The organism is Chryseobacterium viscerum, assembly GCF_025949665.1.
Classification (GTDB): domain Bacteria; phylum Bacteroidota; class Bacteroidia; order Flavobacteriales; family Weeksellaceae; genus Chryseobacterium; species Chryseobacterium viscerum_A.
Genome location: NZ_JAPDFT010000001.1, coordinates 2,710,564 through 2,768,234, shown reverse-complemented (window position 1 = coordinate 2,768,234; position 57,671 = coordinate 2,710,564). Strand labels below are relative to the sequence as shown.

The window sequence follows — 57,671 nt, the reverse complement described above, 5'->3', positions numbered from 1 at the left end:
GTTTTTTATAAGTGGATTTTTATTCTAATGATTTGCGGAAAACGTAATAATAAGAAAAAAATATTATGAATCTAGGTGTTTATTTGAAAAATAGTAATGTTAAAGGCTGATTTGTTATTATTATTTTTGCTACATTTGAACAAATGAAAACAAAATGTTAATCTATAGACTAAAAAACTATTTTTTCCTTTTTTCTTTTTTATTGATTTCTGTTTCTGCACTTTCTCAAACAAGACCAGTCAGAAAATCAGAGAAGATAAAGCCTTCTGCTGCCAGTCTTAGAGCTGGAGCATTCATAGATGTGAATGTACCGCCTTACACACCTTCAAACTATACACCCGAGCAATTGGTGAAGAATATTTTGATCAATGGGGGTACCAACTGTACAACAGCCAATGTGACGAACGTTACAGTATCTCCTAATCATGATGTGACTAACAGCAATAGATTTTGGGGATATTTTCATAAAGGAACAACAAGCTTTCCTTTTACTGATGGGATTGTCCTTACTACAGGATACGCTTCGGAAGCTGGTAATAACTATGTATCAGCTGTTGGGCAATCAGTAGGAACAGGAAGTGATGCCGATCTTGTGGCAGCTACCGGAGCCAACGTTAGCTTAACGGATGCTGTAGCACTTGAATTTGATTTTGTACCCAATTCAAATCAGGTAAAATTTAATTATATATTCGTTTCTGATGAATATACATCCAACTATCCTTGTACAGGATATTCTGATGCTTTTGCATTATTATTAAAGAAAGTTGGAGATCCTACCTATACTAATCTTGCCATATTACCAGGTGGTGCAGGACCTGTAAGTGCAACCAATATTGTTCCTGCAGGAAATGGATTCAGCTGTGGACCTATCAATGCAACTTATTTTGGAGCTTTGGCGAATCCGCATCTGGTTATTAATTATTTTGGGAGAACAACTCCTTTAACAGCAGTGGCAGATGTAATTCCGGGACAAACCTATCACTTTAAAATGGTATTGGCAGATGCGAAGGATCCTTCCCATGACTCTGCTGTTTTCTTGGAAGGGGGATCTTTTGATGTCGGAATTAAAATTGTAGATGAGGCCGGAGCAGTTTTGCCAGGCAGCATCAACATGTGCGACAATACACCGAAACAATTGAAAGCACAGGTAGCAGCCATTCCGGGAATGACTTATCAGTGGTATAAAGATGGAGTTGCCATTCCGGGAGCAACCAGTGCTATTTATGTTGCTACCCAGCCAGGAGTATATACTGTAAAAGTAATGGTTCCGGGCAATCAGTGTCCTAGTGAAGCAACTATTACCATTGTTGGAGGAACAAGCCCTACAGTACAGAATGCTGAACTTAAGCTTTGTACAACACCAGCACTCAGTACCTTTAATTTAGAAACAGCAAAACCTCTGATTAGTACAACACAGGGAGCGGTATTCCGTTTTTATGCCAATCAGGCTGATGCGCAGGCTCAAAATAATAGCTATATCACCAATCTGACAACCTACAACGGTACAGATGGGCAGGTATTATATGTACTGGTTTCCAATGGTGCTTTCTGTAGTAAAATTGCAACCTTAACTTTAAGAAAAGAGGAAACTCCAACAGCATTGCTTACAGCTCCCCGATTAAAAATCTGTGCAGGTGAATCTGTATTATTAACAGCTTCCGGTGGAGTGACATACCAATGGAGTGATTCTGCAGCCACTACTGGCGGAATAAGAACTGTAAGTCCTACCCAAACCACTACATATACGGTATATGCTATCGGAGCACAGGGATGTAAATCTTTGCAGCCGGCACGTATTACGATTGAAGTAGTACCGGCTATCGTTTCAAACTTAAAAGGAGGACATATCTGCCAGGGAGATAAAATCATTCTGGATGCAGGTTCAGGCCCTGGATATACCTATCAGTGGAGTAATGGAGAAACAGGTCAGAGTATTACTGTTGCAACTCCGGGAGAATATTCAGTAATGATAAGCAATGGGGTATGTTCAAAAGAGTATAAGACACAGGTTATTAAAGCAGTGATTCCTGAAGTAATAAAAGTGGATTATAATGATAATGGAACAATGATTCTTACAGCAAGTAATCCAAGTAACGGTATTCTGGAATATTCAGTGGATAACGGAGTTACATGGCAGGCTTCAAATGTATTTAATAATGTCCCTAAAAATAAAGTCATTTCAATCAGGGTAAGAGTTAAGTTTACAAGCTGTGTAGGCTTCCTTGAATTCTTTACATTCGTTATGAAAAATGTGATTACTCCAAATGGAGATAACCTTAATGATAGTATTGATTTCAGTGGAGTTATTAATTATAAAAATTTCAGTGGACAGGTTTTTGACCGATACGGAAGAGAAGTCTTCAAAGCTGAAAAAGTGAGGCCATATTGGGACGGATATTTCCAGGGTAAAAAACTTCCTACTTCCACATACTGGTATCAGATAACCTTCGAAGATCCTGCGAGTAAGGAACTTACCGTGAAAACAGGATGGATATTACTTAAAAATATAGAATAATTAAAATTATAATCGAAAGACTGGCTATTTTGTCAGTCTTTTTTTATTATATTAAAATAAATAGAGTTGATATCCTAACATAAATAAATTTGCGTTAGTAATAATGTAAATTGTGTTAACTTGAATTTCAATCAAAAAAAATAGTATTTTTGTTTAAAATAATATAAAATGTTAAATAGGAGGAGAGGAAATTTATTTTTAGCGTTATTTCTGGCTTTCATAGGAAACTTTGTTTTGGCTCAAAATAAAGGGAGGGTAGAAATTGCTGCAAAACCTAAAGCTGCTTCTTTGAGAGCGGGTGTCTTTATTGATGTGAACGCACCAAGTTACCCGGAATCAGGCTATCCTATAACCCAGCTGATCAATGATGTTCTTATATCAGGAGGTACCACTTGTACCAGTTCAAGCGTAAGCAATGTAACCGTATCTCCAAACTTACCTGCTACCAATCAGAACAGAAGCTGGGGATATTTTAATAAATCAAATACCAATTTTCCGTTTAGTAAAGGGATTATACTTTCTACCGGATACGCCAATAAAGCAGGAAATACTTTTCAGGGAACCTTAAGTGATGACCTTGGAACAGGAGGAGATGTAGATCTTGCGAATGCTTTGGGAATCGGGAATAATAACCTGACCAATGCTACCTCAATAGAGTTTGACTTTGTAGCAGCTTCTACTGAAATTACTTTCAGATATTTATTTGCTTCAAAAGAATATCAGCAAAACTTTCCATGTACCATTACAGATGGTTTTGCCTTGCTTCTAAAAAAAGCATCTGATCCTAATTATACCAATCTTGCAGTGCTTCCGGGAGGAGCGGGTGCTGTAAGTGTTACCAATATCCACCCGCAGTATCAAAACTGCGGACCTAAAAATGAAGCCTATTACGGTGGTACAAATACTGCTCAGATTGAAACCAATTTTAATGGGCGTACGATTCCTCTGACAGCAAAAGCAACTGTAATACCAGGAGAAACGTATCATTTTAAAATTGTTCTTGCTGACTATCAGGATCCTAACTTTGATTCTGCAGTATTTCTGGAAGCAGGATCATTCGATATTGGAGTGAAAATTTTGGACCCGGCTGGAGTACAGCTGCCTGCATCTGTAAATATGTGTGACAATACACCACAAACTTTTACAGCTTCTGTACAGGGTCCCAATATTACATATCAGTGGTATTCAGGTACCAATCCGATTGCTGGGGCTACCAATGCAAGCTATACGGCAACTCAACCGGGAGTATATACTGTAAAAGTTTATATTCAGGGGAATACCTGCCCGGGAGAGGCTACCATTACCGTGGTAGGGGGAACATCTCCTACAGTACAGAATGCTACATTAACGGCCTGTTATGCTGCCGGAAATGCTACATTTAATTTAACATCAGCACAGGCTTCAATAAGTACCACTCCGGGAGCTGTGTTTTCATATTATACGACCCTGACAGACGCTAATGCAGGAAATACAAATACAATTCCAACTCCCACAGCTTACCAAAGTGCAGGAGGAACAGTATATGTAAGAGTAGCCAATGGCTTTTGTGCTAAAGTAGCGCAACTGCAATTGGTAAAAGCACCACAAATGACGCCTACTATTGCTCCTCCGGCAGTACTTACCTGTGCTAACTCTCAGACGACATTGGATGCATCGGCTTCCGTTTATCCGGCAGGTGCTACATTCAACTGGACAACCACAGGCGGAAATATTGTTTCGGGGGGTACAACTCTAAATCCTGTTATCAATGCTGCCGGAACCTATACTTTAACCATAACAAAAATATATCAGCCCGGAAATATCAGCTGTACAGCAGTGGGCAATGTGACCGTAACAGGAAACAGTGCTCCACCAGTTACGGGACTTACCGCAAGTAAAATAAAAATCTGTAAAGGAGAATCTGCAACACTTACTGCTTCAGGAGGTGCTACTTATAACTGGGGCAATGGCCTTACCGGAAATGGAAGTACACAGGTTGTTTCTCCTACTGTTACAACTACTTATACTGTAACAGCAGTAGGTGCTAACGGATGCGTGTCTCAAAACCCCGCCACCATAACAATTGAAGTATCAGAACCTTTTACAGCACAAAATGCAATATTGCATAAATGTTATCAGCCAGGATTAACTTATAATCTTACAGAAGCTCAGCCTCAGATCACAACTACAGGAGGAGTTACTTTCACTTACTATGTCAATCAGGCTGATGCCAATGCTGCTAACGGAAACTCTATTGCAACGCCTACAACATATACACCACCGGGAGGAAGCCAGACTATTTATGTATTGGCAAGTAACGGAGGCTGCAGCTATGTAGTATCTCTGCAATTATTAAGCACAGCTCAAACTACTCTTACAATTGCAGCGCCGCAAACGATTACCTGTACAACCCCTCAGATTACAATTAATGCTTCTGCATCTGTAGTACCTGCGGGATCCACTATCGCCTGGACAACAACGGGAGGAACCATCGTGTCCGGAGGGAATACTCTTACCCCAGTTGTAAGTGCTGGTGGAACATATACTTTAACGGTTACTAACATATCACAACCAGGAAACCTGAGCTGTACCTATACTTCAACAGTAACTGTGCAGGAAGATAAAGTAAAACCAGTAGCTGCTGTTGTTTCATCAGTACCTCGTATTTGTATAGGAGAATCTGTAACATTGACAGCTTCGGGAGGGGTAACCTATAACTGGGGTAATGGCCTTACCGGAAACGGAAATACTCAGGTTGTTTCACCTACTGTAACGACAACATATACGGTATTTGCCGTGGGAGCTAATGGTTGTATTTCTGCAACAGCAGCAAGTGTAACAGTTCAGGTTGGCCCACCTATCGCAGGACTTACTGCATCCAAATTAAAAATCTGTGAAGGAGAATCTGTAACATTGACGGCTACAGGAGGAATTACTTATAACTGGGTAGGACTTACAGGAAATGGAAATACACAGGTCGTTACTCCTACTGTAACAACAGAATATTCAGTATTTGCACTGGGAGGAAATGGATGTAGCTCTGTGAATCCGGCTAAAGTTACTATCGAAGTAGTTCCTGCAATTGTTTCTACATTGAAGGATGTATTTGTTTGCGCCGGAGATAAAGGAACTCTTGATGCAGGTCCTGGACCAAATTATACATACTTATGGAATACAGGCGCAACCACTCAGACAATAACGACTAATGTTGCCGGCACTTATTCTGTGATCATCAGTAATGGAGTTTGTTCCAAAACATTCTCTGCTCAGCTGATTAATCCTGATCTGCCACAGTTTACCAACGTTGTATATGATAATCATATTCTTACCCTTACCGCAAGCAATCCAACAGGAGGTACTTTAGAATACTCAATAGACGGAGGGCTGACATGGCAGCCGTCGAATATATTTACCGGTATCCTGAATAATACAATGTATACTCTGATGGTAAGAGTAAAAGGTGCTAAATGCGGTACTTCACTTGACTATTTTACATTCGTTATCAGTAATGCTATTACACCTAATATGGACGGTGTAAATGATACTATAGATTTCACAGGAATCAGCGGATACAAAGATTTTGCAGCTTCTATCTTTGACAGATATGGAGCCGAGGTATTCAAAGCTGCGAAAGGCGATGTTATCTGGACAGGGTCTTTAAAAGGAATTAATCTTCCTACTGCTACTTATTGGTATAGAGTACAGTGGGAAAACCCGGCCAGTAAGAAAATGGAACAACGCTCAGGCTGGATTCTCTTGAAAAACAGAAACTAAATATTTAGAATATAAAATTAACAACAAAATCTTTCAGCAATGAAAGATTTTGTTGTTTTATACCATAGACGTTATCGTGTTTTGTGAATTATTTTAAATAGAGGATAAATATGTTAAAACAATTTGTAATACAATAGTACCACATTATGTACGCGGGAGTTAATTAACGAAAATTTACTTTAAAAGGTGCATGTTTTGTTTTTTTGTGGTAAAAAATATAAATATGTATGTGAGATATTTAAAAAAAAATTAAATTTGTTGAAACAAAAATATTATGAGAAGATATCTACCGCTTTGTTTATTTTTTTTAGTCATCTCGACTTTTTTATTTTCACAAGATCTGCCACCAAGGAAACCCCTAAAGGAAACTCCTACAGCAGCCTCCAGAAGAGCAGGTGTTTTTATTGACGTGAATGCTCCACAGTACCCTGAAACTGCTTACACTATTGAAAAAATGGTTAAAGATGTATTGATCTCATCCGGGACCAATACCTGTCTTACTCCCAATGTAACCAATGTGAAGATTACTCCTAATCATGCTGCAAGTGATGCAAACAGAGCATGGGGTTATTTTCATAAGGCGACAACCAATTTCCCTTTTAAAGACGGGCTTATTCTTTCCACAGGTTACGCAAGAAGAGCTGGTAACAGTTTTGAAGGTGGACTGAGTGATGTCAACGGTGGAGGATCAGATGCTGATCTTGCACAGGTGATTGGAGTAGTGGAAAACAGATTGAATGATGCTGTTCTTTTGGAATTTGACTTCGTTCCTACGACAAGTCAGATTAAATTTAATTATCTGATTGCATCCGAAGAATACACAGGTTCATTTCCATGTACCTTTGCAGATGCATTTGCGATCTTATTGAAACCTACTTCGGGTGGACCTTATGTGAATATGGCTGTACTTCCCGGAGGTGCAGGACCTGTAAGTATTACGAATATCCACCCTGCAGTACCAGGCAGCTGTGGAGCGGTAAATGAACAATATTTTGCCGGATATAACACAGGTAACGTGGAAACCAATTTTGCAGGAAGAACAATTCCGTTGACAGCTACAGCAACTGTAGTAGCAGGGCAGCAGTACCACTTCAAAATGGTAATTGCCGATTATAGTGACCACAGTTATGACTCTGCAGTATTTCTGGAAGGAGGATCTTTCAATATTGGAGTAGACCTTTTAGACCCTGCAGGAACAAAATTACCTTCTGATATCAATGTTTGTGATAATGTGCCTCAGGTAATCACAGCTTCTGTGAATGACCCTAACCTTGTTTATCAGTGGTATTATAATGGTGCACCGGTACCTAATGCTACTACCAACACAATTACAGCGATACAGCCGGGTACTTATACTATTGAAGTAAGTGTTCCGGGGAATCCATGTCCGGGTAAAGCTACTATTCAGATCCATGGAGGAACTACTCCGCAGGCTCAGGATGCTACATTACTGCTTTGTACCACGCCGGATATTACCACTTTTGATTTAAGTACAATTACCTCTACCATCAGCCCGACACCGGGAGCTATTTTTAAGTTCTATGTGAATCAGGCAGATGCAATAGCACAGAACAACAATTATATTCAGACTCCGCTAAACTATAACGGTAATGATGGCCAGATTCTTTATGTGGTGGTTTCCAATGGTGGTTTCTGTAGTAAAATGGTTGAATTGAAATTATTGAAAGAAGTAACCCCAACTGCTAAAGTAAAAGCTTCCAGAATAAAAATCTGTCCGGGAGAATCAGTAACCCTTACTGCTGAAGGAGGAGATACTTACCTATGGAGTAACTTCATGGGAACAGGAAATATGCAGACTGTTACTTTATATCAGACAACAACATTTACAGTATATGCCATTGGAGCAAAAGGTTGTAAATCTCTTAATCCGGCAACAATAAGAATTGAAGTTACTCCTGAAATCACTTCACCATTAAAAGATGTTGAAATGTGTATCGGTGATAAAGTGACTCTTGACGCAGGTGCAGGACAGGGCTTTAAATACCTTTGGAGTACAGGGGCAACAACACAGAAAATTGATGTGGACCAATGGGGTATCTATTCTGTGGAAGTTGATAACGGAATTTGTAAGAAAATTTTTGAAGCTAAAGTAATGGGTGCTGCTACTCCTTTTGTGACTGCATTGAGCTATGAAAGCATCAAGAAAACAGTAACGATCACGGCTGAAAACCCTCCGATGAACAATATGCCAAGTACTTTGGAATATTCTATTGACAACGGAATCAGCTGGCAGGATTCAAACGTGTTTACCAACCTTTTAGACAATACAAATTATACAGTTTTGGTAAGAAGAGTAGGTACACACTGCGTAGGATCTCTAGAATTCTTTACATTACAGATCAACAACATTATTACTCCGAACGAAGACGGAATCAATGATGTTCTGGATCTTAAAGCTCTTGGAGACTTTAAAAACTTTACAGGTTCTATATATGACAGATATGGAGTAGAGATGTTCAGATTCTCAAAAGAAAATCCTATCTGGGACGGAACAGTTGGAGGTAAGAGACTTCCTACAGCAACATACTGGTATAAGTTCAACTTTGAGTATCCAAGATCAAAAGCTCAGATGAACTGGTCAGGATGGATCATGCTGAAAAACAGAAACTAGAATTGATAATGTAATATAAAAGAAAGCCTTTCAGATTTATTTTGAAAGGCTTTCTGCTTTTTAGGAATAAAGTTTGTCGCCGTTAATCCAAAAAAAAACTCCTTTATCAGGAGCTTTTATTATTGAAGTTTATTGATTTTCTTTCCAGAGATTGGCGAAGTGTATAAAATCTGCTACACTAAGCTCTTCCGCTCTTTTATCTAAAAATTCATGACCTTTTAAAGCTTCAGGAATATTTAAGGATTTCAATGCATTAGACAATTTTTTTCTTCTCTGGTTGAATCCTGTTTTTACAATCTGCTTAAAAAGAATTTCGTTGCCTGCAAGACCTTCTTTAGGATTTCTTGTAAGACGGATTACCCCTGATTTTACTTTTGGTGGTGGATTGAAGACGTTCTCATGTACCGTAAACATATAAGATACATCATAATAAGCCTGTATCAGAACAGAAAGAATACCGTAATCTTTAGTTCTCGGAACAGCTGCCGTTCTCTCAGCCACCTCTTTCTGGAACATACCTACCATTTCCGGGATCAGCTGATAATGATCTACAATCTGAAACAGGATCTGAGAAGAGATATTATAGGGGAAATTACCAATGATGGCAATCTGATCATCTTTGATAAAACTGAAGTCCTGTTTCAGGAAATCTCCCACAAAAGTCTCTTCAGTAACCTTTGTATAATTTTTTTTCAGGTATTCGATAGACTCAGTATCGATCTCTGCAAGGTAAATGTTCTGATCTTTTTCAAGAAGATATTTGGTAAGAACTCCCATTCCGGGACCTACTTCCATAATATTATTATAGTTCTCAAAACTAAGACCTTCTACGATTTTTCTTGCGATGTTTTCATCTGTCAGGAAGTGCTGTCCAAGATGTTTTTTTGCTTTTACACTCAAGGTTTTTTATGATTTTATTAACAATGATTTTCTTTATTTCGTCCCAAATTTCGGAAGTTTTTTTCTATTTTAGCCAAAAATTTTAATATTAATGGCTAAATCTGTAGATGAATTTAATAAGAAAAGGCTTCGGTCCAGCAATATTACAGTAGTGATAAGTATTGCCTTAGTGTTATTTTTGTTAGGATTAATGGGGCTTATTTTAATTAATGCCCAGAAATATTCTGACTATATCAAAGAACAATTGGTGGTGAACGCCTACTTTGATGAAAATTATGATGCTAAAGATTCTGTAAAAATTGCAAAACTGGAGGAAGAAACTTTTAAAAAGGTACAGACTCTAGCTCCAGTAAAAAAAGCAACCTATATTTCAAGAGACATGGCTGCAAAAGAAGCCAAGAAAAGTATGGGAATTGACAGTGATGCATTGTTTGAAGAAAATATTTTCCCTTCTTCTATTGAAGTTGCTTTAAAACCGGAATTTGTGGATCCAGCAAAAATTGATGAAGCTATCAAAGAGATCAAATCAGTTCCCGGAATTATCGATGTTAAAAATGACAGTACTTTGATGGTGGATGTTTACAATAACCTGAGCAGAATCTTAAAGTGGATCTTAGGATTTTCAATTCTGTTTCTGGTATTGGCGGTTGTTTTGATCAACAACTCTATCCGTCTGAAAATATTCTCGAAGAGATTTATTATTAAAACAATGCAGCTGGTAGGAGCGAAAAGAAGATTTATTCTTAAACCCTTCATCATTGAAGCTATAATTTTAGGAGCTATTGGTTCTGTAATTGGTCTTATTGCTTTAGGTGGTGTCTGGTATTATTTCACGAGCCAGATTGGTTCCGCTTTCGTACAGGACAACAACCAGTACTTCTGGTTAGTGATCCTGGTATTGGGAGTAGGAGTTTTTATCTCTGTCTTAAGTACAATTTTCGCTACATGGAGGTTCTTAAAATCAAACGTTGACGATTTATATTACTCTTAACAATGAGCAAAAAAACAAATAAATTTTCCGCTTCAGACTTTGGACATGAAGCTGAAGTACCACAGGAAAACGCTTTCTATTTCGGACCGCAGAATTTCAAGTGGATGCTGATAGGACTGGCATTTATTGTCATAGGATTTCTACTGATGATGGGCCCGGATGCCAATACGGTAGATGGTAAATTTGACCCGAACTCATGGAATGATGATATCTTTTCTATGAGAAGAATCAGGATAGCACCTCTGTTTGTTGTTATAGGATTTGTAATAGAAGTATACGCTATCTTAAAAAGAAAATAATAGAATAATAATTTTATTTAAGGATTAAAAAATTTAAGTATTGAAAGATTTAAGCCAATCAGCTGGTCTTTTTAATTCTTAAATCTTTTAATCTTTTTTAATTTTTTAAAAGAATATGGATTTAATCAAAGCAATTATTATTGCCATCGTAGAAGGGTTGACAGAATATCTTCCGATTTCTTCTACTGCACACATGGGATTTACAGCTAACCTGATGGGGCTTGAAGAAACAGAATTTTTAAAAATGTTTCAGGTATCCATTCAGTTTGGAGCCATTTTATCGGTGGTAGTGGCATACTGGAAAAAGTTTTTTGACTTAAATAATATTCAGTTCTATTTTAAACTTGCTTTTGCCGTAGTTCCTGCACTGGTTTTAGGATATTTATTCGATGATAAAATTGAAGCTGTACTTGGAAATCAGATCGCTATTTCTTCAGTTTTGGTTTTAGGAGGTGTCATTTTACTGTTTGCTGACAAATGGTTTAAAAATCCGAAGATTGATGATGAAAAAGGAATTACCATAAGAAATGCAGTGACCATTGGTTTCTGGCAGTGTCTCGCGATGATGCCGGGTACAAGCCGTAGTGCGGCTTCTATTATTGGAGGAATGGCACAGGGACTTACCAGAAAAGCTGCTGCAGAATTTTCTTTCTTTCTTGCTGTACCTACGATGCTGGCAGTAACTGTGTATTCAGTTTTTGTTAAAACCTGGGGAAAAGAAACTCCAAACCCACAGAAAGGATATGAAATGATTATGTCTTCGCAGGATCACATTATGATCTTTGTAGTAGGAAATGTTGTCGCGTTTATCGTAGCACTTATCGCTATCAAAGCATTCATCGGAGTGCTTAATAAATACGGATTTAAACCTTGGGGCTGGTACCGTATTTTTGTTGGAGTTGCCCTGTTGATTTACTTTTATTTCTTTAAATAAGAAATTACCCATTTATACCCATTCATGACTGCTGAAGAACTGAAATCAGGATACATTTTTTTATTGGATAAGCCTTTGGACTGGACTTCCTTCCAGGCTGTCAATAAAATGAAATACAAACTTAAAAGGGAGTTTGATCTTCCTAAAAAATTTAAAATCGGGCATGCAGGGACTTTAGATCCCAGAGCAACAGGGCTTCTTATTGTGTGCTGCGGAAAATTCACCAAGAAAATTCCTGAAATCCAGGATGCTCCCAAAGAATACTGGACGGAGATTAAGATTGGAGTACAGACAGAATCCTATGATACTGAAAAGCCTGAAATTCTTCATCAGGATATCTCCTATATTACCGAAGAACAGGTAAAAGAAGTGCTGGAAAAATTTGTTGGCGAAATTGAACAGAAACCACCCATTTATTCAGCCATTAAAATTGATGGTGAAAGAGCTTACAACCTTGCAAGAGCTGGGGAAGAAGTAGAAATGAAGGCCAGAAAAACAACCATTCATTACATTAAGGATATTAAAATAGATTTTCCTTTAGTAAGTTTCATGGTAGGATGTTCAAAAGGAACATACATCAGAAGTCTTGCACATGATATAGGGCAGGAGTTGGGAGTAGGAGCCTATCTGACTCAGTTAAGACGCACCAAAATCGGTGACTATGCTATTGAAAATGCTACAGATCAGTTCTTGAATAACGAGTACAGATTTGAAAGTTTATGAAAATAAAACTATCCTTTTTCTTATTGGTGCTTGTTTTTGTTAAAGCGTTTTCCCAGAATACGGAAACTGGAAAATCAAAAATGGATTTTTATTTCAATCCTTCTCTTAATGCAGGTTTTAATATTAATAAGAAAAATCAAACCAATAATTCGCAGTATATTGAGAGCAGATCTTCACTAGGAAATCTTACTTATAGTATCACTGCTATCGGAGGATATAATTTTCTTCCTAACTTTGCCATAGGAACCGGATTCAAATACAGCTTTATACAGGATAATTATCATTTGATCTATTGGATTATTCAGCCTAAGATTATTTTTTCTCCTGGGGAACGGCCTTTTTATATAGACATTAATTATGGAAAGCAACTTAATCATTCTGCTATTTCAGAAACAGAGTTTTGGGGTGGAAGATTGGGAATGCAGGTTTCCTATTCAAAAAGATTAAGCCAGGAAGGAGGAATTGTTTTTGAATCACATAAATTGAAAGATGACGCTGATGGGTTTTTCATAGGATTAAGCTATGGAATTACTATTTTCAGTAATAAAAATTATACCGGCTACGGAAAAGACTAATGGAAAAGACACGTATCAATAAATATTTATCAGAAGTAGGGTACTGCTCAAGAAGAGCAGCAGATAAACTTTTAGAAGAGGGCAGGATCAAAATAAACGGAAAAATTCCGGAGATGGGAACAAAAGTTTCCGATGAAGATCTTGTAGAGGTAGATGGAAAACCTATCAGAGAACCTCAGGAAAAGCCGGTGTATATCGTTTTTAATAAGCCGGTAGGAATTGTATGTACTACAGATACAAAACGTGAAAAAAATAATATTGTAGATTATATCAACCACCCGAAAAGGATTTTTCCTATCGGAAGATTAGATAAACCAAGTGAGGGGCTAATCTTACTGACAAGTGATGGGGATATCGTTAATAAAATTCTGAGAGCACGCAACAATCACGAGAAAGAATATATAGTTCGTGTAGATAAGCCGATTAATCCAAGATTTTTGGAAAAAATGCGTAATGGTGTTCCTATTCTGGATACCGTTACAAAAAAATGTGAGGTAGAAAAGATTGATGATATGAATTTCAGAATTGTTCTTACGCAAGGGCTGAACAGACAAATCCGAAGAATGTGCGAATACCTCGGATATGAAGTAAAAAAACTGAAGCGAATCCGTATTATGAACATCAAACTAGACCTCCCGATTGGAAAATGGAGAGATCTTACAGAAGATGAACTGAGTGCATTGAATTCTATGCTTACAGATTCCAGTAAAACATTCGACTAAAACTTATACTATACTTTAACGGTTTCCCTATATTTTCCAGTATCAACTACTTGAAATACGAATGAATTATTTTTATTTCATAATTTTTCACATATTAGTGTAATATATTTTATTTTTCACAAGAAATATATTATATTTATAACAATAACACCTATAACCTGAAAATCATGAAATTAAAATTTATTGCAGCCCTTTTATTTGTGACTTTGATAACTTTTACCAGTTGTCTAAATGAGCACGATCCGGATCATTCACATGATTCCTCCTTTTACATTGATTATAGAAGCTTGAAAGGATTACCAGATGGAATTGCCGTTATAGAACTAGACCCTGAAGCTCCGGATTTTGGAAATATCAGCAGCAGGCTGGAATTGGGTGTTGGTGTATTACCACATCATATCTATTACAACCAAAATGCAAAAAAAATGTTTACTACTGCTTTGGGGGGTAGTTATCTTTATGAGATAAAAACGGGAGAAGATCAAAATGGACTGCCAAAATTAATTAATGCAACACCTATTGATACTGGTGAGAATACAGTAGGAGAAAATTTATTTTTCACGAATGACGGAAGATATTTTATGACCTTTATGGGAGGAGCAGGAGGGCTGAAGGATGGCAGTGTAGGTGTTTTTAATGCTAATAATAATCAGCTTATCAAAACAATTAAAGCACCCATTCAGGCTAATCCCAATCAATTTATAATGTATCCGCATGGTATTTCAGTTAATGAAGAAAAAGGATTAATGATGGTCACCTCAACCATCCACCCGGATCTTACTTCAGGATTGGGAAATACCTGTACTTTATTAGATCTCAATACCTATGAGATAAAGGAGACATATCGTGTAGCAGACTCGCCAACAGACATGTCTGCTCCTGTTGAGGTTTTACTTTTGCGTGGAAAATTTCCGCAATACGCACTTTCTACAACAATGATCGGGGGTGATATCTGGATTGCTCCATACAATACGGCAACCAAAAAATATGATGCTTTTACTAAGCTTTTTGATGGAAGCACACACGGATTAGGCTGGGCTCTCGAGATGTATATTGATGATTCAAACAGGTTGTATGTGAGTTTTGCAGATCCCGGAAAAGTACTTGTCTTTGATTTAAGTAATCTTCCCCAGCTAAAACTTTTGAAGACTTTTGATGCTGATAAAGGAGCGCATCATATGGCTTTCTTTAAAACCAAATCAGGAAAAGATGTTGTAGCAGTACAAAATAATTTATTGGACCTCCCTAACTTGAACTCCGGAACCATTAGCGTCATTGATATCAACACAGGAAAAACCCTAGGTACAGTTGATTTACGTAACCGTTATGGAATACTGCCGGAATCTATCGAAGGTACCAGTGGCCCCAGCAATTATATGCATCACTAAAATTTAAAATATTGTTTCAGATAATCAACTATTCCAAAAATTATTTTTTGGAATAGTTTCGTTTATTTTTTATCTGGCTTGAATTATTTTATATATAATCTCATTCTTTCTTCATACTCAGGTTTCAGTTTTAAAAGTTTCCATATTTTTTTATCATCAGGATTACTGATCCGGTAGAATATGATTTTGTCTGCTGAATATTTGAAATAAGGATGATTTTTAAGCCATTCTTCCGGAGCTTCCACTAATGAATATCTGGGCACATCTGAAGTATTCAGCGGTGCTGTTGAAATTAGCTTTTGCACAAGATCCTGATCAATATTGTAAGTGCTTAAAATCTGCTGCTTATTGATAAATCCACCCAGCTTTTTTCTGAAGCCAATGATAGAACCGGCGCTTCTTTCATCCAGACCAAATTCTATAAGTTGTCTGAAAGTAATAGTATTGAGATCTGTTTTTGAAAAATCTGTTTTTTCCTGTTGCTTTTCCTGGAGTTTGATATAAGGTTTCATTTCCTGAAATTTCTCAGCAGAAATCACAAAACATTTCTGTAGATCATCCGGGCTTTTAAAACTTCCCCGTAGATTTCTATCCCGGTAATTAATGATGGTAATGGCTTGTTTTTCTGAAAATCCAAAGGCTTTCCAGTCCTCTATGTCCAGTTGATTAGGATCAAAAGAATGATATTTAATTTTAGTTTTTACTGTATTATTCTTCGCTGAATTTTTGAAAGTTTCGGGAGTTTTTGCTGGCAGAAGCAAATAAGGTTCAAGTTTACTATAATTTTCCGGAGAAATGATAAAACATTCTTTAAACTTCTCTTTGCTGATGAAACTTCCCCCAAGATAATTTCTGTATTTTAAAATAGCATCTGCCTGTCTTTCGCTGAAGCCCATTTTGAGCCAGTCATTGGCAGAATACCGATCAGGATTGAATTTTCCCGTAATGGTAATTTCTTTCCTATCCATTGTACTATACTCCTTAGAATTTCCCTTTTTCAATGTTTCAGGAAGTAAAATGAAAGATTCCAATTCACTGAATTTCTCTTCAGAAATAGCGTAACATTTTTTCAACTGCTCTTTTGATGTGAATTTTCCTCCCACAATATCTTTATACTTGAGAATTGTAGCAGTCTGCTTCTCTGAAAACCCAAGTTTCTGCCATTGATCTTTGCTCAGTGTATTAGGATCAAAATCTGATAGATCCGCAGAATTTGAAGGAGCTGTAATGAACTTTACATCAGGAAAAGGTTCTTTCTCCCGGCTGGTGTATTTCTGATAGGCCAATAAAATTGTCAGCAACGTGACCATAAATGCCAATTTCTGGTAATAGTTTTTTCTCATCATACAGTAAAAATATCAATAAGAATAAAGCGTGTCAATATCTGATAATGAAATGGTTAAATATGATATGCAGATTGCATTTAATTCTTATGATACAAACAGAAATATGATCTTTTATATGATATAATTTCGTTGTTGTGTCTGAGTGTTCAGATTAAGGTTGATACGTTTTTTGATTTTAATGCGACATGTTTTGTCGTTATCCAGAGATAATTTTATAGCAGAATAAAATCAATTGGAAACTTTATGATAATAATTTAGTAATCAATAGTAAGGCATATGTTAAATCATGGTTTTATGGTTTTCGTATCTTAAAAAGCGTTAAATTCGCGAAGTTTTAATAAAGCTAATTACTAACTCAGAAAACAATAACACGGGAATGAAAAAATTCTATATCAGTGCATTGACCTTATGTACTGTCTTGGGTATCTCTGCTCAGGAAGTGATATGGCAGAAAGATATCAAATCCTCTACTCAGGATTTTCTTAGCAAGGTCACTACAACTATTGATCAGCAGTATCTGATAACGGGAAGCTCGATTCAGAGCGACAAATTACAGCAAACGAGCAAACAAAACAACGGTTATGATTTTCATCTTGTAAAACTGAATCAGCAGGGAGAAGAAGCCTGGGAGAAATACTTCTCGGGATCAAATCATGATTATTTATCAGCAACAGTGACCACACAAGATGGTGGATTTCTATTAGCTGGAACTTCCTATTCAGGAAAAGGACTGGATAAAAAAGAGGATTCCAAAGGTGGATCAGATATCTGGCTGATCAGAATCAATGAATTCGGAGATGAATTGTGGCAAAAAACTTTAGGAAGTTCTTCTGATGAAGAAGCAAGAGCTGTGATCCAAACTACAGACTTAGGATTCTTTGTTGCAGGGAATGTTCAAAATTCTTCAAAAGGCTACGGCTCCAAAGATGTCTTGATTACCAGAATTGATAAAAACGGAAAAGAACTCTCGCAATTAATCTTAGGTGGAAAAGGCTTAGACGAAGTAGAGAAGATGATTCCAACGAAAGATGGAGGAGCGTTATTGGGAATTTATTCCAGAAGTTCCGAGGTTCGTGTTTCGGGATCTGAAAAGGGTTCTGAGATGCGAGGTGCGGGTTCTGTGTCAAACGTTCAAAACTCGAATTCCGTATCCCGAAACTCGAAACAAACTGAAAATTTCGGTGAAGGTGACTACTAGATCGTCAAATTAGACAAAAACGGAAAAGTAGAATGGGAAAAGAATTTCGGAGGAAAAGGTGATGATCATATCAGAACCCTGGCATTAATGTCAACAGGCTTTATCATTGGTGGAGAATCAAGATCCGAAAGATCAGGAAATAAAACTGTAGGCATTGAAGAAGGAACAGATCTTTGGCTGATTTCTTTAAATGAAAGAGGAGATGAACAGTGGCAGAAATCCTACAATTTCAAGAACCGTGATATCCTGATGGGAATGAGCGTGATTCATTCCGCAGATGATAAATCTTCCAAAGGCATTCTATTAGGAGGTTATACCCAGGCAGAAGGAAGAATTCAAACGGATGATGAAACCTTCTGGATGCTGTATTTGGATCAGAATGGTAATGAACAGTGGAGAAAGCATGTGAAAGGAGAATCCATGCAAAAAGAAGAGAGACTTTCAGATTTGAAACTGAACAGAGATGGTTCCATTGTTCTGGCAGTAACCAGTGCAGAAGAACTGGGCAAAGAGAACTGGAAGATTGTAAAACTGGGTGACAAACAGGTGGATCAGTTAATTGAAAAATACGATATCAAAATCTATCCAAATCCTGTTTCCGATTATGCTTACGTAGAAATCGGCTTTGATTTCAAAGATGCTGATATTCTTTTGTATGATATGAGTGGAAGACAGCTTCAGAGTATAAAAACTAAGAACAGAGTGACCAAGATCAATACTCAGGCTTTGGTTCAGGGAGCTTATCTGGTGACTATAAAATCTGATACTAACAAAACGGCGAATGCCAAATTAATTAAGAAATAAACACGAGATCATGAAAAAAACGATCATTTCACTGGCAATCCTTGTTGCCGGTATAGAGCAGATTTATGCCCAGCAGCAGCAACAGGTTAATTTCGGAGACTCTTCCAGACCTGTACCTTCCGTTTCTTCCCTTGCCACCTATGCCAATACTCCTGTATCCAATGCAACAGGTCTTCCGGATATTTCATTTCCTTTGTTAGGATTACCAACCTATAATAATGGGATGAACTTAAATGTTGGGCTGTCTTACAATCCAATGAATGTCTCACAAAATGAACCTGCCAGCCAAACGGGTACGGGGTGGACAGTCTTTGCCGGAGGAGTTATCTCAAGGAGTATAGAAACTGATATTGATGAAATGTATGATGATCCAACCAATGGCAATTACGGTAAAAATAATTTTAATGACATTTATTATTACAATCTTCCGGGACTTTCCGGAAAATTCAGATTTAAGAGGAATCTTACCGATAATACTTTTGAACTGATCAATCTTTCTTCCAATAAAATTAAAATTGAGTATACCCGCACCAGTAATACTGCAACACTTATCCTCGATTCATTTACGATAACTGATACAAATGGCACAAAATACTTCTTTAACGATTATAGCAGAAGTAATCAGGAACGAAATGTCTTTTCACCGGGAGGAAAAGTCTATAAATCTGCATTCTTTTTATCCCAGATTAAAGATGCCAATAATGTTGAACTTGCCAATTTTACGTATCAGAAGGATATAAAATATAAGAACAATTCAACAACGATTGTCTATCAAACAAGTAAATTAAAAAGTATTACCTCACCCGGATTTGGAAAAATTGAATTTGACTATTTATATGATTCTGCTCTGGAAGGCGGTATGAACGATCCGTATCAGCTTCAGAAATTGACTTTAAGAGATAATTACAATCATTTGATTTCCGGCTATAGTTTTGAATATATTTTGCTTGGATATAATTATTCATCTTCGGGAAATCCTTTTTATGCTGATTATAAAAGAACCTTAACGAAACTTAAAAAGCTGGATAAGAATGAATCTGTTTCTGAAACAACGGAATTTGAATATGGTGTGCCTTCAGCTGCTCAATCTCCGGGAATAAGCCCCCATGATTTATGCGACCAATCTTCTTTACCCTCATTGCCAAAAGCAGCTCAGGGAATTTTAAGGAAAATAATAAGCCCTGCCAAAGGGGTGGTAGAATATAATTTTGAGCCTAATCAATATTATAAGGACCAAAATGAGCAAAGCTATGCAAATTCTATTTTGAGCGGAAACAGCTTTATAGATCCGGAATTACAATATTTGAGTCCATTCAAGGATATACTGTACAATACCACTAAGCCAATACCCAATTACCCCTTTACGGTTTCAGGAACAACACCAACCAAAAAAGTGTTTATTGTTTTTGGAGTTGAAGAATTCTATCCTGTCCCACCTTATTGGGATACCAATACTCCGCCCAGCGTAGATTATGTGATCTATAATAGTGGCGGAGCGGTTATCGGCGGAACTCAGTGTTATTCTTACCAATATTACTCGGTAAGAGAATATGATCTGCCACCCGGAAATTACGTCTTATCGGTTAAAGGATCCGGGGGAAGAGGACAGGCTAATTTATTCGGAATGGAACATATTCCGCAGCCTTTTCCCAACAAGGTGACCGGAAAAGGAATAAGAATCGGCAGTATTAATTATTATAACAGCAAAGCGGAAACCACTCCTGTAAAAACTACCAGATTTGAATATAACAGTTTTTCAGACAGCCAGGCCTCATCAGGTGTTTTATTCTATCCGGAATTAGATGTGAATGCAGACAACTACCCATTGTATAAAAATGTGAAAATAATGGAGAGTGATAACAGCAACGGCTATGTGAAATATTACTACAAAAACCCGGAAGATTTTCCTAAAAATGGAGATTACTGGCCTTATTATTCTTTAACAAGCGGTGGATTACTGGATAAAAAAGAAGTCTATAATGCACAGAACAAACTTCTGGTTTTGGAGCAGAATAATTACACGTTCGAAGAAATCCCCGGACTTGAGAATTACCTTCTTTGGAGCAATAAAACGCTCACTTCAGAAACATCATGGCTGAAAAAATCATCGGTTACCTCCACCAGCTATTTTGATAACGGACAGAGTATAGAAGAAAAATCGGAAACCAATTTCAATGCGTTCAATTTTGGTGTGTCCTCTACCAAAAAAGTGGTGGATGGAAATACAGTAGAACAATTCTATACCTATCCGGAAACGGGATACGCCAACCTTTCCAACGCTCGTATTTTGGACGTTCCTGTTGTACAGGAAGAAAAAAACGATGGTAAAACACTATCTAAAATACAGACAAAATATGACAATGCAGGCAGTACGTTACCTACTTCAGTGTTAGCCACTAACATGAGTGACGGAACGACAAAAACGACACTCAAATTTGATCTCTATGACGAAAAAGGAAATCTTCTGCAGTTCACATCTTCCGTAGGAATTCCCACGGCTATTGTATATGGCTATGACAAAACACAGCCTATTGCTAAGATTGAAGGAGCAACCTACGCACAGGTGACTCCTTATATTCAGACTATTGTAGATGCCTCTAATGCGGATGCTCAAAACCCAGCCAATGAGCAGGCACTCCTTACGGTACTGGATAATTTCAGAAAAACAGCCGCATTGAAGGACTTTCAAATAACCACAACCACCTATGATCCCCTCATAGGAACAACCACTACTACTCCGCCTAACGGAATCAGAGTAATTTATAAGTACGATGCCAGTAATAGATTACAAAAAATAGTGGATATGAATGATGTAACCCTGAAAGAATATCAATACCATTATAAAAACTAAACACAATGAAGAAAATAATAATACTACTCAATTTGTTTGTGGTTGGTTTTACTTATGCGCAGACCAACCTTACTCAGACAGAAAACTATATCTATGAAAAAAACTGTTTAACGGAAGACTGTTCCAAAAAAATAGAATCCGTACAGTATCTTGACGGGCTGGGAAGAGCCAGGCAAACCATCGCTATAAAAGCAACACCCTCCGGAAAAGATATCGCTGTTCCCATAGAATATGACGCCTATGGAAGACAGGTAAAAAGCTACCTTCCCGTTCCGCAGTCAGGGACACAAAATGGGGCTTTATATACCAACCCGCTTTCCAATGCTGCTTCAATATATGGAAATGAAAAAATCTATGCCGAAAAAGTGCTGGAATCTTCTCCCCTGGGAAGACCACAGCAGCAAAAACAGGTCGGGAACGACTGGGCCGGACATCCCGTACAGTTTTCTTATGAAGCCAATACCTCAGCAGATGCCGTAAAAAAATATACTGTGGTCACAAGCTGGGTAGAAGGACGAACAAACAGTGAACTGAGCCTTTCAGGGGCATATCCTGAAAATACATTATACAAATCTGCTGTTACAGATGAGGATGGTAATGTAACCACCCAATTCAAAAATAAGAAAGGACAGACCATCTTAACAAGAAAAAAAGACGGAACCCAGAATGCAGATACGTACTATGTATACAATGAATATGGCGGACTGGCTTATACGCTTCCCCCATTAGCCTCTGCTTCTACATTAACACCGACTGTATTGGATAACCTTTGCTACCAATACCGATACGATGGATGGAACAGACTGGTGGAAAAGAAAATCCCGGGAAAAGGCTGGGAATATATGGTGTATAATAAAGCTGATCAGCTTATCCTGACCCAGGATACTATTCTTAAAGGAAAAGGGCAATGGCTTTTTATCAAATATGATCAGTTTGGAAGAACCGTTTACACTGGAATCACCAATAATCCTGCCAGCAGGGCATCAATACAAAACAGTGCCAATATCAATGCTAATTTATACGAAACCAGGACTGCTACAGCAGGATGGACCTTAAACGGCATGCCAGTATATTATACTAAGCTTTCCACTCCCACCGGTATTACCCAAATCTTAAGTATTAATTATTATGATACCTATCCTTCCTACAGCTTCAATCCGGCTTTTCCCAATACAATTATGGGAAAAACTTTACTTTCTGATAACTCAACAGCTAATGCGGTAAGTACAAAAAGTCTTCCCGTAATGAATTTTGTAAAGAATATTGAAGATGATAACTGGACGAAAAATTACATTTATTATGATTCTAAAGGAAGGGCTATTGGATCTCATTCTATTAATCATTTAGGCGGATATTCCAAAACAGAATCTGAGCTTGATTTTATAGGTGTTCCTCAAAAAAGCAATGTCTATCATGTAAGAAAGCCTGGCGAACCGGGAGTCATCATTAAACAGCATTATGTTTATGATTCCGGAAACAGACTTTTACAGCACTATCATCAGGTAGATGATAAACCCGAAGAACTATTATCGGAAAACACCTATAACGAGCTTTCTCAAATTACCAGCAGAAAAGTAGGCAATAATCTTCAAAGTATAGATTATACCTACAATATCCGTGGGTGGCTATCCGATATCAACAAAAACCAGATGGGATTGGCTGATCTGGGAGGAAAACTTTTTTCTTATGCCATCAGATACAATCAAAAAAATGGAATTGATAATCCGGATCCTGCACAGTTTTCAGGAAAGAATGTAACCCCAAAATACAACGGAAACATTACGGAAGTAGATTGGAGAGCTGTAGAAACAGTAGGTGTAAACCCTTCACTTACGCCAAAAAGATACGGCTATGCGTATGATTCAATGAACAGAATGACAGCTGGTTATTATCAAAACCCAGGCAACCCATACAGCAAAGAAAATACGGAATCATTATCATATGACCTCAACGGAAATATCAGCAAACTGTACAGAACTTCCGTAACAGAGTATGGAAGCAATACCGCAACGGTAATTGACAATCTGAATTATATCTATACAGGAAACCAGGCGACAAACATCAATGATCTTTCCCAAAACCCGACAGGTTATGAAGGCGGAGGAAATACCATCACCTATGATCAGAATGGGAATATGCTCACCATGCCGGATAAAGGCATCAGCTCTATTACATATAACTACCTGAACCTGCCCACTGATCTGCACGTTAATAAATCCGGAAACGAAGATGTTACCATCAATACCAAATACCGGGCAGACGGAACAAAGCTCTCAAAAGAAAATACAACAACCATTACCGGGTTTAACGGCTTTACAACCACAAAAAGAATTACAGACTATCTGGACGGTTTTCAATACCTGAGAACAGAAAACTCCGGTTCAGGTGGTGATCCGGAAACATTGATGCTTTCTTCAATGTCTGCCAGAGCCATGCAGCCACAGGCTTATACAATTGTTACAGACCCTACAGTTCAACCGGTAGGAGGAAGCTTTACCGCCAATCTGAAAACTCCGGACTTGCAGTATTTACCCACTGCGGAAGGTTTTTATGATTACCAGAAAGATCAGTATATTTACCAGTACAAAGATCATTTGGGGAATGTAAGGGTTTCTTACGGAAGAAACAGCGCAGGGGCTCTTGAGATTACAGATTCTAATGATTACTATCCTTTTGGGATGAATCACCTGAAAACCGGAAATGCATTCTTTGGACGGGGAAGTTATAAAGATAACAAATACAATGGCAAAGAACTTCAGGAAACGGGTATGTACAGTTATGGCTGGAGAGAGTATATGCCGGATTTGGGAAGATGGAACGGGATAGATCAGCTGGCAGAAAGCTACCTTTCTACAAGTCCATATGCTTATGTTGCTAATAACCCTGTTTTAATGACAGATCCTGATGGAAGATGGATGGATGACACAGGACATATTACCGATACTACGGGACAGGCCTTTGGGTTTCATGGTTCTTCATATAGACCTCTACTGTCATTCAGCACGTATGATGGTATGCACACTAATGAAGGTGCTGGCGTTACAGATAATGGAAATAACAGGATTGCACAAGGTCCTAAACCTAATATTTTTAAGACAATAGGTAATTTCTTTAGAAGACTAGTTGGTAAAAGTAAACATGCTGCTGTGGGGGTTTTATCTGTGGGGGTTATTACACTTGAAACCATAGCTCCTTCTATAGAAATGAGTGCAGCAGCAGCAGAGGCAGCGGGATATGGAAGAATAGGTATATGGGGATTACCTTTAATGCTTAATGGAGATAGTGGCTTTTCAGCAAATTCTAAACCGATTACAGGTGCTATTGATATTCCTGTTACAACAACGGCTGATGAATCAAGTCCAGATAAAACGATTACATTATATAGAGGAGTTTCATCAAATGCAGGAATAGCATATGATGAGGCTTTATTAGGAATAGCAACAGCAAATGGGTTTAGACTATCATTTAATGGTATTCCTCACTCAAATATGGCAAGTCATGCTTCTGGTGATAATAATAGCATATGGACTTCATGGACTCCAATGAAGGATGTTGCTACAAGATTTGCATTAGGAAGAAATAAAAGTGGTGGTGTTTTATTAACAAAAACATTTACAGTAGGTCAGGCTATTCCAAATACATCATTTATGGCCATGGAATATTTTGCTGATGAATATGAATATTTAGTTCCAGGAATAGTAGTAGGAGCTCAAGTGACACCTATTAAAAAATAAAAACAATAATAATGAACATCGATATAAAAAATAAAATAGATATCCTCTTAAAGCAAAAAAGAATTATCCAACAATTAGATAATAATTTTTCTTTAGAAATATCAAATCTATTAGATAAAAATAATTTTATTTCTATATATGAAATAAAATTGGGAATTACAAATGACAATAGAATAAAGAATCTTTATTCTAAACTAATTAAATCTCTTGAAGAATATTCTGGAAGCAATATTTTTATGGTAATTATTGAGTATAGTTCTTTTCAAGAACTATGTTTAATTAATGAAGAAATAACGGATATATTATGTTATTGGCCTAAAAAAAAATAATTATCAAGGTTTGTAAAACTCAGTAATGTTACACATATGTTGGTAATAAATTAGAGTATTAAAAATCAATACTCTAATCTTAAAAACATTAGTAAAAATGTAAAGTTGAGATAATATTGTGTAGGAAATGTACGGGTAAGCTACTCCAGATCCTCATCTGGCAGCGCAGAAGTTCTTGAAGAAAACAATTATTATCCATTTGGTTTAAAGCATCAGGGCTATACTTTTTTAACCGGAAATACTGCTTATAATTATCAATACAACGGTAAGGAACTGCAAAAAGAAACCGGCTGGAATGATTACGGGGCCAGGATGTATATGTCGGATATCGGAAGATGGGGTGTTGTAGATCCGCTAGCAGAGACATCAAGAAGATTCTCACCATATACATATGCTTTTAATAATCCAATAAGCTTTATAGACCCGGATGGAAGGCGGGCTATGTCTCCTGCGGAAGGGCTGGAAATTAATACCTCCTCAGAATCTGCATGGTGGTGGCCTTCAAAGCAATATGCAGGAAGCCCAAACTCTACCAATCCCAACTGGTCACCGGCAATGGAAAAAACATGGACAGGAGGTGGCGGAGATTCTGGAACTACACAGGGACCAAAACCTAATATTCTTAAGCGTATAGGTAATTTCTTTAGAAGACTAGTTGGAAAAACTAAAAATGCTTCTGTTGGTATTCTCACTGTCGGAGCTGCCACATTTGAAGGGCTAGCTCCTCCGGTAGAATTTGGTCCAACTGTAGCAAGATTGGCGGTTTATGCAAGAATAGGCTTATGGGGTTTACCTCTAATGCTTAATGGAGACAGCGGCTTTTCTGCAAATTCTAAACCGATTACGGGTGCTATTGATATATCTGGAGAAATTTCTAAGGGCGATAATAATAGAAATGGGATATTACTATATAGAGGAGTGTCATCGTCTTCTCATTCCGAAGTACAGGCTACTATGTATAATGAAGCATTGTTTGGAATTGCTATACCTAATGGATTAAGGCCTGAAAATATTTATAGAGCACATTGGGATATGGATGATCATGCAATGAGTGATAATATTTCAGTTTGGACGTCTTGGACAACAAATAAAGAAACGGCAAGATATTTTGCTAGGGGAGTTAGCGGAAAATCAGAAGGTGTGATATTATCAAAAAGATTTAAAATTGGAGTTAATGCGATCCCTAATGTATCCGAAACAGGAATGAAAATGCAAGAGAATGAATGGTTAATTTTTGGACCTGTAATAAGAGCTAATGTTGAACACATAAAACCATAAAAATGACAACAAAAGAAGATGTTTTTAACTTAATAAAGAAAAACATTAATCTATCAGGAGAAATTAATGACTATCATATAAAATTAAATGATGGAAGATTTTATAGGGAAAATATGATTGGTGTATATAGTATTAGAGAGGGAATGGCTATTAATAAAAAAAATCATAAACTTGCAAAGCAAATGCATCAGCTACTTATTGGGTTGAGAAATGATTCTGGAATATTATTAAAAGGAGTGACTATTAAGGGGAGAAATTATTCTGGAATGTTCTATTTAAGTGAAAACTATGATAAAGTTATTGGATATTTAGAAGATGACATTGATGAAAGTGATAATATAATAAGTTAGAGTATTAATTATCTATCTTACGTTGGTGCAAGCATCTCGCTCGTGCCCTCAATAAATAAAACCGAAAACCACTGCAAAAGCAGTGGTTTTCACTCTCTTTTTCTAGAGAAACTAATGTATTTACCAGTACGATAATCTGGGAAATATAAGGATCAGTTTTGCAAAAAACAGCGAAGGCGTTCTTGATGTTGCAGATTCTAATGATTACTATCCTTTTGGGATGAATCACCTGAAAACCGGAAATGCATTCTTTGGACGGGGAAGTTATAAAGATAACAAATACAATGGCAAAGAACTTCAGGAAACGGGTATGTACAGTTATGGCTGGAGAGAGTATATGCCGGATTTGGGAAGATGGAACGGGATAGATCAGCTGGCAGAAAGCTACCTTTCTACAAGTCCATATGCTTATGTTGCTAATAACCCTGTTTTAATGACAGATCCTGATGGAAGATGGATGGATGACACAGGACATATTACCGATACTACGGGACAGGCCTTTGGGTTTTTGGGTTCGTCATATAAACCTCAAGGTGCTACTAATTATCTGGGTGTAAAATATGGAGATGGCGGTGGAGATGCTGCCGCATTACTCGCGAGAGCAGGAAGCCTTGGGGGAACATGGAGTAATACAGGTTTCGGCTTTTTAGATAGTAATGGTACTCTTTTGGGGTATGATGGCAGCTATAAAAGCTTAAATGTTAATTTTGATGAGGCCGGTATTGGTGAAGCAATCAATTATCTTGAAGAGGTTTTTGTCACAGGAAAAAAGGGTGGAGGTTTCGGTGAAGGATCATATAACAGCTATATGATGGACCTTGGTATAAATAATGCCAGATTAGATTGGAATTTAAGCCAAAGTAGGTCTTTGCTGTATGATGCTGTAGAAAACACAAAAGTAGGAAAATCTGTATCTGCTGCTGAAAACTTTATGTTTTTAGAATTACCAGCACAATTTGCTGGAGGTGCCTTATTTTCTGCTGGCTGGAGAGCTGTCGGTGCTGGAAGGTATATAGGTAATGCTCTAAGTAAAATTACTACAGCAGATGGATTTATGGGAGGCTCTATTGGAGTTAAATTACCATTTAATCTTAAAGTAGGATTATATGCATCCGAAAATACATTAAAATATGGGACTTTTAAATGGAGTACAATTGCTCCTAAAGCTTTAACAAAGTATGAATGGTTTGGGAGAAATATGTTACAAATTACTCCCGAATTCCAACCTACTTTAGGGAATTGGTCAAGTCAGATAATTCCGAAAGGAACAAATATTAGAATTGGGCTAGTTGGTATGCAGCCAAACAGTGGATTTGGAACATGGCTTCAATTTTATAGTCCGGATAGAATACCTTTTATACCTTAATTTTTTACATATGGAAAAATATATAGATTTTGAAAATCCAGACCAAATAATAAATATGGGAGGTCCCTGGATAGGAACATTAATTATAAATAATAAAAATGTTAGTGATAATATAATAATTGATAATTATTTTGAAAAAGAGGGAATTTACTATTTTGTTAAATATTTTGGAATTTCTAAAAAACAAAAGGATAATTATTTTACCGTTTTCCGGGTAAATACTATGAGTTTAAATTTTGAGATTGAATTATCCAATGAAAAATTTGAGAATATCTATATTGAGAATATAGAGGACAATCTACTTTATTATTATGATGGTTTTCACACTAATTTACCAGTTAAAACAATAAATATCACTTTTAAAGGCGATATATAATTAGATTTAAAAATAAAATATTTAACATACTACATATAAACATGAATAAAATATTATTAATAATTTGCTTTCTTCTCTCAATTTTAGTTTTTTCTCAAAAAAATAATAATTATAAGTATATAACAGAAGATCAACATAAAAATAAAATTTATGAAAAATTTGAAAGTTTGGAAAATAACCATTTAAAAATTTGGCAGAAATTTGAGTTTACTTTAAAAAATGATCCTTCAACAGACTATATAGAATATTTTCTCAGTATGGACTGTATGAAGAAATCTTCTGTTATTAAATCTATAATTATACATTGGAGAGATGGAAATATAGAAAAATTGAATAAACCTTCGAAAGAAGAATTGATTACTAATCCCAATTCTGTATTAGGGGGTATTTTACAAAGACACTGTAGAAAATAGTGGTAATTTTCCAAACGTGCTGGTAATAAAATAGAGTATTGGTTTCAATGCTCTATTTTTAGAAATGGTGGGTAGTGAAACTGAAACATTTTATAGATGTAGATTAGTCTTTAAGTCTTATAAAAAAAATTTGAATATTCCTAAAAAAGATAGTGGAAATTATTTAGATTTTAAAGAAGATTTAATTGAAATTATTACTATGCAGAATAAAAAAAGAAGTAATGATTTGATTGTTGAATACAATTGGTATAATACTAAATCAGCTAAGATTTATGGTTATATAATGGTAATGTTTCCTAATAAATTGAATATATCAAATTTAGGATTGTTCTTAATTGTTTCAGGAGGTCTTTCACCAATCTTATTGAGGATTTTTAGAAATAATAAATCTATTTAAAAACTGATAGGATTAATAATATTCCAAAAATTTTGATAATAAATTAGGGCATTGGATTTCAATGCTCCCCTGTTGGATGGACTATTGGTATTGGTGTTCTTGCTTATGGCACAGGAACAATGATTTATGATTTAACACAACAACCTTAATTAACAAAAAAATGCAAGAATATAATATCACAATTTTTAGGCAATCAAGAATTTTACTATGCCTTTTTTTATTACCTGTGATTTTTTTAACAGCAATTTTTATAGGGGCAGAAACAAATTCATTTGTAATTTCGGTTTTGTTTATAATTATTAGTCTCCTTTTAATCTACTACTATATTATTGGTCGTCTCAAAATAACTGTTAATGAAAACGAATTGTTTTTTGAATGGAGAAAAAAAATTATTTTTAATTATAATCCAATTAAATCTATTAAAATTAATGATATAAAAACTATCGTTTTAGATGAAGAAAGGCTTTTAAGAAAAATAAAAACACATGATGCTGTAATCTATATTAATAACTCTAAAATTAAATCTGAAGATGTAGAGAAGTTTATTAATAGATTGAAAAATGATATTAAAAAAAATGATATTAAAGTAATAGATAGTTGGGATGAATTTGCTGAAAAAGGACATTTAAGGTTAGCGTATAGAATAAATTCAATAGTACTCATTATATCAATTATCATTATTATAATTTTCACAGTGTTAAAAGGATTTAATCCTGTCTCACTATCTATTTTATTATTATTTATACCACAAATGATTTTATATCAAAAACAAATGAAAGGCAAAAACTAATAGGTCATGTTTCAAACAAAATAGAGTATTGATTTGCAATACTCTATTTTTAGAAGTATTAGCAAAATCACCTTGGAAATGCCAGGGTAAATTTTGCAAAAAACAGCGAAGGCGTTCCTGAAATTATAGATACCAACAACTATTATCCTTTTGGGCTGAACCCTCGCTCTCGCACGATTGCATCGTGCGGCAGATAAAGTAAAAATCTCGCAATTTGCGAGGTTTTTTTGTTTTATAGCGTAGCTGCATTTTTATTAAAGAAATCTTTAAATTTAGATTTTGTGAGCATCCCGTCAATAATGCGGTAGATTACGTTTTTATCTTCCCCCCGCTGGAGCGAGCGTCTCGCTCGTGTCCATAAATAAAAACAAAAAACCACTGCAGCGACAGTGATTTTGCTCTTTCGCCATCAAAACTGCTATATTTACCAGTACAAGGATCACCTTGGAAATGCAAGGATAAGTTTCGCAAGAAACAGCGCAGGCGCTCTTGAAACTACAGATACCAATAACTATTATGCATTTGGACTAAATCATATCTCAGGATCATTGAGCACTTCCCAATTTGGAGGTTATTATTCTTACAAGTACAATGGTAAGGAGCTTCAGGAAACAGGTTTCTTTGATTATGGAGCAAGAATGTATATGCCGGATTTGGGAAGATGGGGAGTGGTAGATCCACTGGCGGAGAAGATGACAAGATATAACCTTTATAACTATGCATTTAATAATCCGATTAGATTTATTGATTCGGATGGAATGGAACCTGATCAAGCAGGTGCTGGAGACCCTAAGAAAACAATCCTAAGTATGAATCTGTAAATTATTTAATAAAAATCAAATAAAGAAGATGGAAGAAACTGTTAAAGCTAACTCATTTAGATTACCTAAAAATAAAAAATAATGAAAATAGTATTCTTTTTAATAATGGTTTTACTGATTAACAATAGTTGCTCAGCACAAAATAATATTGATTTTTATTATCAAGATAAAACGAAAGCAACAAAAACAGATAGTACAGCATATAAATCTTATTTGGAAAATATTCCAAAAGAATTTCTTAAAAAAGATGACGAAGTTTTATTATCTTTTAATAATGCTGCTTTTATTGACGATGTTATTACTATAAATGGTAAAAGTTATAATTTTGAAAACTATACCTGTGGATATACACAAATTAGAGTTCTTAAAAGAGATAAAAAGATTAGTATTACATCTAAGAAAAAAAAAGAGATGAATTTTAAGCTAAAAAAAGGAATTGATTATATTATTATTAGTGGAGACTTTGATAATAAATGGAGTGTTACATTTTCAGAATATTTTCCTACAATGGAATGCTTGTAAAATTACAAATGTAACCCCGCTGGCGCGAGCGTCTCGCTCGTGTCCATGATAGAATAAATAAAAGCTGCTGCAATAGCATTGGTTTTTGTTTTCTTTTTTCCAAAGCTATTATATTTATCGATATAAACGTCTCCTGCCCCGGGAAGCTTGAGGCTCAATGAAATACTGTCTACCAATAAGTGTAAAATACTACCTATAAAATTTTATCCTGAACAACCTAAAAGATATTAAGAATGAAAACAAAAATATTAATGATTCTGTGTTTTTTACCTTTGTGTTTATTCGCACAACAGCTTAAAAAAGAGAATTGTAAAGATAAGAATAGAGATATTGACCAACTTCCTTGCAAAATTACGGAGCATTATGGTATTGATATGATACCTGATGAGAATGCAACAATTAAATATGTTGATATTCTTATAAAAAAAGATTTGTTAGATCCTGAAAAGGTTAAACCTTATCAAATTAGCTTAATAGCAGATAATAAAGTATGGCATATCATTGTAAAGAGTTATAATTGCAGAAACTGTAAGATATATATCAATATTAATAAAAATACTGGAGAAGTATTGAATTTTTACAGATCCGAAGATTAAATCTAAAGCAAGCGAAGAAGATTCCCCGCTGGGGCGAGCGTCAGCCACTTAGAAAGTATCTCTAACCACTATAGAAAGTATCTTCAGCCCCTTTATCAAGTGGCTGGAACCCCTTCGGAACAGCCTCCAATTACTTTATTAACGGCCTCCAGACCGTTCTATAAGTCCCTTTATCCACTTATCAAAGTGGCTGGATACCATTAGTGAACACCCTCTAGCCCCTTATATAACAGGGTATACCCCCTTACCCAAGGGGGTAGAGGGGATTGATGAAGGGGGTATGAAAAGTAAAACCGTTTTTTATTAATAGGTAGCCATGCTTTCCGTAGCTATTGAAAAAGGATTTCTTCCTGGAAGCTTATCCAGATTTGATACATAGTAGAGAGTGTAAACAAAAAATCCACTGCAATAAATGCAACGGATTTTAATATATTGTATAAAACTTACTCACCATCCCTTTCTCCCAAAGACTCTTTCAGCTTAATAAGCTCAGCTTTTACGAATTCCAGGCGGTCAATAAGGGTGATGGTTTCGGAGATTTTACTGTTTGTGGTCAGGGCGATACGGGCTCCGTCCAGGGTGTAGCCTTTTTCTTTTACCAGATGGTAAATCATCTGAAGGTTTTTGATATCTTCAGGAGTGAAATATCGGTTGCCTTTCCTGTTTTTTTTAGGCTTGATAATAGGAAATTCCTGTTCCCAGTAACGTATTAATGAGGTGTTTACATCGAATGCTTTTGCCACTTCTCCTATAGAATAATACAGTTTATCAGCTAAATTTATTTTCATTTTACGACTCCTAAACTTCAAAGATAAAAATTTTTTAAAGTTTCATCCAAAATATATGATAAAAAGTAAGACCAGACTTTATTTCAAAGGAGATTTATAGCAGTAAAATTATCGTAAATAACACATATTTGTTGTAACGGAGTATTAATAAACACTATATAACAGTTCTTTTTTATCTAAATTTGTGAATCTTTACAAGGCATATAAATATAAATGATGAATCCTATTTCTGTTCTTCATATCGACCTTTTCCAGGCAGGTAAAAATACTTCAGATTTTTATTTTAACACAATGAAGAATCATTTGGTGGTAGGGCATCGTCATATAGAAAAACCTCATAGACATGATTTCTATGCAGCCGTTCTTTTTACTAAAGGAGTAGGGATACATGAAATAGATTTCCAAAAATATGACGTTTCGGAAGGAAGCCTTTTCTTTCTGTCACCCGGGCAGATTCACAGTTGGGAACTTTCGGAAGATATAGAAGGTTATATTTTCTTTTGCTCCCAGGAATTTTATGAAATGCATTATGTGAATCAGAAGCTGAGAAATTTTCCCTTTTTTGGATCTGTATCTTTTCCGAGAAAACTTCAGCTGGACGCTCTGGAATTAAAGAAGAATATTAGTTTATTTCAGGAACTGGGAGAAGAATATCAGGCTAAAAACATCATGAAAGAAGGTCTTATTTTGGCGTTAATGTCCAGGATTTTCATTAATTCCACCCGATTATTTTCCAGAGATTTTGATACACAGGATTCTGCCGCCGGACTTTCTTACTTTAAACATTATCAGGATTTTGAAAATCTTATTGAACAGCATTTTGCAGAACGTAAATCGATTGCCCATTACGCTTCATTATTAGGAATTTCATCCAAGCACCTGAATAGAATTGTACAGGCTGTTGTCCAGAAAACAGCTACAGATATTATTACAGAAAGGGTAGTGCTGGAAGCCAAAAGAATGTTGATGTACCTGGATGAAAGTCTGGTTGAAATTGCATTCAGATTAGGATATGAAGAATATTCCTACTTTGTAAGAGTATTCCGGAAAAGCTCCGGAATGACTCCCACGCAGTTTATGAGGAAATATAAGGCTTAATGAGTTCAAAGTTCAAGGTTCTGAGCTGAAGGTTTATGGCTTAAAGTTGAAGGTTTAAGGTTGCTGGTTGTTTTGTTGCTGGTTGTTTTGGTTACGAGTTTCGGGTTTCTTTTGTTTCGAGTTTACTAGTTGCTGGTTACACACAACCTTGAACTTTGAACCTTGAACTTTGAATTCTCCCTAATCCTTGCAACCTACCATCTGCAACCTACAAAGCTAACTTAAACGGTCCTTCAAAAGTCGTTTCAAAAGAATCTACCAATTTCCCTTTTTCATCAAAAACACCAATGACCATATTTTGTTTTGAGAATTTAATCTCTTCTTCAGGGAAGGAAATATTAATGTTGCCTTTCAGGATCTGGTCTCCTTTTAAGATGATGGTTTCAGAACCGAAATAAGTGATTTCAGCATTTGATGGGGTGATAACTTTGATGTTCAATATCTTCTTTTCATTAGACTTATTCAGAAGAGTATAAATAAAGGTGTTGGTAATTTTACCGTTTTTAACGAAAAATGTAGAGCCTGCCGGTTTGATAAATTTCGCTTCCATAGAACCACGGTCGTACATTAAAAATCCAAGGAATCCGATCAGCAATGCCAGAATAACAGTCGTCGCTTTCATTCTTGGCGTAAATCTGAATTTTTCACGGTTTTCAATTTCTGATTCTGTGGCATAACGAACCAATCCTTTAGGTAGGCCGACCTTTTCCATTACTTCATCACAGGCATCAATACATGCTGTACAATTCACACACTCCAGTTGCTGCCCGTTTCTGATGTCAATTCCCGTAGGACAGACAACAACGCATTGGTTACAATCAATACAATCTCCTTTGCCAGCCGCTTTTCTGTCTTCATTGTTTCTCCATTTTGAACGGCCTTCCCCTCTTTTAAAATCGTAATATACGTTGATTGTCTGTTTATCAATTAGTACTCCCTGAAGTCTTCCGTAAGGGCAAACCAGAGTACATACCTGCTCACGAAGCCATGCAAAAACAAAATAGAAAGTCATCGTGAAAAAGATCATCGTAACAAACTTTAAAGGATGTTCTGAAGGTCCTTCCTGCATAATCTGGAAAACCTGTTCATAGCCTACGATATACATAAACATGAAAGTAGAGATGATCAGAGAAATCAAAATAAATACGGACCATTTTGTAAGTCTCTTTCTGATTTTTTCAGCATCCCATTCCTGTCTGTCAAGTTTCATCTGTTTATTTCGGTCTCCTTCAATCCAATATTCTATTTTACGGAAAACCATTTCCATAAAAAGGGTTTGAGGGCAAAGCCAGCCACAGAATATCCTTCCGAAAACTACAGTAAATAACATTACAAAAATGACCGAAGTTACCGCTCCCAATGCAAGAATAAAAAAGTCCTGAAGGTAGAACGGCTGTCCAAGGATAAAGAATTTCCTGTCGATAACATTGATGAGCAGAAAAGGATTATTATTGATCTTTACAAAAGGCAGTCCGAAAAATAACGCAAGAAGAAGATAGCTGGTGTAATTTCTGTAATTTGTGTATTTTCCTTTAGGCTTTCTTGGGAATATCCACTTCCTTTTTCCGGTTTCATCCATTGTTCCCACTGAATTTCGGAAATCTTCATTTTCAATTTCTATTTCTAAAGATTTGATATTGTTGGACTCTGCGCTCATTGTTGTATGCTATAAAAGTATTTTGGTACTATTTTCAGCAGGATCACCCTCTTTTTTGAATTGATTTTTTATTGAAAAAAAGTGCTCGATCCTGTTACTGCAAAGCTCCGGATTATATTCTTTCATTACTAATATGATCTGCTTCAAAAATAGGACAATTAGGACATTTAATATTTGTGTTTTTTATTGTATCAAAACGAGAAAATATTTTGAAACCTCTAGGTCATATTGTAAATTGCAGGTTTAAAAATGAAGTATGAAGAATATCTGGAAAATAAGCATGATTGGTTTGGTTTTCGCATTGGTAAACTGCCAATCAGTAAATTATAGTAAAATGTTTTATGAAGGAGTAAAGCCGGAAATGGTTTCAGATACGTTCAGTTTCACAGAAGGACCATCAGCAGATAAAGAGGGGAATGTTTACTTTACCGATCAACCCAACGATAAAATCTATTATTGGGACTGGAAAAGCAACAAGATAATAGAGTTTTTAGACAAGACGGGAAGGGCAAACGGAACACACTTTGACAAAGATGGGTATTTGATTACCTGCTCAGATGATCAGGGAGAAATCTGGAAAATTTCCAAAGACAAAAAAGTGGAAATTCTGCTTAAAGGCTTTGAAGGAAAAAGATTGAATGGTCCCAATGATGTATGGAATGATGAGGCCGGAGGAATGTACTTTACAGATCCATTGTATGAAAGAGATTACTGGGTTGGCTTTAAACAGGAAATTCAGCATAAAAGTCTTTATTACAGAGATAAAGCGGGAAAAGTTATCAAACTTGATACTTTCACTCAGCCTAACGGAATTGTAGGAAGTGAAAAATTAAAGAAATTATATATTTCTGATATTGATGCCGGAAAAACCTATGTGTATGATATATTGGGCGATGGAAAGCTATCTGAGAAAAAACTGTTTTGTGAAATGGGTTCAGACGGAATGGAACTGGATAAGCATGGGAATCTTTATTTAACAGGAGATGGAGTACATATTTTTAACCGTTTTGGAAAGAAAATGTATCATATTTCTATTCCTGAAAAGTGGACTTCCAATGTAACTTTTGGCGGAGAAAATAATGATATACTCTTCATTACTGCTTCAAAATCTGTGTATACTTTTCCTACCAGAGTAAGGGGAATAAAATAAATAAAAAGAAATGTCATTGAGAGAAGTATAGGTGGCTTTGTTGCTATGCTCCTCGCAATGACATATTATTGTTAATCTAAATGGGATTATAGCTTTAATAAGCAACCTCCATTTTTACTTTCTTTCCTTTCAGTTTTTCGTTCTGAAGCTTTCTTAAAACAGTATTTACTTTATTTCTGGAAACAGCAACATAGGAAGTCGTATCCTTTACTTCAATCAAACCGATATCTTCTTTCTGAAGTTCTCCTTTTTTGATAAGATAGCCCACAACATCTACTTTGTTGACCTTATCTTTTTTTCCTGCACTGATATAAATAGTCTGGAAAGGTGTTTTTTCCGGAACTTTAGTAAACCCGGCAACACTTTCTTCAGGGGTATTGTTTTTAATGAACGGGAAGTTTTCTTCCTCTGTCATGATGAGGTATACAAAACCTTTGGCATTCATCCTTGCAGTACGTCCGTTTCTATGAATGAAAGCATCTTCTTTTGGAGGAAGCTGATAATGTACAATAGATTCTACCTCCGGAACATCAAGTCCACGGGCAGCAAGATCCGTAGTAATAAGAATTCTTGCAGAATCATTTCTGAATTTCAGCAATGCACGTTCTCTTTCGTCCTGCTCCATACCGCCATGGAAAGTTTCCCTGTCGATTCCCATTTGGTTAAGGAGCTCAGAGATTCTGTCTACAGCCTCACGGTGATTACAGAAAATAAGCGTTCTTTTATTCCCTATTTTGCAGATTAAATTAAATAAAGTGTCAAGTTTTTCCTCAGAAATTGTCATTACTTTTCGCAATTGGATATCTGGCTTTACTTCACTTAGCTTTAAAAAGTCAATGGTTTTTTCATTTTTTAAACCTGTAAACGTTGGAATTTCATCCATCGCAGTAGCTGAAGTTAAAATTCTTTGTGAAAGACCCTTTAATGAACCTGCAATAAACTCCATATCTTCATGAAAGCCAAGCTCCAGAGCTTTGTCGAATTCATCTAAAATGAGTCTTTTAATCGTTTTCGGATCAAAATTATTATTTCTCACATGGTAAGCAACTCTTCCTGGAGTTCCTATTAAAACCGCAGGAGCTTCAATTAAATTGTTAACCTCTATTTTTTTATCATGTCCGCCATAACAGACAGAAACTTTAAAATCTGTTCCCATAGCTTTAAAAACCTGCTCAATCTGTAAAGCAAGTTCTCTTGCCGGAACCAATATCAATGCCTGAACTCCCTGAACATTTTTTTTCAGATTCCTAAGAACCGGGAATAAAAAAGCAAGAGTCTTTCCAGATCCTGTAGGAGAGAGTAAAACAATGTCTGTGTTGTTTTCAGACGCATTATAAGTAGATTTCTGCATCTGATTCATATCCTGAATCTGCAGTTTCTGGTAGATTGATTGTAGTTCCATGGTGCAAAGGTAGTGAATTTAAGCGGGTGATTCGTGGGAGAGTCTGAGGGCTGGAGTGTTTGGGAGTAGGAGAGTTTGGTAGGGATAGGAAAGTGTTGCTCTTCTTTAACTCTTCGTTACTGTCATTCTGAATGAAGTGCAGCGAAATGAAAAATCTCATATTTGTATTCCTGCTCTTATGATCAAAAAAAAAATAAGTTTTTCTGAACCGTCTGATTTTTCAATTTTTAAATTCTTTAATCTTTTAATAATAAATGTTGACATTCAGTTGTTTAGCGATAATATTTACAAAGGTAAATCTATTGTTTATCTTAAATAAAATTCCTATCTTTGCACCCACTTTTGTGGCGAAAAGGTTTGATGGGTAAATTACTTAAAATTAATTACTTCCGTATTTTTTAATCCGCATTTATTCAAACCGTTAAAAAAGAAGGAATACAAATTTTTATTAGAAAATGTCAAAAGAGACAAATTCAGCAGAGGTTTTATTAAACCAAAACGTAGCACCAGAACAATTTGATTGGGATTCTTTCGAATCAGGTCTTGATGCAGATGCGAGAAAAGAAAAAAGCGATTTAGAAGAAATCTATAACGGATCTCTTAACAGCCTAAACGATAATGACGTTTTAGTTGGTAGAGTTGTAAGATTAACTGACAAAGAAGCTATCGTAGACATCAACTTCAAATCTGAAGGTGTTATTTCTCTTAACGAATTCCGTTACAACCAAGGCCTAAAAGTAGGTGATGAGGTAGAAGTAATGGTTGACAAGAGAGAAGACAAAACTGGTCAGTTACAATTATCTCACAGAAAAGCTAGAACACTTAAAGCTTGGGATAAAGTAAACGAACTTCACGAAACTGGAGAAATCGTTAACGGTTTTGTTAAATCAAGAACTAAAGGTGGTATGATCGTTGACGTTCACGGAATCGAAGCATTCTTACCTGGTTCTCAAATTGACGTTAAGCCAATTAAAGATTACGATCAGTTCGTAGGAAAAACTATGGAGTTCAAAGTTGTGAAAATCAACCCTGAGTTCAAAAACGTAGTTGTATCTCACAAAGCATTGATCGAAGCAGATATCGAAGGTCAGAAAAAAGAAATCATCGCTCAGCTTGAAAAAGGTCAGGTTCTTGAAGGTACTGTTAAGAATATTACTTCTTACGGTGTATTCATTGACTTAGGAGGTGTTGATGGATTGATCCACATTACAGACCTTTCTTGGTCTAGAGTGAACCACCCATCTGAAATCCTGGAGGACGGACAGACTGTAAAAGTTGTAATCCTTGATTTTGATGATGAGAAAACAAGAATCCAATTAGGTATGAAGCAATTAGAAGCTCATCCTTGGGATGCTCTTTCTGCTGACTTGAAAGTAGGTGACAAAGTAAAAGGAAAAGTAGTAGTTCTTGCTGACTATGGTGCATTCGTAGAAATCGCTCCAGGTGTAGAAGGATTAATCCACGTTTCTGAAATGTCTTGGTCTACTCACTTAAGATCTGCTGGAGATTTCGTAAAAGTAGGTGATGAAGTAGAAGCTGAAGTATTAACTTTAGATAGAGAAGAAAGAAAAATTTCTCTTGGTATCAAGCAATTGTCTAAAGATCCATGGGAAAATATCGAAGCTAAGTATCCGGTAGGATCTCAGCATGTAGGAACTGTAAGAAACTTCACTAACTTTGGTGTATTCGTAGAGTTAGAAGAAGGTATCGACGGATTAATCTACATCTCTGATCTTTCTTGGACTAAGAAAATCAAGCACCCATCTGAGTTCTGCGCAGTAGGTGATAAATTAGACGTTGTAGTTCTTGAATTAGATATTCAGGCTAGAAGATTATCTCTAGGTCACAAGCAATTGACTGAAAACCCATGGGATAAATTCGAAACTAAATATGCTGAAGGAACTATCCACGCTGGTAAAGCTGTAGAAGTTCACGATAAAGGAGCTTCTGTTCAATTCGAAGATGCTGAAGTAGAAGCATTCTGCCCTTCAAGATTATTAGAGAAAGAAGATGGATCTAAAATCAAAAAAGGTGAAGATGCTCAGTTCAAAGTAATCGAATTCAACAAAGAATTCAAGAGAGTAGTAGTATCTCACACAGGTATCTTCAGAGATGAAGAGAAGAAAAACGTTAAAGAATCTTCTTCTAGAAACGTATCTTCTTCTTCAAACAACGAAGAAAGATCTACTCTTGGAGACATCGATGCATTAGCAGAGTTGAAAAGAAAAATGGAAGAAGGTAAATAATCTTTGAACCATTCATACATAAGGAGCCGCTCATTTGAGCGGCTTTTTTTTATCTAAATATGATAAATATAAAATTTGATAATCATTAAAACAAATTCGTTAATATGTGATTTATTTAATGAAATAATTATATCATAAATATTTAAAAATAAGTTAAATATAATGTGGTAGGCATAAATTTATGATGAGGTTCTCTTTATTGAGAAATATGCAAAACAATATTAAGATGATAATTTTGCGGGTATTTATTTATTTTTAAGTTTTAGGTAAAAAAAATATTGAAAGTTTGTGAATTATTTGTAGATTAGCGGCTTTAATAATGGATATGAAAAATAAAGCTCTACCTCTTTTATTTGCAGTATTTTCTGCATTTCCAACAGTATTGTTTGGACAGGATAATGAACAACTGATTAAAGATTATATTTCTCAAAATAAAATAAGAGAATATAAAAAATATGATCTTAATAATATCATTGTTGATAATGTAGATCCATCAAAATCATTGAATGGTAATGTTGTTAAATTTTTACAGACATATAAAGGTTTACCGATATACAATTCTGTAGGAACAGCATTGATCAAAGACAGCAAAGTTGTTTATTATACAGATAATTTTGTAAAAGATTATACTGTATCTACATCCGGTACAGCTGCAATTAATAAAAATACAGCGCTTCAAAAGATTGCTGAAGACCTGAAAAACCCTGATATTGCAAATTTTACGATTCTTGAATATCTTGAAAAGACTCAAAAAAGAGCTACATCAGCCAATCAAAGACTGGTATATACCAATGACGAAAACGGAAATCTGCGTTTGGCCTATGAGTATACCTTAATGGAACCAAAGTCTCCGAATTACTGGAATATTTTAGTAGATGCAAACAATGGAAATATCCTTTTAAAAAATAATCTGACTTTATCTTGTAATTTCCATCATGATGCCTATAGTTCAGATGCTGAGTACAGCCATGCTGATCATTTTGAGAATACATTGATAGGACCTCAAAATAGTATGGTACAAAACAATACTCCATTACTTTTGCCAGATAATGCATCCTATAATGTATTTCCATTACCAATTGAAGCACCTACTTTTGGTTCAAGATCAGTCATTAACAATCCTTGGGATCTAAGTGCCTCTCCTGAAGGATGGCATTCTGACGGAACTAATCATTATACCATTACCAGAGGAAATAACGTTTTTGCCTACGAAGATGTGGCGGGAACAGCTTTAACAGCTCCCGGTTATCTTACAGGTACTCCCGCTGAAGGTGGTGCTACAAGAAACTTTAATTTCCCTTTTAGTATTAATGAAACTTCTGTAAATAACAGGAATGCTTCAATCACTAATTTATTTTATCTGAATAACAAAGTTCATGATGTTTTCTACAAATTTGGATTTACAGAATCTGCAAGAAACTTCCAGCAGAACAATTTTGGTAATGGACCTGTAGGAGGAGATGATGACTCTGTATATGCAGAAGCGCAAGATGGAGGAGGTTCAAATAACGCAAACTTTAGTTCTCCTCAGGACGGTTATAACCCTAAGATGCAGATGTATCTTTGGTCAACAACTAACAGCCGATTACTATTTTATAACAGTCCTGGTTCTGCGGTTCCTCGCGAACCGATAGTTATAGCAGCTGCATTTGGGCCAGCATTAAATGTTTTAGGTGTAACGGGAGATGTAAAACCATCAACAGATATACAAGGTTGCCAGGCATTACCTGCAGGATCTCTTACAGGAAAGATTGGGCTTATTGAAAGAGGGGGAACTAATTGTGGCTTTACAGTAAAGGTAAAGAATGCTCAGAATGCCGGAGCTGTTGGGGTTATAGTGTATAATAATGCAGCCGCGGTTAATATTCCTCCTGCAATGGGAGGTGTAGATGCTACAATTACTATTCCTTCAATACTTGTTACAAATTCAGAAGGAGAATATATAAAAAGTCAGCTTGCTGCCAATGCAACTGTAAATGTTACATTAAAAAAAGATCCGACATATAATGTAGTTCCTGATGGAAGTTTCGATAATGGAATTGTCATTCATGAATATGGACATGGAATTTCAAACCGACTTACAGGTACAGGATCATCATGTTTGAACGCAAATGTAAGTAAAGAGCAAATGGGAGAAGGATGGTCTGATTTCTTTGCATTAATGTTAACCAATAAAGCAGGAGATAATGCTTTAGTACCAAGAGGTATGGGTACATATGTAGGTGGACAGCCAAATGAAGGAGGAGGTATAAGGCCAGCAAGATATTCTCCTAATTTTGCTATTAATGATTTTACTTATGGAGATACTAATACAATGCAGTATACCAATTCAAATGGTAATTTAGTTCCGGACGTACATTCCATTGGGTTCGTTTGGGCAACAATGCTATGGGATCTTCACTGGAAATATGTTGAAAAATATGGATATTCCTCGGATGTGTTGGCAAATACTACCAATGGAAGTACAAGAGTATTGCAGTTAATCACCAATGCATTAAAACTACAGGCATGTAATCCTAGTTTCGTTGAAGGTAGAGATGCAATACTGGCGGCTGAATTAGCAACTACACAGGGTCAGGATAAATGTATGATTTGGGGTGTCTTTGCCAAAAGAGGTTTAGGTTTAAATGCTTCAGCTGGGGTTAAGAATAATATTACAGATCAGGTTGAAAATTTTGCAGTGCCTGAAGAATGTTTGCTGGCTACTAATGAAGTGAAAACAAAGAAAGATAATAAAGTTGTGATCTATCCAAACCCGGCTAAAGATGAGTTTTATATCAACTTCCCAAGCAATACTCTTGGAAAAGTAAGTGTAGAACTTTATGATATGTCAGGTAAACTGGTTTCTTCTGAAGATAAAATTTCACCGGATGCTAAGAAAGCAATTTCTACAAGCAATTTGGTAAACGGAACTTATATGGTTAAAATCAAAGGACTTGGTTTTGAAGCCGCTTCAAAAGTAATGGTTAAAAAATAATTTACTTATTAATTAATTTCAAAATCGCCACAAGCTTGCTTGTGGCGATTTTGTTTATCTATCATTATAACATTTCAGATAGGTTTAATTTATATGTTGTACCTTTGCAGGCTGTTAAAAAAATTATGAAGAAGAAAAATATACTAAAAGGTGTTTTATTTGTAGGGATTGGAGCTAGTATATACGGTATGTTGGCCACTTTTGTAAAAATGGCTTACCATGATGGTTTCACCACTTCGGAAGTAACTACTTCCCAGTTTGTTTTAGGTTTGACGGGACTTTTGATCCTCAATCTTATTCAGACACTAACCTCAAAACAGAAATTATCGCTGCCAAATTCTAAAGAAGTCAGAATGCTGTTGCTTGCAGGAACTTCTCTAGGAGGAACAAGTTTATTCTATTATATTGCTGTACAGTATATCAATGTTTCAATTGCTATTGTACTATTGATGCAGTCGGTATGGTTCAGTGTGGTGGTGGAAAGTATTCTTACAAAAAAACTACCCAATGCTAGAAAAGTAGTTTCCGTAGTTATCGTATTGCTGGGAACAGTTCTTGCAACTAATCTTATTAATATGGAGATAGAACTGGACTGGCATGGAGTCTTCTGGGGGTTGATGGCTGCTGCTTCATATACCTTGACGATGTTCACTTCCAATACGCTGGCTACGCATCTTCCAGTTTTCAGAAAAAGTATTATTATGCTGGCAGGTGGTTCTGTAGTGGTTTTTGCATTTTTATTCTTTGCACAGATCGGGCCTATGTATTTTGATGGTTTAAAATCATTGTACTTAAATTTTACTGATAATACAGAACATATTCATTCATTTAATTATTCAATATTCCTGACGTATGGATTTGTACTGGCTCTTTTTGGAACCATTATTCCACCAATTTTATTCAATATCGGATTCCCAAATGCGGGATTGGGTCTGGGAAGTATTGTTTCATCATTGGAGCTTCCGGTTTCTGTAACGATGGCCTTTGTTTTATTGGGTGAGAAAGTATTTCTGATCCAATGGATAGGAATTGCCCTCATCCTTTTTGCTATCGTTTTGATGAATTTACCTTCAAAAAAAGAAAAAGAAGTTTCAATAGCAGAATTGTCCTAAAAAAATATTTAAATAAAATAATAGTTGAAACCGTTCCTTTTGGAGCGGTTTTTTTAATTTTAATCCTTTAAATAAAAGTTTCATGAAACATTTCAGAAATATAACGGCTGCTTTTGCATTGATGATGTCCGGTTTTATGTTTTCACAGGCAAAGCCTCTGGATGCAATGCTTTCCGACTATAAATATCCTTATGAAGTTCATTTTCTCAATTTTAAGTCTCAGGGTGAAGATTTGAAAATGGCCTATATGGATGTACACCCGCAAAAGCCCAATGGGAAAACAATAATGCTTCTCCATGGAAAGAATTTCAACGGAGCGTATTGGGAGAAAACAGCAAAGGATTTGTCTGCTAAAGGATTCAGAGTAGTGATTCCTGATCAGATAGGATTTGGAAAGTCTTCAAAGCCTCATGCATACCAGTTTTCTTTTTCTCAGCTGGCAGAAAATACAAAAGCAGTTCTGGATGAATTAAAAATTGAGAAAGCAATAATACTGGGGCATTCAATGGGAGGAATGGTAGCTTCCAGATTTACATTGCTGTATCCGGAGAAAGTACAGAAACTGATTCTTGAAAACCCAATCGGGCTTGAGGATTATAAAACGTTTGCAACTTACCAGACAATTGATCAGGCATATCAATCTGAACTTAAAAATACATCAGAAACCTATAAAAACTATCAGCTGAAATTCTATTATGATAACAAATGGAAAGAAGAATATCAGCCGTGGCTTGATCTGATTGCAGGTTGGACGCTTCATAAAGATTACCCTCAGGTAGCCTGGGATGCAGCTCTTACCTCGGATATGATTTACAATCAGCCGGTATGCTATGAATTTAAAAATATTAAAGTTCCTACACTGCTTATTATTGGAACAAGAGACAGAACCGCAATAGGGAAAGACAGAGCTTCCAAGGAACTTCAGCCGAAAATGGGACAATATCAGGAGCTAGGAAAGAAAACTCAACACGAAATTGCCGGTTCAAAGCTTGTAGAACTTGACAATGTAGGACATCTTCCTCATATAGAAGTATATCCTGAATTTTTTGAAGCCCTGTATAATTTTATACAATAAATTTAAAACTATAAAATATCTGAAACATTAAGTTTTCTTAAATGATTACAATAGAGTTTAGGCAGATTCAATATTAAGCTTATTCAACTGTTCGTTTATTTTTGAGGAAACGACGATTCTTGTTATCTTTTAAACTTAATGTTTCAGATTTATTGCTTCTTACAATCAATGAATAGTAAAGCACACACTCCAATTCCTGAAAACAGCACACAGGAAAGTCCCAGATTCTGTATAAATCCAATACTTACCAACCCTAAGCCGATCAATATATAATAGATCAACCCCAACAAAGCTCCCGCGCTGCCGGTCTCATTTTTATAATGGATAAGTGCGGTACTTAAAATATTTGGAACTGCCATGCTGAACGCCATTACAATGAAGAAATAAGGAATTAAAAAATATATTCCTGTATCTGTCAGAATCCATACGAAAATAGAAGCAGCAAATGCTGAAATAACACTGACTTTAACTAAATGTTTAGGTTGTATGTTCCTCAATAACAGAAATCTGTTAAGTTTTGCTCCTGCAAATGTCCCGCCAGCCAATATAACACTACTGTATCCGAAGGCATATGAAGAATAATGATACTCTTTAAAAATAAATGGCGCCAATGAATAGTAAGAAAACAGTAAGACATTAAAACTCATAATCAATAAACAGCATTTTATGATCGCCTGATCACAGAGCATTCTCTTTAATAAACCTACTAAAATACCCATGTTGATTTCTTTTACTGAATGTTGAGTTTCAGAAATTTTTTTACGGGAAAGAATAAAAAATAATCCCGCAAGCAGACATAATGTTATGAAAACACCCTGATGTCCTACAGAAGAAGACAATACTGATCCGGTAATCATTCCTACTACAGGACTTATGGATAAACCGATTCCAATCCAGGAAAATACTTTGCTGATATTGTTTTGATCATAAGTGTCTCTTAAAATCGTTTGTGTTACAATAGATCCTACGGAGATTCCAAATGCTGAAATAATCCTGGCACTAAGGAGAATCATAAAATTGGGTGCAAAAATAGCGGTCAGTGTTCCGATTCCATAGGTGATAAGCCCATATTCAAGGGACTTTTTCCTTCCGATTCTGTCACATTGTATTCCCCAAAAAGCTACTCCCAGAGCAAATGCTATAAAATATAAACTGATTGTCAGGGTAACTGATTCTTCTTTTACCCGGAATAGCTCCTGAACCATTGGTAAAACCGGGCTGTAAATGGTTTCTACAAACTGAGGAAGCATTACAAGTACGGTGAGCAGCCAGATAGGATTCGTCTTTTTCATTTTTTTTCTGCAAAGTTTCCAAAATTTCAATGTATATTTATAATGATATAAAAACAAAAAACATCAAAAATAGGACATGGCGGTATTGAAACAGAATGAAGAGTTTGATGCAGATTCTATTCAGAAAAAAGTAATTGGAATAGCTTCTGATATGGTGATGCATGATTCCGGTTTTCATTTTCATACAACGAAAACTCAGTTACTATATGCACCTTCTGGCTGTATGACAGTTACTACTTCTGACATGCAGTTTGTTCTTCCTCCATTCAGAATGCTTTGGATTCCTGCAAACACGGTTCATCGTGTGAATTTCCGGAATATCGTAGCCTATAGATCTGTCTATTTTGATGAAAGTTATTCTGAAAAATATATGAAAGCTGGTCTCAAGGTTCTTCATGTAAATTCTTTATTAAAAGAAATTATAGAAAGGATCTGTTTTTGGGAATGGTTGGAGCTTGATAATGATCAGGCTAATCTTTTAAAAGTTTTTTGGGATGAAATGAGTAAGTCTCCGGAAGAAAAGCTGGAGCTTAAAATACCACAGGACAGGCGTTTTAAAAAGCTTTCAGAAGAATGGACTCTGCGTGATGCAATGCCGCCGATGTTGAAAGATCTTGCAGAAAAAGCTGGGGCAGTGGAGAAAACAATCAGCCGTATTTTTAAAAAAGAAACAGGATTATCTTATCAGGAATGGAGACAGCAGTGGCGGTTGCAGCGATCGATTGAACTTTTGGTGGAAGGTAATTCAATAGGAGAAGTTTCTCATATTTTAGACTTTTCATCAGATAGTGCTTTTATAGATTTTTTCAAGAAACAGACAGGTTCCACTCCTTTGCAATATCTCATGAAAAATGAGTAGCCATCAAGTAAAAAAATTGGAAAATGGTGTTTGTAACCAAAGAAAAAATTAAATATTCTCCATGTCAAGGTTTTACACCTTGACATGGAGTACATAGTAGTAAGAATTTCTTGTCTTATGCAAAGTCTATTGAAAAGTAATTTGATTAACATTGGATGTATCAATAGAATAGCTAAATAAAAAATAAAAGATATGAACAATTATACTACTACAATCGAACTCAAAGCTTCGGCAGAGAATATCTATGAGGCTCTTTCTCATCAGATTCCTCTTTGGTGGTCTGAACTGTTTACCGGAGCATCAGCACAGGAAGGAGATGTATTTACGGTAAGATTTGGAGACCTTATTCATAAGACAATACGGATAAAAGAAGCAATATCCAACTCAAGATTGATCTGGTATGTTGAAGATTCACTGATTGCCATACCTGAATTAAAAAATCAGACAGAGTGGATTGGGACAAGTATCGTCTGGGAAATGGAACAAAAGGAGAACAGCAGTTTGCTGCAGCTTACCCATGTGGGTTTAAATCCGACTGTGGAATGCTATACTATTTGTTCCGGTGGCTGGAATCAATTTATCGGGAGTCTGAAACTCTTTCTGGAAACCGGAACCGGAAATCCTTACAAAAAATGAAAAATATTGAAACAAAAAAAGAGACTGTTTACGTGTAAACAGCCTCTTTTTGTATGTATTGTTGTCTGAATTATTTCTTCTTGTAAGCAGCGTCTTTGATTCTTGCTTTTTTACCTCTAAGGTCTCTGAAGTAGTAAATTCTAGCTCTTCTAACTCTACCTTTTCTGTCAAGCTCGATTTTTTGAAGCGCAGGTAGGTTAATAGGGAATACTCTTTCTACACCTACATCACCACTCATTTTTCTGATCGTGAAAGTTTTTGTAGAACCAGTACCTCTTAATTGGATAACTGTTCCTTTGAAGAACTGAGTTCTTGTCTTTTGTCCTTCTTTAATTTCGTAATACACAGTAATTGTATCACCTGCTTTGAATTCAGGGAATTCTTTTTTAGCAATGTACTTGTCTTGTACGTACTTTAATAAATCCATTATTAATAAAATAAAATGTTAAAGCTAAGCAACTTACACGTTCTTCGTCAGAGGTTGAATAACAGGTTGCAAATGTACAAAATAGTTTTTGAATATGCCAAATAATTAATGTACTAAAAACTATAATTTTTTCATTCCGGTTTTGCTAAAAAATTAACGGTTTCTTTAAAATACCATCAGACAGAGTTTATATGGGAATTCTACTTTTGCCCGAAGTAAAAATCCGGACAACGGTTTTTTAAATTACTGATTCACAACTTAAAACTATATGATATTTTAAAACTAAAGCTATTATGAAACATTATTTCTTCTTTTTTTGTTTCGCGGTCCAGATGGCTTTCGGACAGGTTTTGTTTCCCTATTTACAAAATCCAACCCCGAATTCTATGATCGTCAATTGGAAAACAGCTTCCAATAATGAAACAACCGTGATCTACGGAGATTCTCCAACGAATTTGAATGTGACAGTAACAGGAACCACCAATATCTTTTCTGATACCGGATACAACAACAATTACTATTATCACACGGCAAAGGTTACCAATCTTCAGCCGAATACCAAATACTATTATAAGATAAAAACGGGAACCAGTGAGTCTGCCGTTTACAATTTCAGAACACTTCCTTTGCCAGGACAGGCTGTAACTGCCAATGGAAAGATCCGTTTCCTTATTATGGGTGACAATCAGATCAAAGCTGAACCTAGATATGATACGCTTACGCTGAATGCTTATAAAAAACTAAAGGAAAAATTCGGAGCTGCTTCGGATCCGTCTGATAATATTGCCCTTACTTTTATGGTGGGAGATCAGGTGGATGTAGGAACATTGGATCACTATGAGAATGTTCACTTTAAAAAGAACATTAAGTTATCACCTTATCTGCCTATTCAGACAACAGTAGGAAACCATGAAACCTATGGAACGATGGGAATGAATTCTTACTATGCTCATTTTTATATTGATGAAATTAGTTATAAAGGGATAAGCTCAGGAAATGAAAATTATTATGCTCAGCAGGCTGGGAATGTATTATTCGTAAGTTTAAGCTCTGAACATACGGGATCAGCACAGCAGACCTGGCTTCAGCAGATCTTAACAGCAGCTAACAATGATCCTACAGTAGACTGGATTATTTCTTTGAGCCACAGACCTTATCAGGCTGAGCAATATGTAGGAGATATCTCTACATGGGTAAGAGAAAATGCGGTACCGCTTCTGGTAACCTCTGATAAATACTTAATGCACGTTGGAGCTCACCATCACTTATACCACAGAGGTCAGCTGAAAAATACACCGAACTATCAGATTATCTCCGGAGGAACGGCCTGGGATCAGTATTGGGGAATGTCTAATGAAAAAGATTTTGATGATGTTCAGAAAACTTTGACAGACTGGACTTATCAGATTGTAGAAGTAGATATTCCAACCGGAAAAGTGGATATCGAATGTTATTCCATCGGTGGAGTTTACAACAAGAAAAATAATGTACTGGTAGATTCCTTCCATAGGTATAAAAATCAGCCTAAACCAGCGAAACCATCCATTACAAACAATTTCTCAGGGGCTATCACGTTACCTTTGACCTTGAATGGAAGTGCATTTGCTTCTTCAAATAATGAACTGTTGAACACTACACAGTTCCTGATCAGTAAGACATCTAATTTTTCTGTGATTGAAAAAGAATTCTACCGTGATTTTGAAAACTGGTTCGGAAAAGACGGAAACGGAACTCCTGATAAAACCAAAAACCTGAATGATGGAGTAGACATTACAAAAGCCACCTTAGCTGCGAACTCTATTCCAAATGGAATTTATTACGTAAAAACCCGTTACAGAGACAGAAACCTGGAGTGGAGTGACTGGAGTGATGTGAAACAGTTTGAAATCACTGGAAGTGTAGTTTCAAACCCTACATTTACTTTAAATAAAACAGAATATGCCCAAAATGAAGCCATTACCGCTACTTTCACAGGAGGTCCGGGGAACCAGCAGGATTGGGTAGGAATCTATAAAAAAGGACAAACACCGGCCAGTACTACTTCACAAGTGTACAGCTATACTAACGGACAGGTAGCAGGAACGGTTACTTTTAATAATGGTATGGCTAATAAAGGTCAGTATTTTGCCGGATTCTTTGCTAATGGCGGCTATACAGAAATCACTCCAAGAAAAAATTTCTATGTAGGACCGAAAGTTCAGCTGCAGACTACTTCTGATACCTATCCGGTAGGAGGAACAGTTGTTCTTAATTTTACTAATGGGCCGAACTTACAGAAAGACTGGATCGGAATTTATAAAATGGGGCAGACTCCTGGAACTACAGCTTCTATCAAATGGAGCTATGTGACTACTGCATCAGGAACCCTTAATTTCACGGGACTTCCGAAAGGGTATTATTACGCGCAGTATCTATTGGAAGACGGATATAACGGAATCGGGGAGAAGGTATTCTTTAAAGTAGGAGATATCGTTACAGATCTTTGGATCAATAAACCGGTATATACTTTGGGAGAAAATATTACGGCTTCATGGACGGATTCTCCGGGAATCATCAAAGATTGGTTAGGAATTTATCCTCAAAGTGTTCAGACTCCAGATGACAACTTCGTTTCTTATACCTATTTTGACGGGGTAACTCAGGGAACAAAAACCATCCAGGGAACAGCAGTACCTGCTACACCAGGAAACTATTATATGGTAATGTTTACCAATGATTCCTATACAGAAGTTTCAAACAGAGTACAGTTCCAGGTAACTTCACCAACATTAGGAACGGAAGAAACAAGAAGTACAGAGAAAAATGTAGTGCTATATCCGAACCCAACCAAACCGGGACAGCCTACTTTTATCAAAAGTGATTACCCGATTGAAAAAATAGAATTGGTTTCAGCTTCAGGAGAACTGCTTTATGTATCAAAAAATATCAATAACCAACGCTTCTCTTTGGTGAATGAGAATCTTCCGGCAGGCGTTTACTTTGTAAAAGTACACGGAAGAAAACTATTTACTTTAAAGCTGATTATTCAGTAAGATAAACGAAACACAATTATAATTTTAGAGACTGCTGGAAATAGTGGTCTCTTTTTATTGACTGTAAATAATCATAAAATTTTTCATAATCATCTGTGAAAATTTGTGTCATCTGTAGTACATAAAAAAAAACGGTTCCAAAAAATGAAACCGCTTTTGATATATAGATATGTAATTAGTCAAATGGATAGTACAGATCATCCTCATTAAGTTGAGCCTGACTTTCTGTAGAAGCACTTTCATCCTGTGCATCAGCTAGCGTCTTTGTTTCCTGAATAAGTTTTCCATCCGTATTATAAAGTTTTAACAGGATCCATTTTCCGCTGCGTTCAAGCTCTTTGGCTCCATCAAATGTTTTCAGCCTGATTTTTCCTGACTGAATAACACCGGCTTTTACAGAAGATTTATTGGCTGGCTTGCCTTTTACATATTGTGTGATTTGTGCTGTGAAATAATAATCTTCACCATCTTCACTGAAAGGCTGGGTAAAAGTATACAAAACAGTGCCTTTAGGATCATAAACAGTTGCTTCATATCCTGTTTGCTTGGCATTCAGCTTTTTTTCATAATTCAGTTTATTAAGACCTTCATAATAGTTTTTGATATTTACAATCACACCATCTTTATAGAGCGTTTCATTAAAGCCTTCATAAGTGGTACCATTATATGGGATACCATCCTGGTAGGTCAATGTAGATTTCAGCTTTCCATCCGGGGAATAATATTTAATTTCCTGTATGACATCATCTTTTAGAAACTTCTCAGATGATAATTTTTTGTCTTCATCAAAGTATTTACTATTTACAATTGAGCCTTTTTCATAGGTGTCAATAGATGAAACCTGTGTATATTCATAGGCCAGCATGTAATCTTCTCCATCCATGGGATTGTAAATGTCATTTTCTTTATCATATTGGTATACAAGATGCCCTATTTTTTTACCAGACTCCTCATAAGTGGTTTTATAACCGTCTTTTTTGTTCATTTTCTGTTCCTGTAAAATCTTCCCGCTCTTGCTATAGATTACACCTTCTTTTACACTGCCGTCTTTTCTGTATTTCTCAATTTTTGAGATCTTCATGGGGCTGGAATAGTAATCCACCATCATATTTTCTCCTGAGCCGGAAGTAGTACTGCTGCCAAGATATTTTCCTTTTTCACCATAATATTTCGTTTCAGTATTACTATCCTTATCAATGATGGTTTCATTTCTTATGCCTTTGATATCATCATCATAAACGGTTGTTTTTACAGGTGTTGAGTTTTCGTAATCAACCAGAATATTAAAATCAGTTCCGTCCTCAGCATCTTTATAGCTGAACATCTTTCCTGAAAAATTTCCGTCAGCTTTATATACCACATCTTCTGTCAGCCTGCCTTTTGTATCATAAGTCTGAGCCGGGCCAACCTGCAGACCGTTAGAATAAGTGGCAAAATTCTGAACCTTTCCTTCAGGGGTATACCAGGTTACTTTTCCGTCAAAAACTTCACTGTTTGGAGTAATGTCAGAAGCCAGACCTTCCATCTGTAATTTTCCGTCCTTATAAAAATCTTTAATAAGAGTTAGCTTTCCTTTAGGAACCGTTTCACGGTAATATTCCATGTTATCCTGAGTGGTTTTTTCCCAGTTTTCATCGAAATACGTTTTTTCTTGTGCATACACATTGATGCTAAGTACCAGGGCAAGTAATGCTGAGGTAAATAATTTTTTCATGTTTTTATTTAAAGTTTGATATTTTATATATGATTAATGTGGCAGGTGTTGAAATAAATCTCTGCAGAGATCGAATGGAGCGAAAAGGGCAGGTAATTGTCTGCCGTGAAATAATTTCTACATTAGAATTGTGTTTAAATAATTACTATCCTGAAACAGCAAAACAGGCTGTGATTCTGGATTTGAAGGCTCAAATATAAATCAAATTGATGGAAAATACCACGAAAAATGAACAGACTTGTTCATTTTTATAAATAAGTGTTTGATTATTATAAACTTAAATGATAAAAATAGATCACTTTAATAGAGATGAAATTCCGTATCATTTCCTTTCATCGGATATACAAGAAAATTTATTAAATTTAGCCAACAGAAAAATCTAATATTTCATGATAGATAAAAGAGTAAAAAATGCAAAGGAGGCCATCGAAGGAATTAATGATGGAATGACACTGATGCTTGGCGGATTCGGACTTTGCGGTATTCCGGAAAACTCAATCAATGCTTTGGTAGAAAGCGATGTGAAAGATCTTACCTGTATTTCAAACAATGCAGGAGTAGATGATTTCGGATTAGGATTATTGCTTCACAAAAGACAGATTAAGAAAATGATCTCTTCTTATGTAGGAGAAAATGCTGAATTTGAAAGACAGATGCTTTCAGGTGAACTGGATGTAGAACTTACTCCGCAAGGGACTTTAGCTGAAAAATGCAGAGCTGCTCAGGCAGGAATTCCGGCTTTTTACACACCTGCAGGTTACGGAACTGAAGTAGCAGAAGGAAAAGAAGTAAAAGAATTCAAAGGGAAGCCTCATATCCTGGAGCATGCGTATGATGCAGATTTTTCTATTGTAAAAGCATGGAAAGGAGATCATGCAGGAAACCTTATCTTCAAAGGATCTGCAAGAAATTTCAATCATCCTATGGCAGGTGCTGCGAAGATCACGATTGCCGAAGTAGAAGAATTGGTAGAACCGGGACAATTGGATCCAAACGAAATTCATATTCCGGGAATCATGATTCAAAGAATTTTCCAGGGAGAAAAATTTGAAAAAAGAATTGAGCAGAGAACAGTAAGAACTAAAGAATAAGCTCAAATAATAAAAATAAAAAAGCGCTGAAAATGTTTTCAGCGCTTTTTTTATGCTTGAGGAGTAAGAGTTTTTCTTTCTCCGATCTGTTGTCTCCACATAGCGTAGTAAAGCCCTTTTTCGTCAATAAGATTGGCGTGGGAACCTGTTTCTACAACCTGTCCTCGTTCAAGAACATAGATTTTATCGGCATGCATAATCGTACTTAAACGATGTGCAATAAGAACGGTGATTTGTTCTCTTTCTTTGGAAATGTCTTTAATAGTCGTGGTAATTTCTTCTTCCGTAATACTATCGAGTGCGGAAGTTGCTTCATCAAAGATCAACAGATGAGGTTTTCTCAAAAGAGCTCTTGCAATGGCAATTCTTTGTTTTTCACCGCCACTCAGCTTCAGACCGCCTTCACCAATCACTGTTTCAATTCCTTTTTCTGCCCTTTCCAGCAATGCTGTACAGCTCGATTTCTGTAAAGCAGCAGCCAGTTCCTGTTCAGTAGCCGCAGGATTTACAAAAAGAAGGTTTTCTTTAATAGTTCCTGCAAATAATTGAGTATCCTGAGTTACAAAACCAATTTGATTTCTCAGTTCATCAAAATCAAATTCCTTCCCATTAATTCCATTGTAAAAAATATTCCCTTCCTGAGGTCTGTACAGCCCAACCAGCAGTTTTACCAGTGTGCTTTTTCCGGAACCACTAGGCCCTACAAAAGCAATAGTTTCTCCGTTTTTGAGATCAAAAGAAATATTATTTAGAGCTTTATACTGAGCAGATTGATGTTTGAAAGAAACGTGTTTGAATTCCAGTTCTTCAATAGCACCAATTTGTTTCGGATGAAGAGGTTTTTCTTCTACCTCCTTTTTCATTAAACGGTCAAAATTCTGAAGAGAAGCTTCTGCTTCACGATAAGAAATAATGATGTTCCCGATTTCCTGCATCGGCCCGAAAATAAAGAAACCATAAAACATTAAGGATAGATACTGCCCCGGAGTCACAATATTTTTAAAAATTAAATACAATAAAGTCAGGGTAATCATCTGCTGAAGAAAATTCACCATCGTTCCCTGGATAAAACTTAGAGAACGGATGCTTTTCACCTTTCTCAGTTCAAGACCAAGGATCTTATAAGTATTGTTATTTAAACGGATCACTTCCTGGTTTGTCAATCCTAAACTTTTCACAATTTCAATGTTTCTTAAACTTTCTGTAGTACTTCCGGCTAAAGCTGTAGTTTCTGAAACAATATTTTTCTGTATCACTTTTATTCTCTTACTTAATAAATTGGTGACAATGGCGATAAAGAAAATCCCACAGATATAAACCGGCATAATAGACCAATGCAAACGGATTGCATATACCGAAACGAAAATAATACTCACCAGAATTCCGAAGAAAATATTAATGAAATTCGTGATAAATTTTACAGTGTCTTCTCTTACTTTTGTTAAAATGGATAGGGTTTCACCACTCCTCTGATCTTCAAATTCCTGAAAAGGCAATGCCATGGAATGCTTTAAACCGTCTGTAAATATTTTTGCTCCGAACTTTTGGGTAATAACACTTACCACATAATCCTGAAAAGCCTTGGCAATTCTACTCACCATAGCCGTTCCGATAAGCAGCCCAAGGAAATAAAAAGCACCGTGGTATACAGAGCTTCCATATAAATACTCATTCAGGTTTCTGGGCAATAGTTTTTCTTTATCAAAAAAGTTGGGGTGGGTGACCAGCTGGTCCAGAATATTTCCTGTAATAGCCGGGGCAAATAAAGAGAAAACCTGATTGATCGTAGCCAAAAATAAAGAAATGATAATCAGCCACTGATAAGGTTTAAGATATTTGAAAAGTATTTTCATTCTGTTAAAATAATAGAGCAAAATTACAGATATTATTTTAACTAACAGTGTTAATTATTGAACACAACAAAGCTCTTTTGTATTCAAGTGAAAATAATTAAATTGCAGTCTAAGTTTTTATTATGCTTACAAAAGAACAAATTGCCAAAAGAATTTCAAAAGAACTGAAAGATCGTTATTATGTAAACCTGGGAATTGGGATTCCTACTTTGGTTGCCAACTATGTTCCGGAAGGTATTTCCGTAGAATTCCAGAGTGAGAACGGAGTTTTGGGAATGGGGCCTTTCCCTTTCGCGGGAGAAGAAGATGCTGATATCATCAATGCCGGAAAACAGACTATTACTATTCTGGAAGGAGGTTCATTCTTCGATTCTGCCTTCAGTTTCGGGATGATCCGTGGTCAGAAAGTAGACCTTACCATCCTTGGAGCAATGGAAGTTTCAGAAAACGGAGATATTGCCAACTGGAAAATTCCCGGAAAAATGGTGAAAGGAATGGGTGGTGCTATGGACCTTGTAGCTTCTGCTGAAAATATTATCGTTGCAATGATGCACGTAAACAAAGCAGGAGAAAGCAAAATCCTTAAAAAATGTACACTTCCTTTAACTGGTGTAAACTGTGTGAAAAAAGTAGTTACTGAATTAGCTGTTCTGGATGTA

42 protein-coding genes and 2 pseudogenes (1 of these 44 running past the window's edge) are annotated in these 57,671 nt (G+C 36.0%); 35 read left to right on the top strand and 9 right to left on the bottom strand.

The annotated features are described in order from the left end of the window. The first annotated feature begins 154 nt into the window (after positions 1-154). From OL225_RS12515 to OL225_RS12505, 3 genes are all read left to right on the top strand, one after another. Positions 155-2,515: a choice-of-anchor L domain-containing protein gene (locus OL225_RS12515; RefSeq protein WP_264518479.1), complete on the top strand. Its 2,361-nt coding sequence runs from the start codon at positions 155-157 to the stop codon at positions 2,513-2,515. Between the two features lie 168 nt (positions 2,516-2,683). After that, on the top strand, positions 2,684-6,268 hold the full coding sequence (locus OL225_RS12510) for a gliding motility-associated C-terminal domain-containing protein (protein ID WP_264518478.1): 3,585 nt from the start codon (positions 2,684-2,686) through the stop codon (positions 6,266-6,268). A 274-nt stretch (positions 6,269-6,542) separates the two neighbouring features. Then, positions 6,543-8,900, top strand: coding sequence for a choice-of-anchor L domain-containing protein (locus OL225_RS12505; RefSeq protein WP_264518477.1), 2,358 nt, complete (start codon positions 6,543-6,545; stop codon positions 8,898-8,900). 129 nt (positions 8,901-9,029) lie between these two features. On the opposite strand, the gene rsmA is transcribed toward OL225_RS12505, so the two are convergent. Next, positions 9,030-9,800, bottom strand: coding sequence for a 16S rRNA (adenine(1518)-N(6)/adenine(1519)-N(6))-dimethyltransferase RsmA (rsmA, locus tag OL225_RS12500; RefSeq protein ID WP_213278544.1), 771 nt, complete (start codon positions 9,798-9,800; stop codon positions 9,030-9,032). Positions 9,801-9,891: 91 nt separating this feature from the next. Between rsmA and OL225_RS12495 the strand changes: the two genes are divergently transcribed. The 7 genes from OL225_RS12495 to OL225_RS12465 all read left to right on the top strand — a co-directional run bounded on the left by OL225_RS12495 (position 9,892) and on the right by OL225_RS12465 (position 15,432). Then, positions 9,892-10,791 carry a cell division protein FtsX gene (locus OL225_RS12495; protein WP_047376996.1) on the top strand — a complete coding sequence of 300 codons (900 nt, stop codon included), beginning with the start codon at positions 9,892-9,894 and terminating at the stop codon, positions 10,789-10,791. 2 nt (positions 10,792-10,793) lie between these two features. Next, positions 10,794-11,090, top strand: coding sequence for a DUF3098 domain-containing protein (locus tag OL225_RS12490; protein WP_264518476.1), 297 nt, complete (start codon positions 10,794-10,796; stop codon positions 11,088-11,090). 115 nt (positions 11,091-11,205) lie between these two features. Continuing rightward, complete coding sequence (locus OL225_RS12485) at positions 11,206-12,024, top strand: undecaprenyl-diphosphate phosphatase (protein WP_047376994.1); 819 nt, start codon at positions 11,206-11,208, stop codon at positions 12,022-12,024. Positions 12,025-12,048: 24 nt separating this feature from the next. Then, a complete protein-coding gene (gene truB / locus OL225_RS12480; RefSeq protein ID WP_264518475.1) occupies positions 12,049-12,747 on the top strand; it encodes a tRNA pseudouridine(55) synthase TruB in 699 nt (232 codons plus the stop codon). Continuing rightward, a complete protein-coding gene (locus OL225_RS12475; RefSeq protein WP_052184684.1) occupies positions 12,744-13,322 on the top strand; it encodes a hypothetical protein in 579 nt (192 codons plus the stop codon). The genes truB and OL225_RS12475 overlap by 4 nt, the downstream gene beginning before the upstream one ends. Then, positions 13,322-14,044, top strand: a complete 723-nt coding sequence (gene rluF, locus OL225_RS12470; RefSeq protein ID WP_047376992.1) for a 23S rRNA pseudouridine(2604) synthase RluF — start codon at positions 13,322-13,324, stop codon at positions 14,042-14,044. The genes OL225_RS12475 and rluF overlap by 1 nt, the downstream gene beginning before the upstream one ends. A 167-nt stretch (positions 14,045-14,211) precedes the next feature. Next, on the top strand, positions 14,212-15,432 hold the full coding sequence (locus OL225_RS12465) for a YncE family protein (RefSeq protein WP_264518474.1): 1,221 nt from the start codon (positions 14,212-14,214) through the stop codon (positions 15,430-15,432). An 83-nt stretch (positions 15,433-15,515) separates the two neighbouring features. Here OL225_RS12465 and OL225_RS12460 read toward each other — a convergent pair whose 3' ends face one another. Then, positions 15,516-16,778 carry a helix-hairpin-helix domain-containing protein gene (locus OL225_RS12460; RefSeq protein WP_264518473.1) on the bottom strand — a complete coding sequence of 421 codons (1,263 nt, stop codon included), beginning with the start codon at positions 16,776-16,778 and terminating at the stop codon, positions 15,516-15,518. Positions 16,779-17,154: 376 nt separating this feature from the next. Between OL225_RS12460 and OL225_RS22065 the strand changes: the two are divergent. The 14 genes and pseudogenes from OL225_RS22065 to OL225_RS12385 all read left to right on the top strand — a co-directional run bounded on the left by OL225_RS22065 (position 17,155) and on the right by OL225_RS12385 (position 32,603). Then, positions 17,155-18,780: pseudogene (locus OL225_RS22065) on the top strand (T9SS type A sorting domain-containing protein). Between the two features lie 10 nt (positions 18,781-18,790). Then, on the top strand, positions 18,791-21,631 hold the full coding sequence (locus OL225_RS12445) for a hypothetical protein (protein WP_264518470.1): 2,841 nt from the start codon (positions 18,791-18,793) through the stop codon (positions 21,629-21,631). Positions 21,632-21,636: 5 nt separating this feature from the next. Then, on the top strand, positions 21,637-25,365 hold the full coding sequence (locus OL225_RS12440; RefSeq protein ID WP_264518469.1) for an RHS repeat-associated core domain-containing protein: 3,729 nt from the start codon (positions 21,637-21,639) through the stop codon (positions 25,363-25,365). 11 nt (positions 25,366-25,376) lie between these two features. Beyond that, complete coding sequence (locus OL225_RS12435) at positions 25,377-25,694, top strand: hypothetical protein (RefSeq protein WP_264518468.1); 318 nt, start codon at positions 25,377-25,379, stop codon at positions 25,692-25,694. A gap of 201 nt (positions 25,695-25,895) precedes the next feature. Beyond that, a pseudogene (locus OL225_RS22030) lies at positions 25,896-26,972 on the top strand (RHS repeat domain-containing protein); the annotation flags it as partial. Positions 26,973-26,974: 2 nt separating this feature from the next. Then, a complete protein-coding gene (locus OL225_RS12425; protein WP_264518467.1) occupies positions 26,975-27,322 on the top strand; it encodes an enoyl-CoA hydratase in 348 nt (115 codons plus the stop codon). A gap of 118 nt (positions 27,323-27,440) precedes the next feature. Next, positions 27,441-28,688, top strand: coding sequence for an RHS repeat-associated core domain-containing protein (locus OL225_RS12420; RefSeq protein WP_319800589.1), 1,248 nt, complete (start codon positions 27,441-27,443; stop codon positions 28,686-28,688). A 10-nt stretch (positions 28,689-28,698) separates the two neighbouring features. Next, on the top strand, positions 28,699-29,064 hold the full coding sequence (locus tag OL225_RS12415) for a hypothetical protein (protein ID WP_264518466.1): 366 nt from the start codon (positions 28,699-28,701) through the stop codon (positions 29,062-29,064). Positions 29,065-29,105: 41 nt separating this feature from the next. Beyond that, a complete protein-coding gene (locus OL225_RS12410; protein ID WP_264518465.1) occupies positions 29,106-29,477 on the top strand; it encodes a hypothetical protein in 372 nt (123 codons plus the stop codon). A 130-nt stretch (positions 29,478-29,607) separates the two neighbouring features. Continuing rightward, the gene (locus OL225_RS12405; protein ID WP_264518464.1) at positions 29,608-29,874 is read left to right on the top strand and encodes a hypothetical protein; all 267 of its coding nucleotides are present in this window, start codon (positions 29,608-29,610) and stop codon (positions 29,872-29,874) included. Positions 29,875-30,034: 160 nt separating this feature from the next. Continuing rightward, positions 30,035-30,664, top strand: a complete 630-nt coding sequence (locus tag OL225_RS12400) for a hypothetical protein (RefSeq protein ID WP_264518463.1) — start codon at positions 30,035-30,037, stop codon at positions 30,662-30,664. Positions 30,665-31,053: 389 nt separating this feature from the next. Continuing rightward, the gene (locus tag OL225_RS12395) at positions 31,054-31,485 is read left to right on the top strand and encodes an RHS repeat domain-containing protein (protein WP_264518462.1); all 432 of its coding nucleotides are present in this window, start codon (positions 31,054-31,056) and stop codon (positions 31,483-31,485) included. An 81-nt stretch (positions 31,486-31,566) separates the two neighbouring features. After that, positions 31,567-32,007, top strand: coding sequence for a hypothetical protein (locus OL225_RS12390; RefSeq protein WP_264518461.1), 441 nt, complete (start codon positions 31,567-31,569; stop codon positions 32,005-32,007). Positions 32,008-32,240: 233 nt separating this feature from the next. Beyond that, complete coding sequence (locus tag OL225_RS12385) at positions 32,241-32,603, top strand: hypothetical protein (protein ID WP_264518460.1); 363 nt, start codon at positions 32,241-32,243, stop codon at positions 32,601-32,603. 443 nt (positions 32,604-33,046) lie between these two features. Here OL225_RS12385 and OL225_RS12380 read toward each other — a convergent pair whose 3' ends face one another. Next, a complete protein-coding gene (locus OL225_RS12380; protein ID WP_047423629.1) occupies positions 33,047-33,391 on the bottom strand; it encodes a MerR family transcriptional regulator in 345 nt (114 codons plus the stop codon). Between the two features lie 213 nt (positions 33,392-33,604). Here OL225_RS12380 and OL225_RS12375 point away from each other — a divergent pair, with 213 nt between their 5' ends. Further along, positions 33,605-34,489 carry an AraC family transcriptional regulator gene (locus OL225_RS12375; RefSeq protein ID WP_264518459.1) on the top strand — a complete coding sequence of 295 codons (885 nt, stop codon included), beginning with the start codon at positions 33,605-33,607 and terminating at the stop codon, positions 34,487-34,489. Positions 34,490-34,697: 208 nt separating this feature from the next. Here the strand turns inward: OL225_RS12375 and ccoG are convergent, their stop codons facing one another. Then, positions 34,698-36,146 carry a cytochrome c oxidase accessory protein CcoG gene (ccoG, locus tag OL225_RS12370; protein WP_264518458.1) on the bottom strand — a complete coding sequence of 483 codons (1,449 nt, stop codon included), beginning with the start codon at positions 36,144-36,146 and terminating at the stop codon, positions 34,698-34,700. A gap of 256 nt (positions 36,147-36,402) precedes the next feature. On the opposite strand from ccoG, the gene OL225_RS12365 reads away from it, so the two are divergent. After that, entirely contained in the window at positions 36,403-37,296 is an 894-nt protein-coding gene (locus tag OL225_RS12365; protein WP_264518457.1) for an SMP-30/gluconolactonase/LRE family protein, read from the top strand. Between the two features lie 94 nt (positions 37,297-37,390). On the opposite strand, the gene OL225_RS12360 is transcribed toward OL225_RS12365, so the two are convergent. Continuing rightward, entirely contained in the window at positions 37,391-38,698 is a 1,308-nt protein-coding gene (locus tag OL225_RS12360) for a DEAD/DEAH box helicase (RefSeq protein WP_264518456.1), read from the bottom strand. 455 nt (positions 38,699-39,153) lie between these two features. Here OL225_RS12360 and rpsA point away from each other — a divergent pair, with 455 nt between their 5' ends. The 4 genes from rpsA to OL225_RS12340 all read left to right on the top strand — a co-directional run bounded on the left by rpsA (position 39,154) and on the right by OL225_RS12340 (position 46,108). Continuing rightward, positions 39,154-40,944: a 30S ribosomal protein S1 gene (gene rpsA / locus OL225_RS12355; RefSeq protein ID WP_047376953.1), complete on the top strand. Its 1,791-nt coding sequence runs from the start codon at positions 39,154-39,156 to the stop codon at positions 40,942-40,944. 325 nt (positions 40,945-41,269) lie between these two features. After that, the gene (locus OL225_RS12350) at positions 41,270-43,921 is read left to right on the top strand and encodes a T9SS-dependent M36 family metallopeptidase (RefSeq protein WP_264518455.1); all 2,652 of its coding nucleotides are present in this window, start codon (positions 41,270-41,272) and stop codon (positions 43,919-43,921) included. A 125-nt stretch (positions 43,922-44,046) separates the two neighbouring features. Next, positions 44,047-45,033 (top strand): EamA family transporter, encoded by a 987-nt coding sequence (locus OL225_RS12345; protein WP_264518454.1) that lies wholly within the window; start codon positions 44,047-44,049, stop codon positions 45,031-45,033. 82 nt (positions 45,034-45,115) lie between these two features. Continuing rightward, positions 45,116-46,108, top strand: a complete 993-nt coding sequence (locus OL225_RS12340; RefSeq protein ID WP_264518453.1) for an alpha/beta fold hydrolase — start codon at positions 45,116-45,118, stop codon at positions 46,106-46,108. A gap of 149 nt (positions 46,109-46,257) precedes the next feature. On the opposite strand, the gene OL225_RS12335 is transcribed toward OL225_RS12340, so the two are convergent. Next, the gene (locus tag OL225_RS12335; protein WP_264518452.1) at positions 46,258-47,400 is read right to left on the bottom strand and encodes an MFS transporter; all 1,143 of its coding nucleotides are present in this window, start codon (positions 47,398-47,400) and stop codon (positions 46,258-46,260) included. Between the two features lie 76 nt (positions 47,401-47,476). Between OL225_RS12335 and OL225_RS12330 the strand changes: the two genes are divergently transcribed. Both OL225_RS12330 and OL225_RS12325 read left to right on the top strand, forming a co-directional pair. Continuing rightward, on the top strand, positions 47,477-48,259 hold the full coding sequence (locus OL225_RS12330; protein WP_264518451.1) for an AraC family transcriptional regulator: 783 nt from the start codon (positions 47,477-47,479) through the stop codon (positions 48,257-48,259). A 192-nt stretch (positions 48,260-48,451) separates the two neighbouring features. Then, complete coding sequence (locus OL225_RS12325; protein ID WP_264518450.1) at positions 48,452-48,895, top strand: SRPBCC family protein; 444 nt, start codon at positions 48,452-48,454, stop codon at positions 48,893-48,895. Between the two features lie 70 nt (positions 48,896-48,965). Here the strand turns inward: OL225_RS12325 and rplS are convergent, their stop codons facing one another. Then, positions 48,966-49,322: a 50S ribosomal protein L19 gene (gene rplS, locus OL225_RS12320; protein WP_047376947.1), complete on the bottom strand. Its 357-nt coding sequence runs from the start codon at positions 49,320-49,322 to the stop codon at positions 48,966-48,968. A 293-nt stretch (positions 49,323-49,615) separates the two neighbouring features. Here rplS and OL225_RS12315 point away from each other — a divergent pair, with 293 nt between their 5' ends. Beyond that, positions 49,616-52,354 carry a fibronectin type III domain-containing protein gene (locus tag OL225_RS12315; RefSeq protein ID WP_264518449.1) on the top strand — a complete coding sequence of 913 codons (2,739 nt, stop codon included), beginning with the start codon at positions 49,616-49,618 and terminating at the stop codon, positions 52,352-52,354. Positions 52,355-52,529: 175 nt separating this feature from the next. Here the strand turns inward: OL225_RS12315 and OL225_RS12310 are convergent, their stop codons facing one another. Continuing rightward, positions 52,530-54,068, bottom strand: coding sequence for a membrane-binding protein (locus OL225_RS12310; protein WP_264518448.1), 1,539 nt, complete (start codon positions 54,066-54,068; stop codon positions 52,530-52,532). Positions 54,069-54,457: 389 nt separating this feature from the next. On the opposite strand from OL225_RS12310, the gene OL225_RS12305 reads away from it, so the two are divergent. Further along, entirely contained in the window at positions 54,458-55,159 is a 702-nt protein-coding gene (locus tag OL225_RS12305) for a CoA transferase subunit A (protein ID WP_047376945.1), read from the top strand. A 50-nt stretch (positions 55,160-55,209) separates the two neighbouring features. Here the strand turns inward: OL225_RS12305 and OL225_RS12300 are convergent, their stop codons facing one another. Beyond that, positions 55,210-57,012, bottom strand: a complete 1,803-nt coding sequence (locus OL225_RS12300; RefSeq protein WP_047376944.1) for an ABC transporter ATP-binding protein — start codon at positions 57,010-57,012, stop codon at positions 55,210-55,212. 122 nt (positions 57,013-57,134) lie between these two features. Between OL225_RS12300 and OL225_RS12295 the strand changes: the two genes are divergently transcribed. After that, positions 57,135-57,671 carry the 5' portion of a CoA transferase subunit B gene (locus tag OL225_RS12295; protein WP_264518447.1) on the top strand. Its footprint extends 117 nt past the window's final position, so the window shows 537 of its 654 coding nt (coding positions 1-537); its start codon is at positions 57,135-57,137; the stop codon falls past the right edge of the window.

Coding starts and splice junctions, on each gene's coding strand:
- OL225_RS12475 (WP_052184684.1), top strand. CDS start 12,744: ATGAAAATAAAACTATCCTTTTTCTTATTGGTGCTTGTTTTTGTTAAA.
- OL225_RS12445 (WP_264518470.1), top strand. CDS start 18,791: ATGAAAAAAACGATCATTTCACTGGCAATCCTTGTTGCCGGTATAGAG.
- OL225_RS12440 (WP_264518469.1), top strand. CDS start 21,637: ATGAAGAAAATAATAATACTACTCAATTTGTTTGTGGTTGGTTTTACT.
- truB (WP_264518475.1), top strand. CDS start 12,049: ATGACTGCTGAAGAACTGAAATCAGGATACATTTTTTTATTGGATAAG.
- OL225_RS12375 (WP_264518459.1), top strand. CDS start 33,605: ATGATGAATCCTATTTCTGTTCTTCATATCGACCTTTTCCAGGCAGGT.
- OL225_RS12460 (WP_264518473.1), bottom strand. CDS start 16,778: ATGATGAGAAAAAACTATTACCAGAAATTGGCATTTATGGTCACGTTG.
- OL225_RS12400 (WP_264518463.1), top strand. CDS start 30,035: ATGCAAGAATATAATATCACAATTTTTAGGCAATCAAGAATTTTACTA.
- OL225_RS12345 (WP_264518454.1), top strand. CDS start 44,047: ATGAAGAAGAAAAATATACTAAAAGGTGTTTTATTTGTAGGGATTGGA.
- OL225_RS12390 (WP_264518461.1), top strand. CDS start 31,567: ATGAAAATAGTATTCTTTTTAATAATGGTTTTACTGATTAACAATAGT.
- OL225_RS12340 (WP_264518453.1), top strand. CDS start 45,116: ATGAAACATTTCAGAAATATAACGGCTGCTTTTGCATTGATGATGTCC.
- OL225_RS12360 (WP_264518456.1), bottom strand. CDS start 38,698: ATGGAACTACAATCAATCTACCAGAAACTGCAGATTCAGGATATGAAT.
- rpsA (WP_047376953.1), top strand. CDS start 39,154: ATGTCAAAAGAGACAAATTCAGCAGAGGTTTTATTAAACCAAAACGTA.
- OL225_RS12305 (WP_047376945.1), top strand. CDS start 54,458: ATGATAGATAAAAGAGTAAAAAATGCAAAGGAGGCCATCGAAGGAATT.
- OL225_RS12415 (WP_264518466.1), top strand. CDS start 28,699: ATGGAAAAATATATAGATTTTGAAAATCCAGACCAAATAATAAATATG.
- OL225_RS12495 (WP_047376996.1), top strand. CDS start 9,892: ATGGCTAAATCTGTAGATGAATTTAATAAGAAAAGGCTTCGGTCCAGC.
- OL225_RS12335 (WP_264518452.1), bottom strand. CDS start 47,400: ATGAAAAAGACGAATCCTATCTGGCTGCTCACCGTACTTGTAATGCTT.
- rluF (WP_047376992.1), top strand. CDS start 13,322: ATGGAAAAGACACGTATCAATAAATATTTATCAGAAGTAGGGTACTGC.
- OL225_RS12365 (WP_264518457.1), top strand. CDS start 36,403: ATGAAGAATATCTGGAAAATAAGCATGATTGGTTTGGTTTTCGCATTG.
- OL225_RS12350 (WP_264518455.1), top strand. CDS start 41,270: ATGAAAAATAAAGCTCTACCTCTTTTATTTGCAGTATTTTCTGCATTT.
- OL225_RS12490 (WP_264518476.1), top strand. CDS start 10,794: ATGAGCAAAAAAACAAATAAATTTTCCGCTTCAGACTTTGGACATGAA.
- OL225_RS12435 (WP_264518468.1), top strand. CDS start 25,377: ATGAACATCGATATAAAAAATAAAATAGATATCCTCTTAAAGCAAAAA.
- OL225_RS12325 (WP_264518450.1), top strand. CDS start 48,452: ATGAACAATTATACTACTACAATCGAACTCAAAGCTTCGGCAGAGAAT.
- OL225_RS12485 (WP_047376994.1), top strand. CDS start 11,206: ATGGATTTAATCAAAGCAATTATTATTGCCATCGTAGAAGGGTTGACA.
- OL225_RS12515 (WP_264518479.1), top strand. CDS start 155: ATGTTAATCTATAGACTAAAAAACTATTTTTTCCTTTTTTCTTTTTTA.
- OL225_RS12300 (WP_047376944.1), bottom strand. CDS start 57,012: ATGAAAATACTTTTCAAATATCTTAAACCTTATCAGTGGCTGATTATC.
- OL225_RS12425 (WP_264518467.1), top strand. CDS start 26,975: ATGACAACAAAAGAAGATGTTTTTAACTTAATAAAGAAAAACATTAAT.
- rplS (WP_047376947.1), bottom strand. CDS start 49,322: ATGGATTTATTAAAGTACGTACAAGACAAGTACATTGCTAAAAAAGAA.
- OL225_RS12505 (WP_264518477.1), top strand. CDS start 6,543: ATGAGAAGATATCTACCGCTTTGTTTATTTTTTTTAGTCATCTCGACT.
- OL225_RS12315 (WP_264518449.1), top strand. CDS start 49,616: ATGAAACATTATTTCTTCTTTTTTTGTTTCGCGGTCCAGATGGCTTTC.
- OL225_RS12380 (WP_047423629.1), bottom strand. CDS start 33,391: ATGAAAATAAATTTAGCTGATAAACTGTATTATTCTATAGGAGAAGTG.
- OL225_RS12410 (WP_264518465.1), top strand. CDS start 29,106: ATGAATAAAATATTATTAATAATTTGCTTTCTTCTCTCAATTTTAGTT.
- ccoG (WP_264518458.1), bottom strand. CDS start 36,146: ATGAGCGCAGAGTCCAACAATATCAAATCTTTAGAAATAGAAATTGAA.
- OL225_RS12385 (WP_264518460.1), top strand. CDS start 32,241: ATGAAAACAAAAATATTAATGATTCTGTGTTTTTTACCTTTGTGTTTA.
- OL225_RS12310 (WP_264518448.1), bottom strand. CDS start 54,068: ATGAAAAAATTATTTACCTCAGCATTACTTGCCCTGGTACTTAGCATC.
- OL225_RS12510 (WP_264518478.1), top strand. CDS start 2,684: ATGTTAAATAGGAGGAGAGGAAATTTATTTTTAGCGTTATTTCTGGCT.
- OL225_RS12330 (WP_264518451.1), top strand. CDS start 47,477: ATGGCGGTATTGAAACAGAATGAAGAGTTTGATGCAGATTCTATTCAG.
- OL225_RS12465 (WP_264518474.1), top strand. CDS start 14,212: ATGAAATTAAAATTTATTGCAGCCCTTTTATTTGTGACTTTGATAACT.